The organism is Vibrio sp. R15-SG3-ISO1B (assembly GCF_059833835.1).
The window spans coordinates 1-57,671 of record NZ_JCBDGG010000007.1 but is presented as its reverse complement, the minus strand read 5'-3'; the positions used below and the strand labels follow the sequence as shown (position 1 = coordinate 57,671).

General features: G+C 50.8%; 51 protein-coding genes, 1 tRNA gene and 2 rRNA genes (1 of these 54 running past the window's edge). 20 read left to right on the top strand and 34 right to left on the bottom strand.

Annotated elements, in window-relative coordinates; translation table 11 throughout:
* On the bottom strand, positions 1–498 hold the 5' portion of the coding sequence (gene fieF / locus AC6R0S_RS02550; RefSeq protein WP_334555637.1) for a CDF family cation-efflux transporter FieF. The gene continues 411 nt to the left of window position 1, outside the view; 498 of the gene's 909 nt are visible here — the first part of the coding sequence; it begins with the start codon at positions 496–498; the stop codon falls past the left edge of the window.
* Between the two features lie 129 nt (positions 499–627).
* The gene (locus tag AC6R0S_RS02545; protein ID WP_334555638.1) at positions 628–1,137 is read right to left on the bottom strand and encodes a CpxP family protein; all 510 of its coding nucleotides are present in this window, start codon (positions 1,135–1,137) and stop codon (positions 628–630) included.
* A gap of 187 nt (positions 1,138–1,324) precedes the next feature.
* Here AC6R0S_RS02545 and AC6R0S_RS02540 point away from each other — a divergent pair, with 187 nt between their 5' ends.
* From AC6R0S_RS02540 to trmL, 4 genes are all read left to right on the top strand, one after another.
* Positions 1,325–2,011 (top strand): response regulator, encoded by a 687-nt coding sequence (locus tag AC6R0S_RS02540; protein WP_500625720.1) that lies wholly within the window; start codon positions 1,325–1,327, stop codon positions 2,009–2,011.
* Positions 2,011–3,411 (top strand): envelope stress sensor histidine kinase CpxA, encoded by a 1,401-nt coding sequence (cpxA, locus tag AC6R0S_RS02535; RefSeq protein WP_500637146.1) that lies wholly within the window; start codon positions 2,011–2,013, stop codon positions 3,409–3,411. The genes AC6R0S_RS02540 and cpxA overlap by 1 nt, the downstream gene beginning before the upstream one ends.
* A gap of 104 nt (positions 3,412–3,515) precedes the next feature.
* Entirely contained in the window at positions 3,516–4,124 is a 609-nt protein-coding gene (locus tag AC6R0S_RS02530; protein ID WP_500628681.1) for a superoxide dismutase, read from the top strand.
* Positions 4,125–4,227: 103 nt separating this feature from the next.
* Complete coding sequence (gene trmL / locus AC6R0S_RS02525; protein ID WP_500625723.1) at positions 4,228–4,704, top strand: tRNA (uridine(34)/cytosine(34)/5-carboxymethylaminomethyluridine(34)-2'-O)-methyltransferase TrmL; 477 nt, start codon at positions 4,228–4,230, stop codon at positions 4,702–4,704.
* Between the two features lie 86 nt (positions 4,705–4,790).
* Here the strand turns inward: trmL and trpS are convergent, their stop codons facing one another.
* The 12 genes from trpS to pilM form a co-directional block, all read right to left on the bottom strand.
* Positions 4,791–5,828 carry a tryptophan--tRNA ligase gene (trpS, locus tag AC6R0S_RS02520; RefSeq protein WP_500637145.1) on the bottom strand — a complete coding sequence of 346 codons (1,038 nt, stop codon included), beginning with the start codon at positions 5,826–5,828 and terminating at the stop codon, positions 4,791–4,793.
* 119 nt (positions 5,829–5,947) lie between these two features.
* The gene (locus AC6R0S_RS02515; RefSeq protein WP_500631020.1) at positions 5,948–6,628 is read right to left on the bottom strand and encodes a phosphoglycolate phosphatase; all 681 of its coding nucleotides are present in this window, start codon (positions 6,626–6,628) and stop codon (positions 5,948–5,950) included.
* Positions 6,629–6,736: 108 nt separating this feature from the next.
* A complete protein-coding gene (gene rpe / locus AC6R0S_RS02510; RefSeq protein WP_487902589.1) occupies positions 6,737–7,411 on the bottom strand; it encodes a ribulose-phosphate 3-epimerase in 675 nt (224 codons plus the stop codon).
* Positions 7,412–7,484: 73 nt separating this feature from the next.
* Complete coding sequence (locus AC6R0S_RS02505; RefSeq protein ID WP_334555646.1) at positions 7,485–8,312, bottom strand: Dam family site-specific DNA-(adenine-N6)-methyltransferase; 828 nt, start codon at positions 8,310–8,312, stop codon at positions 7,485–7,487.
* A gap of 108 nt (positions 8,313–8,420) precedes the next feature.
* Positions 8,421–9,902, bottom strand: coding sequence for an SPOR domain-containing protein (locus AC6R0S_RS02500; protein ID WP_500633098.1), 1,482 nt, complete (start codon positions 9,900–9,902; stop codon positions 8,421–8,423).
* Positions 9,903–9,963: 61 nt separating this feature from the next.
* Positions 9,964–11,052: a 3-dehydroquinate synthase gene (gene aroB / locus AC6R0S_RS02495; RefSeq protein ID WP_500637144.1), complete on the bottom strand. Its 1,089-nt coding sequence runs from the start codon at positions 11,050–11,052 to the stop codon at positions 9,964–9,966.
* A 32-nt stretch (positions 11,053–11,084) separates the two neighbouring features.
* The gene (gene aroK / locus AC6R0S_RS02490; protein ID WP_334555649.1) at positions 11,085–11,603 is read right to left on the bottom strand and encodes a shikimate kinase AroK; all 519 of its coding nucleotides are present in this window, start codon (positions 11,601–11,603) and stop codon (positions 11,085–11,087) included.
* Between the two features lie 186 nt (positions 11,604–11,789).
* Positions 11,790–13,454 (bottom strand): type IV pilus secretin PilQ, encoded by a 1,665-nt coding sequence (locus tag AC6R0S_RS02485; protein ID WP_500633097.1) that lies wholly within the window; start codon positions 13,452–13,454, stop codon positions 11,790–11,792.
* Positions 13,455–13,531: 77 nt separating this feature from the next.
* A complete protein-coding gene (locus AC6R0S_RS02480) occupies positions 13,532–14,068 on the bottom strand; it encodes a pilus assembly protein PilP (RefSeq protein ID WP_500633096.1) in 537 nt (178 codons plus the stop codon).
* The gene (locus AC6R0S_RS02475) at positions 14,058–14,648 is read right to left on the bottom strand and encodes a type IV pilus inner membrane component PilO (RefSeq protein WP_334555651.1); all 591 of its coding nucleotides are present in this window, start codon (positions 14,646–14,648) and stop codon (positions 14,058–14,060) included. Before AC6R0S_RS02475 ends, AC6R0S_RS02480 begins: the two co-directional genes overlap by 11 nt.
* The gene (locus AC6R0S_RS02470; protein ID WP_500637143.1) at positions 14,648–15,223 is read right to left on the bottom strand and encodes a PilN domain-containing protein; all 576 of its coding nucleotides are present in this window, start codon (positions 15,221–15,223) and stop codon (positions 14,648–14,650) included. The genes AC6R0S_RS02475 and AC6R0S_RS02470 overlap by 1 nt, the downstream gene beginning before the upstream one ends.
* The gene (gene pilM / locus AC6R0S_RS02465) at positions 15,213–16,223 is read right to left on the bottom strand and encodes a type IV pilus assembly protein PilM (protein ID WP_500637142.1); all 1,011 of its coding nucleotides are present in this window, start codon (positions 16,221–16,223) and stop codon (positions 15,213–15,215) included. The genes AC6R0S_RS02470 and pilM overlap by 11 nt, the downstream gene beginning before the upstream one ends.
* A gap of 146 nt (positions 16,224–16,369) precedes the next feature.
* Here pilM and AC6R0S_RS02460 point away from each other — a divergent pair, with 146 nt between their 5' ends.
* Positions 16,370–18,910, top strand: a complete 2,541-nt coding sequence (locus AC6R0S_RS02460) for a penicillin-binding protein 1A (RefSeq protein WP_500637141.1) — start codon at positions 16,370–16,372, stop codon at positions 18,908–18,910.
* Positions 18,911–18,975: 65 nt separating this feature from the next.
* Here AC6R0S_RS02460 and oxyR read toward each other — a convergent pair whose 3' ends face one another.
* Positions 18,976–19,866: a DNA-binding transcriptional regulator OxyR gene (gene oxyR, locus AC6R0S_RS02455; RefSeq protein ID WP_500637140.1), complete on the bottom strand. Its 891-nt coding sequence runs from the start codon at positions 19,864–19,866 to the stop codon at positions 18,976–18,978.
* 155 nt (positions 19,867–20,021) lie between these two features.
* On the opposite strand from oxyR, the gene AC6R0S_RS02450 reads away from it, so the two are divergent.
* Entirely contained in the window at positions 20,022–20,762 is a 741-nt protein-coding gene (locus AC6R0S_RS02450; protein ID WP_500637139.1) for a glutathione peroxidase, read from the top strand.
* 142 nt (positions 20,763–20,904) lie between these two features.
* A complete protein-coding gene (locus tag AC6R0S_RS02445) occupies positions 20,905–21,153 on the top strand; it encodes a DUF3624 domain-containing protein (protein WP_500631013.1) in 249 nt (82 codons plus the stop codon).
* A gap of 340 nt (positions 21,154–21,493) precedes the next feature.
* Here the strand turns inward: AC6R0S_RS02445 and argH are convergent, their stop codons facing one another.
* The 4 genes from argH to argC form a co-directional block, all read right to left on the bottom strand.
* Positions 21,494–23,368: an argininosuccinate lyase gene (gene argH, locus AC6R0S_RS02440; protein WP_487902578.1), complete on the bottom strand. Its 1,875-nt coding sequence runs from the start codon at positions 23,366–23,368 to the stop codon at positions 21,494–21,496.
* 242 nt (positions 23,369–23,610) lie between these two features.
* Positions 23,611–24,828, bottom strand: a complete 1,218-nt coding sequence (locus tag AC6R0S_RS02435) for an argininosuccinate synthase (protein WP_500637138.1) — start codon at positions 24,826–24,828, stop codon at positions 23,611–23,613.
* A gap of 140 nt (positions 24,829–24,968) precedes the next feature.
* Positions 24,969–25,763: an acetylglutamate kinase gene (gene argB, locus AC6R0S_RS02430; RefSeq protein ID WP_334555660.1), complete on the bottom strand. Its 795-nt coding sequence runs from the start codon at positions 25,761–25,763 to the stop codon at positions 24,969–24,971.
* A 51-nt stretch (positions 25,764–25,814) separates the two neighbouring features.
* Positions 25,815–26,819: an N-acetyl-gamma-glutamyl-phosphate reductase gene (argC, locus tag AC6R0S_RS02425; RefSeq protein WP_500637137.1), complete on the bottom strand. Its 1,005-nt coding sequence runs from the start codon at positions 26,817–26,819 to the stop codon at positions 25,815–25,817.
* Between the two features lie 153 nt (positions 26,820–26,972).
* Here argC and argE point away from each other — a divergent pair, with 153 nt between their 5' ends.
* From argE to AC6R0S_RS02410, 3 genes are all read left to right on the top strand, one after another.
* Complete coding sequence (argE, locus tag AC6R0S_RS02420; protein WP_334555662.1) at positions 26,973–28,109, top strand: acetylornithine deacetylase; 1,137 nt, start codon at positions 26,973–26,975, stop codon at positions 28,107–28,109.
* 247 nt (positions 28,110–28,356) lie between these two features.
* Complete coding sequence (ppc, locus tag AC6R0S_RS02415) at positions 28,357–30,990, top strand: phosphoenolpyruvate carboxylase (RefSeq protein ID WP_334555663.1); 2,634 nt, start codon at positions 28,357–28,359, stop codon at positions 30,988–30,990.
* Between the two features lie 495 nt (positions 30,991–31,485).
* Positions 31,486–32,025, top strand: coding sequence for a PadR family transcriptional regulator (locus AC6R0S_RS02410; RefSeq protein ID WP_334555664.1), 540 nt, complete (start codon positions 31,486–31,488; stop codon positions 32,023–32,025).
* Between the two features lie 126 nt (positions 32,026–32,151).
* Here the strand turns inward: AC6R0S_RS02410 and cysE are convergent, their stop codons facing one another.
* The 5 genes from cysE to epmA form a co-directional block, all read right to left on the bottom strand.
* Entirely contained in the window at positions 32,152–32,973 is an 822-nt protein-coding gene (gene cysE / locus AC6R0S_RS02405) for a serine O-acetyltransferase (RefSeq protein ID WP_487902574.1), read from the bottom strand.
* 74 nt (positions 32,974–33,047) lie between these two features.
* Positions 33,048–34,082 carry an NAD(P)H-dependent glycerol-3-phosphate dehydrogenase gene (gene gpsA / locus AC6R0S_RS02400; protein ID WP_487902573.1) on the bottom strand — a complete coding sequence of 345 codons (1,035 nt, stop codon included), beginning with the start codon at positions 34,080–34,082 and terminating at the stop codon, positions 33,048–33,050.
* 152 nt (positions 34,083–34,234) lie between these two features.
* Complete coding sequence (gene secB / locus AC6R0S_RS02395) at positions 34,235–34,705, bottom strand: protein-export chaperone SecB (RefSeq protein WP_334555667.1); 471 nt, start codon at positions 34,703–34,705, stop codon at positions 34,235–34,237.
* Between the two features lie 140 nt (positions 34,706–34,845).
* A complete protein-coding gene (locus tag AC6R0S_RS02390) occupies positions 34,846–35,280 on the bottom strand; it encodes a rhodanese-like domain-containing protein (protein WP_334555668.1) in 435 nt (144 codons plus the stop codon).
* 181 nt (positions 35,281–35,461) lie between these two features.
* On the bottom strand, positions 35,462–36,508 hold the full coding sequence (gene epmA / locus AC6R0S_RS02385) for an elongation factor P--(R)-beta-lysine ligase (RefSeq protein WP_500637136.1): 1,047 nt from the start codon (positions 36,506–36,508) through the stop codon (positions 35,462–35,464).
* Positions 36,509–36,721: 213 nt separating this feature from the next.
* On the opposite strand from epmA, the gene frdA reads away from it, so the two are divergent.
* From frdA to frdD, 4 genes are read left to right on the top strand one after another with little or no spacing between them, the layout of a single operon-like run.
* Positions 36,722–38,530: a fumarate reductase (quinol) flavoprotein subunit gene (gene frdA / locus AC6R0S_RS02380; protein WP_500637135.1), complete on the top strand. Its 1,809-nt coding sequence runs from the start codon at positions 36,722–36,724 to the stop codon at positions 38,528–38,530.
* On the top strand, positions 38,530–39,288 hold the full coding sequence (locus AC6R0S_RS02375; RefSeq protein ID WP_334555672.1) for a succinate dehydrogenase/fumarate reductase iron-sulfur subunit: 759 nt from the start codon (positions 38,530–38,532) through the stop codon (positions 39,286–39,288). Before frdA ends, AC6R0S_RS02375 begins: the two co-directional genes overlap by 1 nt.
* Before the next feature lie 2 nt (positions 39,289–39,290).
* Positions 39,291–39,674 (top strand): fumarate reductase subunit FrdC, encoded by a 384-nt coding sequence (gene frdC / locus AC6R0S_RS02370; protein WP_500637134.1) that lies wholly within the window; start codon positions 39,291–39,293, stop codon positions 39,672–39,674.
* A 12-nt stretch (positions 39,675–39,686) separates the two neighbouring features.
* Positions 39,687–40,064 (top strand): fumarate reductase subunit FrdD, encoded by a 378-nt coding sequence (gene frdD / locus AC6R0S_RS02365; RefSeq protein ID WP_500637133.1) that lies wholly within the window; start codon positions 39,687–39,689, stop codon positions 40,062–40,064.
* Between the two features lie 84 nt (positions 40,065–40,148).
* On the opposite strand, the gene hslU is transcribed toward frdD, so the two are convergent.
* From hslU to priA, 5 genes are all read right to left on the bottom strand, one after another.
* On the bottom strand, positions 40,149–41,483 hold the full coding sequence (hslU, locus tag AC6R0S_RS02360; RefSeq protein ID WP_500637132.1) for an ATP-dependent protease ATPase subunit HslU: 1,335 nt from the start codon (positions 41,481–41,483) through the stop codon (positions 40,149–40,151).
* A 39-nt stretch (positions 41,484–41,522) separates the two neighbouring features.
* Positions 41,523–42,065 carry an ATP-dependent protease subunit HslV gene (hslV, locus tag AC6R0S_RS02355; RefSeq protein WP_487902569.1) on the bottom strand — a complete coding sequence of 181 codons (543 nt, stop codon included), beginning with the start codon at positions 42,063–42,065 and terminating at the stop codon, positions 41,523–41,525.
* Positions 42,066–42,205: 140 nt separating this feature from the next.
* Positions 42,206–42,751 (bottom strand): SPOR domain-containing protein, encoded by a 546-nt coding sequence (locus AC6R0S_RS02350; protein WP_500637131.1) that lies wholly within the window; start codon positions 42,749–42,751, stop codon positions 42,206–42,208.
* A 150-nt stretch (positions 42,752–42,901) separates the two neighbouring features.
* Positions 42,902–43,909 carry a DNA-binding transcriptional regulator CytR gene (gene cytR, locus AC6R0S_RS02345; protein WP_500627047.1) on the bottom strand — a complete coding sequence of 336 codons (1,008 nt, stop codon included), beginning with the start codon at positions 43,907–43,909 and terminating at the stop codon, positions 42,902–42,904.
* A gap of 350 nt (positions 43,910–44,259) precedes the next feature.
* A complete protein-coding gene (priA, locus tag AC6R0S_RS02340; RefSeq protein ID WP_500637130.1) occupies positions 44,260–46,461 on the bottom strand; it encodes a primosomal protein N' in 2,202 nt (733 codons plus the stop codon).
* A 325-nt stretch (positions 46,462–46,786) separates the two neighbouring features.
* Here priA and rpmE point away from each other — a divergent pair, with 325 nt between their 5' ends.
* Both rpmE and AC6R0S_RS02330 read left to right on the top strand, forming a co-directional pair.
* On the top strand, positions 46,787–47,008 hold the full coding sequence (rpmE, locus tag AC6R0S_RS02335; RefSeq protein WP_334555681.1) for a 50S ribosomal protein L31: 222 nt from the start codon (positions 46,787–46,789) through the stop codon (positions 47,006–47,008).
* Positions 47,009–47,248: 240 nt separating this feature from the next.
* The gene (locus AC6R0S_RS02330) at positions 47,249–48,529 is read left to right on the top strand and encodes a malic enzyme-like NAD(P)-binding protein (protein ID WP_487902566.1); all 1,281 of its coding nucleotides are present in this window, start codon (positions 47,249–47,251) and stop codon (positions 48,527–48,529) included.
* Positions 48,530–48,642: 113 nt separating this feature from the next.
* Here AC6R0S_RS02330 and metJ read toward each other — a convergent pair whose 3' ends face one another.
* A complete protein-coding gene (metJ, locus tag AC6R0S_RS02325; protein WP_334555683.1) occupies positions 48,643–48,960 on the bottom strand; it encodes a met regulon transcriptional regulator MetJ in 318 nt (105 codons plus the stop codon).
* 260 nt (positions 48,961–49,220) lie between these two features.
* Between metJ and AC6R0S_RS02320 the strand changes: the two genes are divergently transcribed.
* The 3 genes from AC6R0S_RS02320 (at position 49,221) to metF (ending at position 53,917) form a co-directional block, all read left to right on the top strand.
* A complete protein-coding gene (locus AC6R0S_RS02320) occupies positions 49,221–50,387 on the top strand; it encodes an O-succinylhomoserine (thiol)-lyase (protein WP_500637129.1) in 1,167 nt (388 codons plus the stop codon).
* Positions 50,387–52,801: a bifunctional aspartate kinase/homoserine dehydrogenase II gene (locus tag AC6R0S_RS02315; RefSeq protein WP_500637128.1), complete on the top strand. Its 2,415-nt coding sequence runs from the start codon at positions 50,387–50,389 to the stop codon at positions 52,799–52,801. The genes AC6R0S_RS02320 and AC6R0S_RS02315 overlap by 1 nt, the downstream gene beginning before the upstream one ends.
* Positions 52,802–53,026: 225 nt before the next feature.
* Positions 53,027–53,917: a methylenetetrahydrofolate reductase gene (gene metF, locus AC6R0S_RS02310; RefSeq protein ID WP_487902563.1), complete on the top strand. Its 891-nt coding sequence runs from the start codon at positions 53,027–53,029 to the stop codon at positions 53,915–53,917.
* 67 nt (positions 53,918–53,984) lie between these two features.
* Here metF and zapB read toward each other — a convergent pair whose 3' ends face one another.
* Positions 53,985–54,227, bottom strand: coding sequence for a cell division protein ZapB (gene zapB / locus AC6R0S_RS02305; RefSeq protein ID WP_334555687.1), 243 nt, complete (start codon positions 54,225–54,227; stop codon positions 53,985–53,987).
* Positions 54,228–54,543: 316 nt separating this feature from the next.
* Here zapB and glpX point away from each other — a divergent pair, with 316 nt between their 5' ends.
* A complete protein-coding gene (glpX, locus tag AC6R0S_RS02300) occupies positions 54,544–55,551 on the top strand; it encodes a class II fructose-bisphosphatase (RefSeq protein WP_334555688.1) in 1,008 nt (335 codons plus the stop codon).
* A gap of 253 nt (positions 55,552–55,804) precedes the next feature.
* Here glpX and AC6R0S_RS02295 read toward each other — a convergent pair.
* The 3 genes from AC6R0S_RS02295 to AC6R0S_RS02285 all read right to left on the bottom strand — a co-directional run.
* Positions 55,805–55,881, bottom strand: a tRNA-Asp gene (locus tag AC6R0S_RS02295).
* Between the two features lie 56 nt (positions 55,882–55,937).
* Positions 55,938–56,053: ribosomal RNA gene (rrf, locus tag AC6R0S_RS02290) — 5S ribosomal RNA — on the bottom strand.
* A gap of 133 nt (positions 56,054–56,186) precedes the next feature.
* Positions 56,187–57,671 (bottom strand): 23S ribosomal RNA (locus AC6R0S_RS02285); the annotation flags it as partial.

The following is a 57,671-nucleotide window of genomic DNA, read 5'->3' as shown; positions in this document are numbered from 1 at the left end:
CACCATGATCGCAGCATTCATGTATAAGTCCGATTGGTAGTGCAATGAATCTGCGGCAATGGCTTGGCTGCCGGTTTTTTTCACCACATGGCGTTGAAATGTGACCAAACCGAACGTCACCAACATGGCGAAAAAGCTCACATAGACGCCATATTCAGGCGACACCAAGGCATGAGGACGGAAAAATCGGTCAACACCATTAAGAATCAGGAATACCGCAGAGCCTGAGATAAACATCGCTTGAGCCAGCGCCGCCAGCGATTCCGCTTTGCCGTGACCAAACGCATGTTCACGATCCGCAGGTTGAAGTGAGTAGCGCACCACCACCAGATTGACCAACGAAGCGGCAATATCGAGCATAGAGTCGATCAGTGACGCGAGTAGACTCACTGAGCCCGTCATCCACCAAGCGCCCACCTTGACCACCAGCAAGCCACTGGCGACAAGCGTAGCGGTCCATGCTGCCATCGTCACCAAACGTGCATATTCTTGTTTCATATCCGTTTTCTACGTTAAGCCATTGCAAAAATTGGCTTAAGTATAACCTTATGTGTGGTGAAAGTGCAGCCAAGCTCCAGAAACACAAAAGGCGACCCGAAGGTCGCCAAAGGCAGTAGAGAGCGATGATCAGTTTTTGTTCATGCGTTTTTGCATTTTCTCGCCACACTCTGTCGCGCGCTCTTGTTGCAGCTCAACAAACTTAGCTTTTTGCTCAGGTGTTAGTACGCTTAACATTTTGTGTTCTTTCTCTAGCATCTTCACACGACGCTCAGTCTGTTGGTCGACCATCTGTTTCGCCAATTCTTGTGCGGCCGCTTGATCGAAGGTGTCAGCCAGTACCAACGCTTGCACGCTCGCACGGTGCGCCTGCATCTGCGCTTGATGTGACTCAAAATTCTCTTTGAATTTCGCTTTCATTTCATCACGACCGGCTTCGCGCATCTCTTTAAGCTGTGCTTGCTGTTCTTCGGTTAGGTCCAGTTGACGCATGATGCCGCGATCCAGACCACCACGACACTCATCACGCGGCCCTTTGTGGTTATCTTTACCACCGCCACCGAACGCCCATGCGCTCGCAGTACCTAATGTGAGAGGGAGGACAACAGCAGCCAATACCATTTTTTTTGCAGTGTTCATAATCGTTACCTTTCTTGTTCAAGTTATTGTGTGGGGCTGTCTTCACAGCGCTTGAGTGTAGAATAGGCCATGCTAAGTAAAGTGACGTTTAGGCAGCGTAAAGAATCGTAAAGAGGAAAAATTAGTCTCAATCTCCAGACGATTTACCAGTACTATTAACTCAGTGACGTTTGTAAGAGTGGTAACTATGGCACACCTATTATTGATTGATGATGACACCGAACTCACCGGGCTATTGACTGAGGTGTTAACGTTTGAAGGCTTCACCATCTCCGAAGCGAACAATGGCGAAGAGGGATTAGCGCTGGTCAGCGATGAGATTGATCTCATCTTGCTCGATGTGATGATGCCCAAACTCAATGGTATGGAAACACTCAAACGTCTACGAGAAAAGTGGGAAACACCCGTACTGATGCTCACCGCGAAAGGGGAAGAGATCGATCGCGTCATCGGCCTCGAACTCGGTGCCGATGATTACCTACCCAAACCATTCAGTGACCGTGAACTGCTCGCACGTATCCGAGCGATTCTGCGTCGCACCCAAGGTAAATCGGCGAGCAAAAACGGCGACTGCATCGAATACCAAGATCTTAAAGTCTATCCGGGCAAGCAAGAAGCCTATTGCCAAGGTGACTTACTCGAACTGACGACCACAGAATTCGCTTTGTTGAGCCATTTTGTGCAAAACCCAGGTGAAACACTCACCAAAGAAGCGTTAAGTTTGGATGTGCTAGGCAAGCGACTGGCGGCGTTTGATCGCGCCATTGACATGCACGTCTCCAACCTGCGTAAAAAGCTGCCAGAGCGCGCTGACGGCAAGCCACGGATCAAAACCTTACGTGGCCGCGGCTACTTGTTGGTTGAGGAAAACTGATGCGTTTACCGAAAATCACTAGCTTGTATGGACGCATCTTCGCCATCTTTTGGTTTACCATGTTTTTGGTGCTGATGGCGGTGCTCTCCCTCCCCCATCTCGATCCAAGAAAAGCACGAGACATTCCGAGCACTCACCTCAATGACTTAAGGGAAGTGCGAGACAGAGTCGAGCAACGCTTTGCCGGAGAGTCCAACCTCGCGCGGATATTGTTCCAACTTGAAGGGCCACGCAGGCAAGGTAATGATGGTGGAAGGCCACCAAAAGACAGCGGCCCGCGTTTCTATGTATCGGATATCGATGGCAACATACTGACATCGCAAGACCCGAAAGATTTCAAGATTCGCGCACTGCAAAACTTTATTACCAGCGTCGAGTTAGCCGAAGCACCCAAGCAGAAGCTCTACGGCCATTACATGCTTGCCGGCCCTATTCCGGTGACGTTAGCCAAGCAGCCTCTGCTGCTCTACGTCGGCATCAAGTGGAATCAACCCGCGCCGTTTATCCTTAATCTGTTTGATCGTCCACTCCAGCTTCTACTGGCCGTCATGTTGGTGAGCACCCCGCTACTGTTGTGGCTTGCTTGGGCACTGAGCCAACCTGCAAGACGTCTCGAACGCGCAGCAAAACGCGTCGCCGCTGGTGAATTTGAGGTGGACCCGCAGTTGGAGAAAGGCACCAGCGAATTTCGTCAAGCCGGAGAAAGTTTTAACCAGATGGTGGAAGCCGTTAATCAGATGATCTCGGGGCAGCAGCGCTTACTCTCTGACATCTCTCACGAACTGCGTTCACCGCTCACTCGGCTCAGAATGGCGACCGGTCTTGCCGTGCGCAAGCAAGGAGAGAGCGCTGAACTGACGCGCATCGATACCGAGGCTCAGCGTCTTGAGCAGATGATTGGTGAGCTGTTGGAGTTGTCGCGCATTCAAGTCAACAGTCACATGGTGCGAGAAAAACAAGCCTTGAGCAGTTTGTGGGAAGCCATCTTCTGTGACGCGCAATTTGAGGCAGAGCAAATGAGTAAAAGCCTGCGCTACGACGCGATTCCTAATCGCACCATTTCAGGCAACCCCAAACTGCTCATGAGCGCGGTGGACAACGTAGTGCGCAATGCGATTCATTACGGCGAAGACAAAATCGACATCCAACTTCATGTCGCCGATGACACCGTCCAGGTTATCGTCGATGACAACGGCGAAGGGGTGCCAGACGATGAACTGGAGTCGATATTCCGACCTTTCTACCGAGTCTCCACGGCGCGAGACAGACACAGCGGCGGAACCGGTCTTGGCCTGGCAATTACCGAAAGCGCAATACGCCAACACAGTGGCACAATCAAAGCGAGCCGCAGTCCGCTAGGTGGATTACGCGTGACGATTTGTCTGCCGCTGTGCCAATAAATCATGCGTTGTCATGGAAGTTCGCAATACCCACATTAATTCTACAGTTGATAATCGATCTCATTATCATTTAAAGTAAATTCTCCAAACATGGAGGATTTACGATGGTGCACCAATTTCCTGAACTTCCTTATGCATATGATGCGCTTGAGCCTTATATCGACGCAAAAACCATGGAAGTTCACTACAGCAAACACCACAGAACGTATTTTGATAAGTTCTGCGCGGCAATCAAAGACAGTGAACTAGAGCAGCAGTCGCTGCGTCGCATTTTTGCCAACATCTCCTCACTGGCCCCCGCTGTTCGCAATAACGGTGGTGGCTATTACAACCACGTCCTGTATTGGAACTGCATGACGCCCAATGGCGGTGGTGTGCCCAGCGGCGAGCTTGGCCGCGCCATTGAGGAGACCTTTGGCAGCTTTGCCGAATTCCAACAGCAGTTTAGCGACGCTGCAATCAATACCTTTGGCTCCGGTTTCGCTTGGCTGATCGTCAAAGATAATCAACTGGTGATTACCTCGACCAGCAATCAAGACAATCCACTCATGGACGTGGCGGCCATTCAAGGCGAGCCCATTTTGGCCTTGGATGTGTGGGAGCATGCCTACTACATCAGCTACCAAAATCGCCGCCCTGACTACATTAACGCGTGGTGGAATGTCGTCAACTGGGAGGCGGTCGCAGAGAATTATCATCAAGCGCTGAGCTAATTAGACCTACAACAAAACAGACTAACAACGTCACACGGCACTTGGCGGTGTTTCATCACCGCCTTATACTCTTGGGTCTTATCAGAAAAAAGTAACCAAAACCATGTTTGATATTGCCCTATTTGAACCCGAAATCGCCCCGAATACGGGCAACATTATTCGCTTGTGCGCAAACTGTGGCGCTAACCTGCACTTAATTGAGCCATTAGGATTTGATTTAGAAGAGAAAAAAGTGCGCCGCGCCGGTTTGGACTACCATGATCTCGCGCGCGTCACTCGTCACAAAGACTACTCGGCATTTCTCGAATATCTGCAAAAAGAACGCAGCGAATACCGCATTTTTGCTTGCACAACCAAAACCACAGGCCACCATGTAGACGCCCAATTCCAACCAGGCGATGTGTTGCTGTTTGGACCGGAAACTCGTGGCCTGCCAGCTGAATTGATCGAAAGCATGCCGATGGAGCAGCGTATTCGCATTCCTATGATGCCAGACGCACGCAGCTTAAATTTGTCCAATGCGGTTGCGATCATCGCTTTTGAAGCGTGGCGACAAATGGGCTTTGAAGGGGCACAGTAGGCGTCAGTTCCTAGAAGTGAGTGCCTAGTTCCTAGAATTCGACCTCTAGGAACTAGGAACTAGGAACTAGTAACTAAAATCCTCACCTACGGACGAGCAACGAAACCTACCGCTTCATACGCTTTCTTCAGCGTCTCAGCGGCACGAGCAGACGCTTTCTCCGCACCTTGCTTCATCACTTGATCCATATAAGCACGATCGGCACGAATACGGTGGTATTCCGCTTGAATCGGCTCAAGCATCGCCACCACTGCTTCACCCACGTCTTTCTTAAATGGGCCGTACATTTCTACGCCTTGGTACTTAGCTTCAATATTTGCAAAGCTCATACCTGTCGCCGCCGAGTAGAGGCCCATTAGGTTTGAAATGCCCGCTTTGTTGTCCCAATCGTGGGCGATACGTGGTGGCGTTTCTGTATCGGTTTGCGCCTTGTTGATCTTTTTAAGAATCGACTTCGGCTCTTCCAACAGCGTAATCACGTTCTTGCGGTTATCATCCGACTTCGACATCTTCTTGGTCGCATCCTGAAGGCTCATCACACGCGCATTCACAGTTGGAATGTACGGCTCTGGCACTTCAAAGATTGGCTGCTCAGGCGAGTAGATGTTGTTAAAGCGGTTGGCGATATCACGCGCCAGCTCAAGATGCTGCTTCTGGTCACTGCCGACCGGAACTTGATGCGCGCCGTAAAGCAGAATGTCGGCTGCCATCAACACAGGGTAATCGAACAGACCAACGTTGACATCGCCAAACTGGCTAGAGGTGTCTTTCGAGTAGCGCGCTGATTTGTCTTTAAACTGAGTCATTCGGCCCAGTTCACCCATTTGGGTGTAACAGTTAAGAAGCCAACCAAGTTGAGCATGTTCCGGTACGTGGGACTGGACAAATAACGTGCTCTTCTTCGGATCAACGCCCACTGCGAGACAAATTGCCAATGCGTCTAGAGTTGCTTCATGCAGTGCTTTCGGGTCTTGACGCACTGTGATGGCATGAAGGTCAACCACACAATATTGGCAATCATAATCGTCTTGCATCTGCTGCCATTGACGTAGAGCACCCAAGTAGTTACCGATACTTAGTTCACCTGACGGTTGAACACCACTCAATACGATGGGTTTGCTCATTAGAATGATTCCTTTGACTTCTTAATCTTAATAAATGAAAAAACCGCGCCCAGCCTGACGCCGACACGGTTTATCCAGTGTACTCATTAACGAGTATTTTGGAAGCGATTTCGTTGCGCTTAAGCGCAAACCGCGACCACTTCGAGTAAATCAGCGATGGTATCGGCGACGTAGTCCGGCTGTGAGTCGGAAATCGGTTCGCCGTGGTTGTAGCCGTAGGTCAAACCAAACGAGTAACACCCTGCGTTCTTCGCCGCAAGAATGTCGTTTTTCGAGTCGCCGACCATCAGCATCTGTTTTGCACCGCAGTGGTGCTTTTCAAGCAGCCAGTTGAGCGCCATCGGGTTGGGTTTCTTTTCTGGGAAGGTATCACCGCCGATGATGTCACTGAAGTAATGATCAATACCATGCTGTGCGAGCACATCAGGCACGAACTTACTCGGCTTGTTTGTCACCAATGCTAGGGTGAAACCTTGCTCATGCAACGCCGCTAACGTCTCTTTTACTTGAGGGTAAAGATGGCTCAACTTGTGTCCACCTTGGGCGTAAAAGTCATCAAAGAGGTGACGAGCTTTGACTAACAGCGCAGGATCAAGATCGGGGTCAAGCGTTAAGCTGCGAGATAAGGTGCGGCCAATCAACACATCGGCACCGTTACCGACGTAATCACGCACCTCTTCTTCCGCCACCGGCGCATAACCGAGCGCTTCGACAGCAGCGGAGGCGGCAACCGCGAGATCCGGCACACTGTCGAGCAAGGTGCCATCAAGATCGAACGCGATCAATTTAATATCATTCATGAATCTTCCTAATGGTTGAGCGGCGACTTTTTTAGTCACTCTTAGGGCGGGCATGATTGACCCGACAGGTCACTTTATATGGGCAAACAGCCGAATTGGATTACTGAGTTATGACTTCACTTTGGCCAGCTCAGCGCGCATCTCATCGATTACGGCTTTGTAATCCGGCTGATTGAAAATGGCGGAACCGGCGACAAACATATCCGCGCCCGCTTCTGCGATTTCACGAATGTTATCCACCTTCACTCCACCATCAATTTCTAAACGAATGTCACGGCCTGATTTATCAATCATAGCGCGAACGGCACGCAGTTTATCTAGCGTGTGAGGAATGAACGATTGACCACCAAACCCAGGGTTTACTGACATCAATAGGATCAGATCGACTTTATCCATAATGTACTCAAGGTGAGCCAGTGGCGTTGCAGGATTGAGCACCACACCCGCCTGACAACCATGCTCTTTGATCAGTTGCAGTGTGCGGTCTACGTGTTCAGAGGCTTCGATATGGAAAGTGATCATTGATGCCCCCGCCTTCGCAAAGTCCGGGATGATACGATCCACGGGCTTTACCATCAAGTGCACATCAATAGGGGCGGTGATGCCATAGTCACGCAGCGCTTGGCAAATAGGTGCGCCAAACGTCAGGTTAGGTACGTAGTGGTTGTCCATCACATCAAAGTGAACCACATCGGCACCGGCGGCGAGCACCTTTTCGACGTCCTCACCAAGGCGAGCAAAATCGGCCGACAAAATGGATGGAGCAATAAGAAAATCTTTCATACCTGACCTCTGTTAGGTTGCGCTGAATAATCGTTGCGCAATTCTACCTAAGCTGGCGGTAGGAATACAGTGGCTATTTGCTTTCACCTGGTTGGAATAGTGCGAGCAGCTCATCGACTTTATTGCGCCCTGCACCATTGCGGCTGATGGTCCGTTTAACCTTGACCACGTTCAACTGCGCGCCATGATACAGGCGTCTGGTGAGCGTTGTGTCATGGTTAGAAATCAGCACGGAGATACCACGCTCTTTGGCCGCACGCTCAGCGACATCAGCCAAGGCGGCTTGATCATCGAGTGAAAAGCCATTGCCCGCGTAAGAGGTAAAGTTGGCGGTCGTCGACAGCGGCGCATAAGGCGGATCGCAATACACCACACTGCCCTTGCGCGCGCGTTTGAACGTCTCGGCGTAGCCCTCACAGACAAAGGTGGCCTTCTTGGCTTTCGCGGCAAAAAACTCCAACTCAGCTTCTGGGAAGTAAGGCTTTTTGTACGAACCAAACGGTACATTGAAGCCGCCTTTTTTGTTGTAACGACACAGGCCGTTAAAACCGAAACGGTTCATATACAAAAATGCAAGAGAGCGATAGAAGGTGTCATCACTTTGGTTAAACTCGGCGCGGATCGCCAAATAGGCTTCTTTGCGATTGTTCTCTGGGGTAAACCAGCGCTTCGCCTCAGGGATGTAGCTCTCAGGGTTGTCTTTGAGCAGATTGTAGAGATTGATGAGATCAGGGTTGATGTCTGCCAGCAGGTACTGCTCATAATCCGTATTAAGAAACACAGAACCAGCACCAACGAACGGTTCAACCAACTTACGACCTTCAGGCAGGTAGCGTTGGATATCTTCGACCAGACCGTATTTTCCACCTGCCCACTTGAGGAAGGCTCGCTGCTTCTTCATCTACTGCTCTATTTATCAACCACAAAATAAGGGGCGGAATGTATCATATTTACCGCCCCGACCAAAGCACTTGCCTACGCAACTGCGAATGACGCGAACAAATCGTCGTTATTCGACTCTCTCCAACTCGCTCTGCACCTGACCGAGCGATTTTGCCCATGGGTCAAGCTGTTGCAACGCCTCAGGAAGCGTCTGCACCGCATCTCGCGCCAGTTGAATGGTAGGGTAGTTTTGGTAAGTGACAATAAACCACTCCACCCCGCTTCTGACCGTAGGGTAAATGAAGACTTGATTGGCCAATTGGTGTGTATCAATAAAGCGCTGCACCTCTTCTAAGCTGTTCACTGCCGCCAGCTGCAAGGTGTAGCTGCGTGGCGAAAAGCTTTTCAATTCATCTTTAGTGAAGGAGAAACGGATCACCACCTCTGGCTCTGGCTGCGTGTCTACTTGCGGTGCGCTCTCTTGTTCAGCTTGGGGGGCAGACTCGGGAATCGATGCTTCCACCACCTCATCAATCGGCGTCGTATCGGCCTGTTCTGGTTTACCTTCAAGCAAAGCATCCACCACTTCAGAAGTAATGACCACACGCTGATGGGTATCATCAGGATTGCCGACACTCGACACTTCACTGGTCACGCTTGGTGGCAAGGACGCAGAGTCATCCTCGGCATTGGTCAGAGAGGGGTCGGTCACCGGCTCAGGCTCGACGGTCTTCGCTTCACTCGTTTGCGTGTCTGGAGCGGGCGTTTCGGGCAGAGTTGGAATGACCGTTTGCTCCAAGTTTTGACTGATTTGCTGGGCTTTCTCATCTGGGGTGGGCTGATTAATTAACCACCAGTAACCACCGCCGATCAGCAATAACAGGACAATAATCACCAACGCCATATTCAACGGTGATGCGACAATCGAGCGGATAATGATCCTTTTTTCCACTTTCTGTTCCCCTAGCGCCATAATTTTACCGGGCCGACGCGCGACACTGCGGTATGCATTTCTCACTCGTTTTTCCATGTCGTCTTCGACATATCGAATCACGAGGTGCTCAAAAAATCGTTCCGCTTCGTGCTCAGACAGCGGCTCGATATCAAAATCTATTGGTTTATGCTCTTGGCCGTAACTCAATCGCGTTAACAAGGGCTCAAGGCTATTGGATGCCGCAAAGAGCACCACATTAACGTTCCACTGCGGGCGCTCTTGCGCCTCAAGGACTAACATCCACAGTTCTGAAATGAACGACTCACTCAGCAAGTGCGCGTCGTCGATGGCGATCAACACGTCACAGCGCTCCCCCTCCATTAAGCGAATAAAGGATTCAGACAAGGCGTCTGCAGGGTTAAACAGAGGTTCAGAAAAAAGCTGAGAGAGGACGGTAAGGCGTCGTTGAGATTCGTCCTGATTGGGGTGACACAAAAGCAGAGATTGGTTTTTGTCTGGCGACCACGCCTCTAAAAATCGCTGCGCAAGCCAAGTTTTGCCCGCACCACTTTCGCCACCAATGGTGACGAGGTTGGATCCAAAGTTAGTCAGCAGTTGCAGGCGTTCCAGCAACTCAGTTTGAGAGTCTAACTCCAAAACACGCGGGGAGCTCATTGCATCATCCTAAGACGTAGAGTGCGCAGCGACCTAAGCCACTGCGCCACAGTTCAATCAATTACAGCGTGCGCCCATAGTCGATTGCGTCTCGTAACACGGACTCTGGGACACCTTTCACCACATCGGCACTGCCAATGCTGGTCGGTAGAACCAATCTCAATTCACCAGAAAGCACTTTCTTATCGCGCATCATGTGTTTGATAAAGTCATCAAATGACATGCTGTCCGGTGTGTGGATTGGCAGCTTAGCTCCTTTTAGTATAGAGACAATTCTCTCCACTTGCTGCTCATCAATAAGCCCTTGAAGCTGAGCGGTTTTTGCAGCCATCACGGTACCCGAAGAGACCGCTTCACCGTGGAGCCAATTACCATACCCTAACTCAGCCTCAATCGCATGACCAAATGTATGACCTAGATTCAACAACGCGCGAATTCCAGATTCTTTCTCATCTTGCGCCACCACTTCCGCTTTGATTTGGCAGCAACGCGCAATGGCGTAAGTGAGTGCTTGTTGATCTAACGCGTACAGCGCATCGAGGTTCTCTTCCAACCAGACAAAGAAATCGTGATCGTAGATGATGCCGTATTTGATCACTTCCGCCATACCCGCGGCAAACTCTCGCTCGGGCAAGGATGCCAAACAGTCGGTGTCAATGATCACCGCTTTAGGCTGGTAGAATGCGCCGATCATGTTCTTGCCAAGCTTGTGGTTAACGGCGGTTTTTCCGCCCACCGATGAGTCGACTTGAGAAAGCAAGGTCGTCGGGATCTGAATGAAATCCACCCCGCGCTGATAACAGGCCGCCACAAAGCCAACCAAATCACCGATCACCCCGCCGCCGAGGGCAATGAGCACCACATCGCGCGCAGTGTTGCCTTCCAGTAGGTAGGTCATGACGGTGTTGAATGTCTCTAGCGATTTGTATTGTTCGCCATCAGGCAGTGCCAACACTGACGCGTCGCAATCGAGCTCGGCCAGTTGGGCTAGAAGAGTCTCAGCATAAAGAGGTTCAACGGTGACATTCGTAATCACCACGACTTTTTGCTTAGCTTTAAGAAGGGAAAGTTGGGCCGGATCGCGAAACAATCCGGCACCAATCGAAATGGGATAGCTACGTTCGCCTAAGCTGACCGTAATCCGTTCCATGGGAATCTCCAAATGCGAATAAAGAGTGGCTGTTAACCTTCTTCTAGCATTTTTACGATCTGGTTGGCTACCACTTTTGCACTTTGATCGTCAGTACGGACCGTGTAATCCGCAATTTCTTCATAAAGTGGGTTACGTTCCGCAGCCAAAGCTTCAAGAACTTCACGTGGTTTGTCCGTTTGAAGCAGCGGACGTTTTTTGTCACGGTTTGTACGGGCAAGCTGTTTTTCGATCGTTGTTTCTAGGTAAACAACAATGCCACGTGCAGAGAGACGATTACGGTTTTCTTTGCTCTTAATTGAGCCACCACCGGTTGCCAGAACAATACCTTGTTCTTGAGTTAGGTCTTCGATCACTTTTTCTTCGCGCGCTCGGAAACCGTCTTCACCTTCAACGTCAAATACCCATGCGATATCTGCGCCAGTGCGCTCTTCAATTTCAGTGTCAGAATCAACAAACTCCATATGAAGTTGTTGAGCGAGATGACGACCAATGGTGCTTTTGCCGGCGCCCATTGGGCCAACAAGGAAAATATTGCGTTTTTCAGCCATGTTTAGCAGTAATTTACAACGTTAATTCAATGACATCGCCACAAGAGAGGCCAGTATAAAACTTGCCAAGAAAGTGCTTGTGGCACCGATTCCTCACAGATAATTCGTGATAAGACCCGAAATTATCTAGATCTGGTGCCACTAATGCAAACTATTTTTACTTAAGCTTAATAATAACGCCTCATCTTATTGCAAGACGACCTTAGGCGTGACAAAGATCAGCAGCTCACTTTTGCCCATTTTCTGGTAACTTCGCTTAAATAGCGCCCCAAGTAGGGGTAAATCCCCCAATAACGGCACCTTATCGACAGAATCCGTCACACTATGTTGAAAAATGCCGCCCAGCACGACCGTTTCGCCGTTCTCCACCAGCACTTGTGTACCGATGCGCTGCGTATCGATCGCCACTGCCTCACCCGTGCCGGTTTTCACCACTTGACCCGGTCTATCTTGCGTGACACTCAAATCTAACACCAAGCGGTTGTCTGGCGTGATTTGTGGTGTGACTTTCAAACTTAGTACCGCCTTTTTGAAGGTCACACTGGTGGCGCCACTCGAAGAGGACTCCAGATAGGGAATTTCCGTTCCTTGCTCGATATAGGCGGGCTTTTTATTGGTGGTGATCAAACGAGGGCTAGAGATCACCTCCGCTTTGGATTCACTCTGCATGGCAGACAACTCCAAATCGAGCAGCGTCCCTGAGCCCAGTTTGGCGACCTGAAACGCGATTGACGAGGCATTCGCCGCCGTTGCCCCTAAGTTGACGTTCAAAAAGTCATCCACGGGTAGCGTATCTTGGTCAAGCAAGCCGCGCTGGTACAGGTTGCTCTCAATACTTCCACCCACGGTATTGTTGCCATTAGTTGAGGTAAAGCCCCAACGCACGCCAAGCTCATCCAGGTTACCCTCGTTAACAGTCACAATCCGCGCTTCAATTTGCACTTGCTTGACGGGCACATCGAGCGATTCCACTATTTCTCGCACCACATCGATATTCTCTTTTAAATCACGGATCAGTAAGGCGTTAGTTCGCTCATCAATACTGAGTGAACCTCGCTCTGAGAGCATGCTCATTGCACTCTCGCCGCCAATCATATCGGCAATGTCCGACGCTTTGGCAAACTTCACTTTGATGATCTCCGAGCTAAGTTCACCAAGCTCCGCCTCTAAGCGCGCTTTTTCTAGCGCCTCTTTTTCCCGCAGATCTAACTCGGCTTTAGGCGCCACCAGCACGACATTGCCATCCACACGCTTATCGAGCCCTTTAACTTGTAAGATGATGTCGAGCACCTGCTGCCAAGGTACACCATCAAGACGCAGCGTTAAGTTGCCTTTGACGGAGTCGGACACCACCAAGTTGAACTGGTTGTAATCGGCAATGAGCTGCAAAACGTTGCGCACCGGAATATCTTGGAAGTTAATCGAAATGGTTTTGCCTTCCTTTTCCATAATATTGACCGGTTTTGCCGCCTCCTCTTTGCTCACTTTTTTGACTAAGACCTCAAGGTAACTGCCATTGAGGCTGTAGTCGTAGCTGTACTCACCCTCGATATCGGCAATCAATAGCGTGCTTGGCTGTTTGCGAAACACTTCGATTGACTTCACCTGGGTGGAAAAGTCTTTGACATCGAGTACATACAGCTTGTCATCGGGCACCTGGGTATTGAGCAGTTCAATGCTCAACCCCTCTTGCGCTTTTTGTAAATCCACCGCGACCTTAGGGCTTTGCAACTGCACAATGATTTTGGCGTGCTGCTGTTTATCCACTCGAAAGTCGATGTCCACCAGACGGTTGGGTTCATTGCTCGTCGCCAATACGGCGCTACTAAATACAAGCAACCATAAGGCCATTAAGCCACAGGTAAACCGCGTGTGTTTTCTTGGGGGGAGGAATCCTTTCACCATGATTTCATCTCAATTATTAACATCTATTTAAGCGCCAGTTTGACGTTGCGGGTATTCCAGCAACCTAAGCCATCTGGCAAAGTCTCATTTATCGTTAGGTAACTTTGGGTTACTTTGGTTATTTTTCCGTTGTTGACGCCAATGTATTGTCCGCGCGTCGCTTTAATCACTTCGCCCGTCGGCACCTGAATCAGCGCAGAAATCGCGCCTTGACTGCTCATCACACCGGTCAAACGCAGTTTGCTAAGGGGGTAGCGCTCTAAACGACCACTTTTGCGCCGAGGCTCGGGCTGCCAACAATCCACCTTGGCGACGGGTTGGTTCATCACAATGGCCACTTTAGGCAGGACAAAAGGCTCTCTCAGATCGTGCGCTTGATAGGCACTGGCCTTGAACTCAAGTACCGGTGCCAGCGAGGCCACTTGATGACGCGCGCTTGACTCGATCTGCTGACGAAATTGATCCAACGGCGCTTGATTGGCTTTACATCCGGCGAGTAACAAAGCGCAGCCCATCAGCGCTCCCCATGTCGAGCATGAGAGACGGCGGTTATTGTTCATCTTTCACCTCCGGTTTAAATTGGTAGGTGTAGGCGCGCACACGAAAGTGCAGCGTACTGCTCTCTTGGCTGACCCGCTGCCAATCGACATCGTCAAAATTGATGATGCGCGGTAGCTGCGCGATCGCCTGTGAGAACTGGCCAATATTGTGGTAATCGCCCGTCAGTTCGATATTGAGCGGCAAGCGGTAGAGAAACTCTTTATTTTGCTTTTCACCCCAATCGATGCGAGTAAAGGTGAGTGAGTGCTTCAACCCTTGCTCATTGACGGCAGCCAACATGCTCGCCAGCTCTTTCTGTACCGGCAGTTGGCGTGATAAATAGTCGTAGCGCTGTGAAAGCTCATCCAACTGCGCTTTTAACTGCGGCAGCGCCGCCACTTTGTTCGCCTTGATGGTGGCCGTGGTTTTGAGCACTTGCTCCTTGTCGATTTGCCGTTGCAACTGCTCGTTACTCGGTTTCAAGTAAAACCAGTACCCCACTCCCTGCAGCAACAAAATCAAGACTGCAATGACGCCCAATTGCGGCAACAACGGCCATTCGGGTAACTCTTCAAAATCCAAATCGGTGTAACTGGCCATCACTGCGCTCCTTGTCGATTCGCATCATCTTGATTGAGCAGAGAAAACGAGACGTGAAAGGTCTGAAACTGTTTACCAAAACGTTGTTTGCCCAGCACAATCGAGTGCATTTCCACGTTACTGAGCTGAGAAGACTTTTCTAAATTGTCGAGCATGGTCGCCAGTCTCGAGGTGGTATCACTGATGCCTGACACCTCTAGTTGCTGACCATTCATCTTGATCTTGTCGACATACACACCTTGCGGGATCATCGCAGGGATGAGGTTCATGAAATCGGTGGTTTTATTGCGCTGCAGTTGCAACTCCTCAACCACCGAAAGTCGGGTCAATAACGCTGAGTGCTCTTTTTCCACTTGCTTTAGGTTGTCAATTTGCTTGTCGAGGCTCGCAATGTAGCGATTGAGGTAATCCAACCTCTGCTGCTGCAACCCTTTTTGATAGTCGAAATACGCCCCCGCGCCCCATTGGACACCGCCAGCGAGCAGAACGCCGAGCACAACAAGCGAGAAAAATCGGCGTCGATGACGCGCCTTGAGCGCCTCTCGCCAAGGCAACAAATTGAGGCTATGCAGCATGGCGATTCTCCATCCACTGAAGGCCTCTTAGTGCCAGCCCCGCGGCGGTGGCAAAGGCAAAGCCCGGCTTCTTGTTGCCTTTGCTCGCCCCTTGAACTTTGCTCGCGCCTTGAAATAGCGCCAAAGGATCGAGCGATTCAAACTTGAGCTGTAAACGGTTTACCACCGCATCTTGCAACAGCACCTGCAATTGAGGGTCGCACGCCGCACCACCGGTAAGCCAGACGCCCTCAATCTCCCGATTGCTCATCGACGAGACCAGTTGAATGTGGCGCTGCAACTTATCCATTACCTCTCGGACAAAACGTTGCTCACCGCTTTCAAGGGACTCGCTCGGGTGATTAATCACACTTTGTGTGCCAACAGGGAACTCTTTGCACAAGGGCGGCTTGTCCCATACATCAATGCACACTGAGGCTTGAGTAAAACCGACATCGAGCAGCAGCCAGTTTTTGCGCTGCTGGATACGCGCAGCCTCATGCCATATTTGCGTCAAACCGTAGGCTTGCACATCAAGTAGCACAGGCTCAAAGCCAGCTTTGCTGGTGGCGTCAACACGGCTATCGACTAACTCTTTGCGAGTCGCAAACACTTGGTAACTGGCGGTGGCGTGGCGCTGCGCTTGCGGGTCTATCGCAACAAAGTCTAAATTCAGCTCTTCGACTGGAAATGGCGATTGATGAGAAAAGGCCTGAAAGATGGCGAACTCTCTTTCAGAACCGGAAAGTTCGCTATCTATTTGTAATACCTTGCTAATTACGGCGTTGTCGGGCACACACAAAGCGGCCTTGCGACTAAATAGTGGCAACCCCTTTCTTAGTTCTTTGAGTTTCTTTACAATTTTCTGATAATTGAGCAGGTGATTATCAGAGAATATGTCCGCCTCAATGGGGATCTCGTGATAACCCACCAAGGCGAATGTGTCTTTAACAGGCTTGAGCACCACGGCTTTAATGCTGTAACGGCCGATGTCTATGCCTGTAACCAATGTTCTACCCATACCGCGTTGCTCCCTATTGAAATGCTTAGCTCGCGCGCTTACTGAATTGATGGTTTAATAAGCACTAAGAAAAAGCATGAGCTAAAGTTTCAGCTTACAGTACAAGGGTTTGCATATTAGCGACCTATAATTTCAGGAATTCTCCGGTGAAGTTCATAAAGCGATTATTCATTTTTACATTGGTTTGCATGATTCTTGGAGTCGGTACAATTTTCGGTTTCTATTTTTATGTCAAACCGGACCTCCCCGACGTCGCCACTCTTCGAGATGTGGAACTGCAAACACCGATGCAGGTGTTCAGCCAAGACGGCAAACTGATTTCTCAGTTCGGTGAGAAGCGCCGCATTCCGGTCAGCTATGACGACATCCCTCAACATTTGATTGAGGCACTGATCGCCACTGAAGACAGTCGCTTTTACGATCACCCAGGTATCGACCCGATCGGTATTACCCGAGCGGCGGTCGTGGTGGCCATGTCTGGTTCGGCCAAACAAGGGGCGAGTACCATTACTCAGCAGTTGGCGCGTAACTTCTTCCTCTCTAATGAGAAGAAGATCATGCGTAAAATCAAAGAGATTTTTATCGCGATTCACATCGAGCAGCTGCTATCCAAACAAGAGATCATGGAGCTCTACGTCAATAAGATCTTCTTGGGCTACCGCTCTTACGGCTTTGGCGCCGCAGCGCAGGTCTATTTTGGCAAAGATCTTCAGCAGCTCACGCTGAGCGAGCTCGCGACGTTGGCGGGGATGCCTAAAGCCCCATCGACGATGAACCCTATCTACTCGCTTGAACGTGCGACGAATCGTCGTAACGTGGTTCTTGGCCGTATGCTGAGTGAAAACTACATTACGCAGCAAGAGTACGACCAAGCGAGAGAAGAGCCGATCGTGGCACGCTACCACAGCGCCGATATCGAATTGAGCGCTCCGTATGTGGCGGAACTGGCGCGCGCCTGGATGGTGGCTCGCTACGGTGAAGACGCCTACACCTCGGGGATGAATGTCTACACAACCGTAGACTCGAAGCTGCAAGCCGCCGCCAACGACTCGGCCATCAATAACCTACTCGCTTATGACGAGCGTCACGGTTACCGCGGTGCGGAAACCGTGTTGTGGAAACCCAACGCGGCGCCATTGTCGACTCAAGCTATCGAAGAGGCATTAAACAAGGTGCCAACCTACGGCCAATTAACGCCCGCCGTAGTATTGGACGTGGCGGCGAAGCAAGCCACCGTATGGGTGAAAGGCAGCGGTGAGCAGACCTTAAGCTGGGACGGCCTTAAATGGGCACGCCGCTTTTTGACCGATGAGCGTCAAGGCCCCGCGCCCAGTAAAGCCGGTGATGTCGTGACTATCGGCGAACAAATTTGGGTCCGTCAGGTCGCCGTCGACGATGACAGCGCGATGTGGCAGCTCAGCCAAGTCCCGAACGCCAATACCGCCTTTGTGGCCATGAACCCTGAAAACGGCGCAGTCCTATCACTGGTCGGTGGCTTTAACTTCGTCCATAACAAGTTTAACCGTGCGACCCAGTCGGTTCGTCAGGTTGGCTCAAGTATCAAACCCTTCATCTATTCCGCGGCGCTCGACAAAGGCTTAACCTTAGCCAGCTTGATCAACGACGCCCCCATTAACCAGTGGGATCGCAGTCAAGGCACGGCGTGGCGTCCGAAAAACTCACCGCCAACCTACACCGGCCCGACACGCCTACGTATCGGTCTGGCGCAATCGAAAAACGTGATGGCGGTGCGCGTGCTGCGTGAAGTCGGTCTTGATGAGACCCGCGAGTACCTGACCCGTTTTGGTTTTGATATTGAGCAACTGCCTCGCTCTGAAACCATTGCCTTGGGTGCCGGCAGTTTAACTCCGGTTAAGATGGCTCAAGGCTATTCCGTGTTTGCCAACGGTGGTTACTATGTGGAACCTTTCTACATCAGTAAGGTAGAAGGTCCGTTTGGTGAACCCGAATTTGCCGCCAATCCGAAAATCGTCTGCCGTGCAGGCTGTGATAGCGAGGCCCTGAATACATCGCCTCAAACCGATTCAAACACTGCGACAATCAACGACTTCAACGAGCAAGATGTTGAGTTGCCAATCAGTGATGTGGTGCAATACGCACCGCAAGTGATCTCCGAACAAACGGCATTTTTAATGCGTGAGATGATGTACAGCAACATCTGGGGCGGCGGTAACTGGCGTGAAGGAACCGGCTGGAACGGCACCGGTTGGCGTGCCCAGCAACTTGAGCGCCGCGATGTGGGCGGTAAAACCGGTACCACCAACGACTCCAAAGATACCTGGTATAACGGTTACGGTCCGGGCATGGTGGCGATCGCTTGGGTTGGGTTTGATGACCACAACCGTACACTCGGCCGCACAACGCCGAACGCCAACTTAGCGCAAAATCCGATCTCAGGCGCAGAGTCAGGCGCGAAAACCGCGGAACCAGCATGGGTGGACTTTATGAAAGTGGCATTGAATGGCGTACCAAAGCAGGACAAAACGATCCCTGAGAACATTGTGCGAGTGCGAATTGACCGAGATTCTGGTCTGCTGACCAACCGTTTTGACGCCAGTGCGATGTTCGAGTATTTCCTCGAAGGAACCGAGCCGACCAAATACGTCAGTGAAGATTTAGGTCCCTCTATCTACTCATCGAACAGTGAAGGAGAAGAGCTGTTCTAATCAGTTTGATAGAGAGGAAGAGAAAGGGATGGCGCGCGCCATCCCTTTTTAGTTTTTCCTGAGTGTTAGTCGATGACTAACTTCTCTTTGATGGTTTTCGCTAGCAGCTCAAACCGCTCTCTTAGTGGCGAGCCTGGGCGATAGGCCACCACTATCGTCCGTGAAGGCACGGGATTGACCGCCTTGACGTAACACACGCCATCTTTTTGCTTTTCGTGCGGGATAGACAACTGCGGCAGTAAGGTGATACCCGCTCCGGCTGCCACCATGTTTCTCAGGGTTTCAAGGCTGGTGGCTTTAAAACGCTCATCATCTTTGGCTCCGGCCGCGAAACAAAAGCCGAGTGCTTGGTCACGTAAACAGTGACCATCACCGAGCGCTAATACCGTCTTGCCATTGAGCTCCAACATGTCCAACTCTTCCAACTTCGCCCACTCATGGTCACACGGCACCGCCACACTGAGCGGCTCTTCATACACTGGGATCTCTTTGAACGGCGCGGTTTCTGCCACTGACGCCAAAACCAAACAGTCCAGCTTGCCCTCTTCTAACTGACGCACTAACTGCTGGGTTTGCGCTTCATGAAGAAACAGCTCAAGCTCAGGGAAACGCTCTTTAAGCGTCGGAACGATTTTCGGCAAGATGTAAGGACCGACGGTGGGAATAAAACCGATGTGCATTGGACCAGTCATGGCGCCGCTTTGCCCGCAGGCCATATCCTTGAAGGTTTTCACTTCACTGAGAATCCGTTTGGCTTGCTCGACCAACTGTAAGCCAGAGTCAGTAAACAACACGCGGCGACTGCTGCGCTCGAGCAACACAGTGCCGAGTTCATCTTCAAGCTTACGGATCTGCCCACTTAAGGTCGGCTGACTGACAAAACACGCTTCGGCGGCTTTTCGAAAATGTTTATGTTCCGCCAAGGCAACAACATACTCAAAATCTCGAATATTCATGCGCAGGGATTCTCCTGTGAGTTTTTATAGATTTTAACTATTGATGCAATTATATCAAACGATTGGAGCTATCAAAGGAGTTTTACGATACTGGACCCACAAATTGAGAACGCCAAGCCGAATGGGCTTGCTAACCATATTATTAGAGGGCATCTATGTTGGTATCAAAAGAAGGTCAGACTGTTCCAAATGTTACGTTTCCTACCCGTCAGGGCGACACTTGGGTCAACATCACCACTGACGAACTATTTCGCAATAAAACCGTGATTGTGTTTAGCTTGCCGGGCGCTTTTACGCCAACGTGTTCTTCAAGTCACCTGCCACGCTACAACGAGCTGTTCTCGGTATTCCAAGAGCATGGCGTCGATGAGATTGTCTGCTTATCGGTCAACGACACCTTTGTGATGAACGCGTGGAAAAACGACCAAGAGGCAGACAACATCACCTTTATTCCAGACGGTAACGGCGAATTCACCCAAGGCATGGGCATGTTGGTCAACAAATCAGAGCTTGGCTTTGGCCACCGTTCTTGGCGCTACAGCATGTTGGTCAAAGATGGCGTGATTGACAAAATGTTCATCGAGCCAGACGAGCCAGGTGACCCGTTCAAAGTCTCTGACGCAGACACTATGCTTAAATACGTTGCGCCAAGCTATAAGACGCAAGAGTCCATCACGGTATTTACCAAACCCGGCTGTCCGTTTTGCGTCAAAGCCAAACAAGCCTTGATCGACCATGATCTGCAATACGAAGAGGTGATCTTAGGCAAAGACGCCACCACTGTGAGCTTGCGTGCGATTACTGGACGAGCCACAGTGCCACAAATTTTTATCGGCGGTAAACACATCGGCGGTAGCGAAGAGTTGGATCACTACTTAGCCACTTTAGAGTCTTGATCATTCACTGAGCCCTCGATCTCCCGGCCCAGACGTGGGTCGGGGGATCACTTCCTCTCACTCACTTACTATCACTAAAGCACTAGCCAAACGGCCGGTGCTTTTTTATTATCTGGGTTCCCTTGCTGCTCGAGTGACCCAGATGGCCTGCCCCTATTGCAATCAACATTGGTTTTGGAAAAAGATCGGCCGATGCCAGCGCTGCATGGATCAACTCACGCTGTTGTCTGTCGCCTGTTGGGTTGCGTGGTGGTTCTTGTTTCGTGAACAACCGAAAAGTATTGAATCCATCGCGTTACTGGTGGCGGGGTTTGCCTTTAATGGCTTATTAGCGCTGCATATTTGGGTAAAGTTCATTGTTATCCCGTGGCAGAAACGCCATAAAAAATAGCGAATATCCAGTGGGAGCGTTGATCTTGATACTTTGGGTATGAACGTATTCTTCGATACACTCTTAGCGACATTCATCAAGAGAGTCATGGATAGCTCGCTGCGCGGGGGCTAGATAGAAAAAAGCCCCAAAACCAATCTTAGTCTTGGGGCTCTCTTAGATTCTTCTAAGAAAAAGCAGTGGTACTTTAATAGACCGGACTTTCTCTTAGAAGTTCCCATACGATAACGATCTTTTTTGATCTTTTTTATCGCCTTGGGTTTCAACTACTGATATCGTCTTGGTTAGCTAAAGCCCATCAAGTTGCATATATTGAGCCCTCTTGATTGAGAGACATAAGTTACGCAACGTTGACGCGGGCAATCGGCTGCTCGACTAAATTCACCTCTAGAGCGACCTCATCACAGGCATGTTGACGCGGGCACTGCTCGCAATCTTTGAGCACTTTCTCTGGTAACAGTGATTTCGAGGTCGGCAAGAAGCTCTGCTTCATGAAGAACTCTGGGGTGCGCGTCAGCACAAAGACTTTCTTGATCGCCATTTGGCGCGCTTTCTCTACCAGGTACTGAACAATCGCACTGCCCTGTCCCTGACCTTGCCAGCCTGCTTCTACCCCTAATGAGCGAATTTCGGCCAAACCAGAATCGTAGACGTAGAGTGAGGCGCAGCCAGTCACTTCTCCATGATGTTCCGCCACCGCGAACGAGCCGATGTCTCTCACCAGTTCATTACGTGAACGCGGTAAGTTCTCACCCATGTTCGCCCAGTAGGTGACCATGCCTTCCAGCGCTTCAATGTCGGTCAAACGTGCAGGTCGCACATTAACGGTGTTGTTGTCGCGCTTGATCAAACGGCCTTCCGCCTGCTCAACGGCGTACGCTACTTGCTTCGGTGACACACCGCCAAGCGCACTACGTTTCTCTAGACACGATTCGATGGTGAGAATGTCATACACATCGTTTTCAATCACCGCAGAGAAGGCTTTGAGCTCACCTAATGATAGCTCTTCAAGGGCGCAGCCTTTCTCAATCGCGCCCACCACAGCAACGCCAACAATGTGGTGCGCTTCACGGAATGGAATGCCTTTGGCAACCAAGTAGTCGGCCAATTCGGTGGCGTTTGCATACCCTTGCTTCGCCGCTTCCAAGGTACGCTCACCGTTGACTTTGATGCCATCAAAACAGAGTGCGGCCATTTCCATGCAATCGTTCCAGGTGTCGAGTGCATCAAACAGACCTTCTTTGTCTTCTTGCATGTCTTTGTTGTAAGCCAGAGGCAAGGCTTTGACGGTCATCATCATCCCGGCTAACGAGCCATAGACGCGACCTGTTTTGCCACGAATCAATTCGAGTGCATCAGGGTTTTTCTTCTGCGGCATCAAAGATGAGCCAGAGGTGACGGTATCAGCCAACTCAATGAAATTGGATTCACCTGAGTTGTAGAAAATCATATCTTCTGCTAGACGCGACAAGTGCAGCATGGAAATAGAAGCGACAGACATCAGCTCCATTACATGATCGCGGTCAGACACTGAGTCGAGGGAGTTACGTGTGGCACGACGAAAGCCCAAATTATGCGCCAACACTTCACGATCAATCGGGTAAGCCGTTCCCGCCAACGCACCGGAGCCCAGCGGGCAAGTATCAAGACGTTCAATCGCATCATGCAGACGTGAGTAGTCGCGCTCAAACATCTCCACGTAGGCTAAACACCAGTGGGCAAACGTAACAGGCTGCGCGCGTTGTAAGTGCGTGTAACCCGGTAATACCGTGGCTTGATGTTGCTTGGCGACAGAGACCATTTGCGCTTGCAGACGATCCAGCGCCATTAGCAGTTGCTGGCCTTGCTGACGACACCAGAGTTTGAGGTCAGTGGCGACTTGGTCGTTACGTGAACGGCCCGTGTGCAGTTTTTTACCCAGATCGCCGACTTTGCTGATCAGCTGCTGCTCTACCCAAGAGTGGATATCTTCCGCATCTGAACGCAAGATCTGGTGCGGGTCTTCCATCACTTCAAGCTTAAGCTCGTTTAACGCCAGCTCTAATTTCTGCTGCTCTTCTTCACTCAATACGTTGACAGAAAGCAGCGCTTTCGACCACGCGATAGAGCCGACGATATCTTGCTCTGCCAATCGGTAATCAAAACGCAATGAATCATTGAATTCTTTGAATCTTGTATCTGCTGCTTGGGTAAATCTTCCGCCCCATAATGCCATTGCGTTTCTCCTGATTACCAGTGCTCACTGTGCGTTTGACAGCGCGTTTGCTAAAACAATCTCTGAATGGAATTCAGTATTTTTTTGATGGGTCAACGTTACGGCAAATTCAGACAAAAATAAAGTATTAATTCATTATTTTTACATATTTATTCATGACTATTTTCTGTCGCCTGTAACGAAACAAGCCCATCTTTTCAGATGGGCTTGAGTAAGATAACAAGACAGTTCAGGAAGATCGATTACGATTTTTTCTGACTGTTCAAAGCGCGGATACGGCTCGATAGTGAGTAGAGACGAATGAATCCGCCTGCGTGGCTTTGGTCGTACACTTCATCTTCGCCAAAGGTCGCAAACTCTTCGCTGTAAAGGCTGTTGTCCGAACGCTTCTGCGTTACCGTTGCTTGACCTTTGTACAGCTTCACAACCACCTCGCCATTGACATCCTGCGCCAACTCTTCAGACGCCGCTAGGATAGACTTACACAGTGGTGTGAACCAGCGACCATCGTACACAAGATGTGATGCTTTGAGGCCCAGCTCTTCGCGGAACTCAAATGACGCTTTATCCAGCACCAGTTGCTCAACCGCACGCAGCGCTTCCATCATGATGGTGCCTCCCGGAGTTTCGTAACAGCCGCGAGACTTCATGCCAACCAAACGGTTCTCAACGATGTCGATACGACCCACACCGTGCTTCGCACCTTTTTCATTGAGGTAAACCAGTGCGTTGTATGGCGTCATGGCTTCACCGTCAACCGCCACCACTTCGCCCTTTTCTACTTTGAGGGTGACGTATTCCGCTTCGTTAGGTGCTTGCTCAGGGTCAACGGTCCATACCCAACAATCTTCGTTTGGCGCATTCCAAGTATCTTCTAGCACACCACCTTCGGTTGAGATGTGCCAAGCGTTAGCATCACGCGAGTAGATTTTAGTCAGCGACGCACTACAAGGGATGTTGCGCTCAGCTAGGTAATCCAGACACTCTTCACGGCTGACCAAGTCCCACTCACGCCATGGCGCAATCACTTGCAAGTCAGGGGCGAGCGCAGCAAACGCGCCTTCGAAACGTACTTGGTCGTTACCTTTACCGGTACAGCCGTGACACAAGGCATCCGCACCGACTTTACGTGCAATCTCAACTTGTGCTTTGGCAATGATAGGACGAGCCATTGAAGTGCCGAGCAAGTACTTGCCTTCGTAGTATGCGCCGGTTTTCAGCGTTGGGTAGATGTACTCTGCCACCATCTCTTCTTTGAGATCGACCACGTAACACTCAGACGCACCGGATGCTTTCGCTTTTTCTTCGATGCCAACCAACTCTTCTTCACCTTGGCCGACATCAGCGACAAACGCGACCACTTCACAGTCGTAGTTCTCTTTTAGCCACGGGATGATCACTGAGGTATCAAGACCACCAGAGTAGGCGACGACGACTTTGTTTACTTGTACTTTGCTCATTTTATTCTCTCCAACATCCAGCGCGGCGTATGGCCCTAGCGCTGGGTGATTAATCTGCTTTGGTGCCGCGCATCCAATCAAGCGGGCGCCCTGTGTTTGTTTGGCAGTGACCACAAGTCACTGCACGAATCTCTTTGTGTTTATGGCTTAGGTAAAAACTGAGTGCCGATGCTTTGCCCTGCGAACAGCTCAACGAGCTTTTCTGGGTAGCGCCATGTCGCTACTTCAATCGGACGACCCAAGTCATTCGCCGCTTCCAACGCTGCGTTGACTTTCACGATCATGCCATCGGTGATCACTTGGCCTTTGATCAGGCTTTGTGCTTTCTCTTCATCTAAGCTTTTGATGAGGTGGCCTTTACCATCCAGTACACCACTCACATCCGACAACAACACCAATTCTGCATCCAGTGCGCCAGCCACTGCGACCGCCGCTTGGTCGGCATTCACGTTCATCAACTGGCCGTCTTGCGTCAAGCCAATCGAGCTAATGATCGGCAGTGCGCCCGTCGCCAAAATCGCTTGCAACACGGTAGAATCGCCAGGTGATGCTTTGCCTACCGCGCCGAGTTCCGGATCCAACTCTTGAACCTGACACAAACCGCCATCGGCTAAGCTCAACCCTACTGCATTCAGGCCATCTTTAATCGCTTGCCCTTGCAGTAGCTTGTTGGCCGTACCAGCCAATGCACCCGCAATGACAGGAATTTGGTCATAAGGCGTCACACGTAGACCCTGTTTTTTGACCGTTTCAAGATTGAGCTTGGCCATAAGATCGTCCACTAAGTATCCGCCGCCGTGGACGATCACAATTCGTCGCTGCGCCTGAGTTTGGTAATTAGCGATGGCGCCAAACACTTGGCTGAGCGTCTCGGTGCAAGAAAGTGCCGCACCGCCTAATTTGATCACTAATGGCGTTTGATTGTTCTCTGTCATTACTCTTACCTCTACCGCTTGATGACTCCGTTTCAACCTTGACGATTGAGACTATACAAGGGCAGTTAACTCGGGATATCCGTAGTGGATGTTTAAACATTGCATCGCTTGACTCGATGCGCCTTTGAGCAAGTTATCAATCGCCGATACGACAATGATGTGCTCGCCCTGAACCTTCCAGCCAATATCGCAGAAAGGCGTGTTTTCGACGTTCTGAATCGAAGGCAGTGTCGTCGTGTGCAGACGAACGGCCGGTTTGTTCTGATAGGCGTTAGTAAACGCTTGTGCTACTTGCTCAGCCGTCACACCAGGCGCTAGCTTCATAGTGATGGTCGCCAGAATCCCACGTTTAAAATTGCCCAGATGAGGAGTAAAGATCACATCGCAACCCAGATGAGTGGCAATTTCCGGTTGGTGGCGGTGAGTAAACACGCCATAAGGCTGAAGACTCACTTCACAAAAGCTGTTCGTCAGTGAGGCTTTGCGCCCCGCGCCCGACACACCACTTGTCGCATTGATGACTGGCCACTGAGTTGTATCAACTAACCCAGATTGCAATAGTGGCTTGATGGCAAGTTGTGACGCAGTGGGATAACAACCCGGCACCGCAATAAGCTGGCTCTGTTTAATGCCTGGCTCATTCCACTCGGCAAGACCATAGGTAGCATTTTCTAGCAGCTGTTCGAACTGGTGCTCAAAACCATAGAACTCACTGTAGAAACCCTCTTTTTTGACCCGAAAAGCGCCCGAGAGATCAAACACCTGGCAGCCTTGCTCAAGCAATGGCGCGGCTAAATCGTGGCTGACTTCATGGGCAGTCGCAAGAAAAACCACGTCGCTCTCTTTGCCAACCTTTGCCACGTCAACGAGCGGCTGCACTGGCTCGGTCACTAAACCTTGTAACTTGGGGTGCAGTGTCGCAATGCTCTTACCTGCATCGACGCTATTGGCGGACACATATAAACCTGCTAGCGTAAGCTCTGGGTGTTTTTGCACCATGAGCGCCAATTCTGCACCTGTGTAGCCGCTGGCACCGATGATTGTGGTTTTTAGCATCTCGACATCCATAATTGGGTTAAAAACGCCACCCAAAGAGTGACTATAAATTTACAAACTTTAGCTTTTAACGGTTTTTTATTCATTAAAAGTGATTTATTATGTGTTTTACCTTCTTAATAGAATTATGTCAACAGGGAATGCGAACTAAATATGCAATTACCTAGCTTTATAGAGGTCTACCGCGGCCTTATTTCTACCTCATCCATCAGCTCGACTGACCCACGCTGGGATGAAGGCAATCAGCAAGTCATTGAAAAGCTCGCAGACTGGCTCAAAGACATCGGCTTTCAGGTCGAAGTCACGCAAGTCGAACCGGGCAAGTTCAACCTGATGGCAAAGAAAGGCTCAGGAGAAGGCGGCTTATTGCTGGCCGGACACAGCGATACGGTGCCATTTGATGAAGGACGCTGGAACTACAACCCTCACGCCCTAACAGAAGACAACAACCGTTTCTACGGCTTAGGTACAGCCGATATGAAAGGCTTTTTTGCCTTTATTATTGAAGCGGTAAAAAAGGTCGACTGGAGCAAACAAAGCAAACCGCTCTACATCTTAGCCACATGCGATGAAGAGACGACCATGCTCGGCGCTCGTCATTTCACTGAACACGCCCCGTTTAAACCGGACTACTGCATCATTGGCGAGCCAACCAGTTTAGTGCCTATTCGTGGCCACAAAGGGCACGTCGCCAATGCCGTGCGCGTGACCGGTAAATCGGGCCACTCTTCCGACCCTGCGCTTGGTGTCAACGCCATCGAGATCATGCATGAAGTGTTGTACGCGCTAATGCAACTGCGCGACAAACTGATCAAAGAGTATCATCACCCAGGGTTTGCGATTCCGAGCCCGACTCTCAATTTGGGTCACATCCACGGCGGCGACAGCGCCAATCGCATCTGTGGCTGCTGCGAGCTGCATTATGACGTGAGACCGCTGCCCGGTATCAGTTTGGATGGCCTCGACAACATGCTGCGCGGCGCACTCAAAGACGTCGAAGCCAAATGGCCCGGCCGAATTGAAATCACGCCGCTGCATGAGCCGATCCCGGGTTATGAGTGTCAACATGATCACCCGTTTATTGGTGGTATGGAGTCCATTTGTGGCATGGACGCTGAAACGGTCAACTACTGCACCGAAGCGCCGTTTTTGCAGCAGTTATGTCCGACCTTGGTGCTTGGCCCCGGCTCAATTGACCAAGCCCACCAGCCCGATGAGTTCCTCGCCTTCGATTTTATCGATCCGACCATCGATGTACTGTCAAAAGCCATGTACAAATACTGTTTCTAAAAACAGACACGTCGCTCTGCTCGGTGACTTTCCTCTCGAGCAGAGCAATCTTTCGTCGTTAGCCACTTCAAATGTAATAAAATTTCACCCATTTTCTCTGGGGTTGGATGCTTTTTGCTCATTGATATCGATTGCATAATATTTGCAAACTTTGCATGTGATAATTGACTCTAAGCGACATTTTTCGCTAGATTGTTGGCTTATCAAAAGAACAATGGATGTAATTTTTTTACAAGGCAGGACGACAATGAATGAGAAATACTCTGCTCTTCGAAGCAACGTAAGCATGCTCGGGCACTTGCTCGGCAACACCATTAAGGATGCTCATGGTGAAGCACTGCTCGATAAAGTAGAAACAATTCGTAAGCTTTCTAAATCTGCCCTCGCAGGCAACAAAGAAGACCGCGAGAGCTTGATTGAAGAGATCAAAAACCTGCCAAACGAGCAGTTAACTCCCGTTGCGCACGCGTTCAACCAGTTCCTCAACCTCACCAACATGGCGGAGCAGTACCATACGATTTCACGCCATTGTGATGAGCACGTGTGTGAACCGGACGCCATCAACAGCTTGTTTGCCAAACTGAGCAATAATGAGATCAGCAAGCTAGATACTGCTCAGGCTGTGCGCGATCTGAACATCGAATTGGTGCTCACGGCGCACCCGACAGAAATCACCCGTCGCACCATGATCAACAAGCTGGTTAAAATCAACAAATGCTTGTCCAAGCTTGAGCTTGGCGATCTGTCCGCCAAAGAGCGCCAAAAGACCGAACGCCGCCTTGAGCAGCTGATTGCCCAAAGCTGGCATTCTGACACCATTCGTAAGCAGCGCCCAACTCCGCTCGATGAAGCGAAATGGGGCTTTGCTGTGGTTGAAAACTCACTGTGGGAAGCCGTGCCTGACTTCTTGCGCGAGCTTGACGACAAACTCACCGATTACCTTGGTGAAGGGCTGCCTATCGATGCTCGCCCTGTTCATTTTTCATCTTGGATGGGTGGCGATCGCGACGGCAACCCGTTTGTCACCCACACCATCACCCGTGAAGTCATGTTGCTTTCTCGCTGGAAAGCCGCGGATCTCTATCTCAGCGATGTCAACGAGTTGGTCAGTGAATTGTCCATGACGCGCTGCAACGACGCGGTGAGAGCACTCGCTGGCGAGGATGAGCATGAACCTTACCGTGCCGTGCTCAAAGAACTGCGTGAACTGCTGACCGACACCAAAGACATCCTTGATGCTAAGATCCATGGTCAGAAACTGGCAGTCAAAGCGCCACTGCAACGCATCGCACAGCTGTGGGATCCCCTCTACGCTTGCTACCAGTCACTGCATGAGTGTGGCATGGGCAAGATTGCAGATGGTTCACTGCTCGACACCTTACGCCGCATCAAAGCCTTCGGCGTGCACTTGGTACGTTTGGATATTCGTCAAGAGAGTACCCGTCATTCGGATGTCCTGTCAGAGCTGACGCGCTACCTGGGCATTGGCGATTACGACCAATGGAGCGAGCAAGATAAGATTGCGTTCCTGACCAATGAGCTGGCGTCCAAGCGCCCACTTCTGCCACGCGATTGGGAACCCTCTGAACCTGTCAAAGAGGTACTCGACACCTGTAAGATCATTGCCGCTCAGCCTCGCGAAGCATTTGGCGCATACGTGATCTCTATGGCACGTACCGCCTCTGATGTTCTCGCGGTGCACTTGCTGCTGCAAGAGTCGGGCTGTCCGTACCGTATGGATGTTTGCCCGCTGTTTGAAACGCTCGACGACCTCAATAACGCCGAAGCGGTCATCAAACAGCTGATGAGCATCGACTTGTACCGCGGATTCATTCAAAACCACCAAATGGTGATGATCGGCTACTCGGATTCCGCCAAAGACGCCGGCGTCATGTCGGCCGGTTGGGCCCAGTACCACGCAATGGAGTCCTTGGTCAAAGTGGCTGAAGAGGAGGGCGTAGAGTTGACCCTCTTCCACGGTCGCGGCGGCACGATTGGCCGTGGCGGTGCACCTGCACATGCAGCGCTGCTGTCTCAGCCACCAAAGAGCTTGAAAGGCGGCCTACGCGTAACAGAGCAAGGTGAGATGATTCGCTTTAAACTCGGTTTACCTGAAGTGGCGGTCAACAGTTTCAACCTCTACGCGAGTGCAATTCTCGAGGCAAACCTGCTGCCACCACCAGAGCCGAAACAAGAGTGGCGCGATCTGATGAATGTGCTGTCTGAAGTGAGCTGTGAAGCCTATCGTGGCATTGTGCGCGGCGAACCAGACTTCGTGCCTTACTTCCGTCAAGCAACGCCAGAGCTGGAGCTTGGTAAACTACCACTGGGCTCTCGCCCAGCTAAGCGTAACCCGAACGGCGGTGTAGAGAGCCTACGTGCGATTCCTTGGATTTTCTCTTGGAGCCAAAACCGTCTCGTACTACCAGCATGGCTAGGCGCAGGTGAAGCAATTCAATACTCCGTCGACAAAGGGCACCAAGCGCTACTAGAAGAGATGTGTCGTGAATGGCCATTCTTCTCAACCCGTCTCGGAATGCTCGAAATGGTCTACAGCAAGTGTAATATCGACATTTCTCGCTACTACGATGAACGCTTGGCAGATCCTGAGCTGCTGCCTCTCGGCGATCGCCTACGTGCACAGCTACAAAAAGACATCAAAACCGTACTGAATGTCGAAAACAACGAGAACTTGATGCAGAGCGACCCGTGGGGACAAGAGTCCATTCGCCTGCGCAATATCTATGTTGAGCCATTGAACATGCTGCAAGCAGAGCTGCTCTATCGTACGCGTCAAACTGACGAGCCATCGGAAGAGCTTGAAGAAGCCTTAATGCTCACCATCGCAGGTATTGCGGCAGGTATGCGTAACACCGGCTAAGCCTAGCGCACAAAATTTGGGCGCACACCGCCCCATTAAACCTAAAAGGCCGATAGTCATCTATCGGCCTTTTTTATTATAAAACAAATACTAACGAGGAAGATGAGCCACAACACTGCGCCAAATATTGTATGGAATACCAAAAATACAATTTTTCAGGCATAATATTTCTAAATCAGGACAAAATAACTCAATATTAAAAATAAAAAACTACAGGTAAAAACCTACTGAGTCTTTTATCAGTTTTTTAGGCAACATTGTCCTTCTATTCTACTTTATGCTTATTATTTAGATATACTACTCAGCCATCGCAAGTGACTATAACAACACCAGCTTGCGTATCGATAGTATATCGACCTAGGTGATAGATGGCTTTTTAAGGTGACATGGCCAACACATTGTTGGCGCCGCTTGACAAAAGAATTCGTGCCAAAGAAGCACACACAAGATTAAGCGGTTGTATTTTGAAGTTTATTGACCATTTGGATTGAAGACATGTCATTACCACACGTTATTTTAACTGTCCTGAGCACTCGTGATGCGACGGGCTACGATATTACCAAAGAATTTTCTGCCACTATCGGCTACTTTTGGAAAGCAAGCCACCAGCAAGTCTACCGCGAACTGAACAAGATGGCGCAAAACAATCTTGTGACCTGTGTTCTCGAGCCTCAAGAAGGCAAACCCGATCGTAAAGTTTACTCCATTACCGATGCCGGCCGTACTGCACTGGGTGAGTGGTTTGATCAACCGACCGCGCATCCTACGGTACGTGATGAGTTCTGTGCAAAGTTGATGGCGTGTGCTATCCAACCCTCTGCACCGTTTCGCACTCAGCTCGCTGAGCTTATCGATGAGTCACGCAAGCTAGTCGCACACTACCAAGAAATCGAGAGCGGTTACTACTCAACGCCTGCGACCCTAGACAAGCAGCAACGTCTAGAGCGTCTCACGCTGCGTCGTAATCTTCTGATTCGTCAAACTTGGATTGATTGGGCAGAAGAAGTGCTCGCTGAGTTGAACGATATGGCGTAATAGCCCTGACCTAACCGTATTAGGTTGAAAGAGACAAAAAAGTCAGCGTGATGCTGACTTTTTTCTTTTCTCGGCTAAGTGGCAAACATAGCATCGTGGTAAACATAACATCAAAGCGCTAACGGCTTAGATCCCATCACCACCAATGAAGCTTTGTGACTTACCATTGAACTGTTGGTCCATATCCAAAGAGGGCTTATCGGTTTTCGGTCGACCGACAATTTTAGCTGGCACACCCGCAACCGTTGTGTGTGGCGGCACAGGCTGAAGGACAACGGAACACGAACCAATCTTCGCCCCTTCTCCCACTTCAATATTACCCAAAATTTTCGCCCCAGCGCCAATCATCACACCTTCACGAATTTTCGGGTGACGATCGCCGCACTCTTTACCGGTACCACCCAAGGTGACGTCTTGCAAAATGGAGACATCATCTTCGACCACCGCTGTCTCACCGATGACGATACCGGTCGCATGGTCGAGCATGATGCCGCGACCGATTCTCGCTGCTGGGTGAATATCGACCTGACACGCAACAGAGATTTGGTTTTGCAAATAGGTGGCGAGCGCCATGCGCCCTTGCTTCCAAAGCCAGTTGGCAACGCGGTAGCCTTGCAGGGCGTGATAACCCTTTAAGTACAGCAGCGGCATGGAGTACATAGAGACTGCAGGGTCACGGTTGACCGTCGCACAGATGTCACAGGCCGCCGCGGCGGTAATATTGGGATCGGAGTTAAAGGCTTCCTCAACCACCTCTCGCACCGCCATGGCAGGCATTGAAGCCGTATTGAGTTTGTTGGCCAAAATATAACTCAGCGCCGCCGCTAAACTGTCATGCTTAATGATGGTCGCATGATAGAAGCTGGCGAGCATCGGCTCTTGCTCAGAGAGCTCACGCGCTTCTCGAACAATGGTCTGCCAGACTTTCTGTTTCTCACAATGTTTCATGTTACTTGCTCGTCCCTAATTCTCCCTGCCCTTACATGAGTAAGGTGTGCGCCTTATGAGTCACCTCATGACGCTTATGCTTCGGCTTTCTTATCACGCGCTAGCAAATCTTGCGCGGCTAGGCGTGCGTCCTTCCCTTGATACAATACTTGATAAATTTGGTCAACAATCGGCATCTCGACACCGACACGCTCAGCAAGTAGGAACACCTCTTTGGTGTTGCGATAACCCTCAACCACTTGGCCAATCTCTTGCTGCGCTGTGTCGACATCTTTGCCTTGACCCAGTGCCAATCCAAAACGGCGATTGCGCGACTGGTTGTCCGTACAGGTCAACACCAGATCGCCTAAACCCGCCATGCCCATAAAGGTCTCGGCTTGCGCACCTAGCGCCGCGCCCAATCGGCTCATCTCTGCTAAGCCACGGGTAATCAGTGCGGTTCGCGCATTGGCACCAAAACCGATGCCGTCGGACATGCCTGCGCCAATCGCAATGACGTTTTTCACCGCGCCGCCAAGCTGCATACCGATAAAGTCACTGTTGGCATAGACTCGGAAGGTTTTGCTGCAATGGATTTTCTCTTGCAGATCTTTCACAAACTCGGCATCTGGCGAAGCCACAGAAATCGCCGTCGGCATCCCCATCGCGAGCTCTTTTGCAAAGGTAGGACCAGAGAGCACGGCTAGGGAGTATTGATCGCCAATCACATCGTGGGCGACATCTTTCAGTAATCGACCGGTTTCAGGCTCCAGCCCTTTGGTCGCCCAGCAAATGCGAGTGTCTGAGCGCAAATAGGGCTTAACACTGTTCAACACCAGACCAAATACGTGGCTTGGCACCACCACAAGGAGATCTCGACTGGCACTGACGGCTTTTTCTAAGTCCGTCTCAATGATCAAGCTGTCTGGAAAAGCGATGCCGGGTAAAAATTCTTCGTTGGCGCGTGCGGCTTCAAGACGCGCCATGTGCTCAGGCTCGTGCCCCCATAGCACCACATTGGCACCGTTACGTGCCAACGAAATGGCCAGCGACGTGCCGTATGAGCCTGCGCCGAGTACGGTCATAGAGATTGAACGACCATACGCATTTTGGGATTGTGTGTCTGTCATGGTTCCGCCTAGTTGTCCTGCTGCGTGACTAGAATCTAGTGGTCAGCGTTCGTTTTGCCAACCGCTGAACACAAGATTCTCAAACAAAAAATGCACAGCGCATCGTGATGAGATGCTCTGTGCATTTCGCTAAGGTTGCGTCAGAGCGAAGATTACGCCTGAGCTTCACCCTCACCTTGCTGAGCTTGTTGCTGAAGGTAATTCATGAACAGCGCATCAAAGTTCACTGGCGCTAGGTTCAATTGTGGGAACGTGCCTTTCACAACCAAGCTTGAGATGGTTTCACGCGCGTAAGGGAAAAGGATGTTCGGGCAGAATGCGCCTAGGCAGTGCGCCAATTGACCCGCTTCCATTTTCTCAGCCGTGAAGATACCACCTTGCTGAACTTCACAAAGAAATGCAGTGTCGTCTGCGTTCTTCACTGTCACGGTAAGACGAAGCACGACTTCGTAAACACCTTCACCTAGCTCACGGCTTTGCGTGTCTAGATCCAGTTTAACATCTGGGTTCCACTCTTTTTGGAACATGGTTGGTGAGTTCGGTGCTTCAAATGATACGTCTTTTAGGAAGATACGTTGAATTGCGAAGTTTTGAGCTTCTTGTTGCGGTGCTGCTTCAGCCATGGTTCAAATCCTTTCATAGAAAATAGTCTGCCAAGAGACTAACCGAGAGATATGACACTGACTCGATTTCCACGTTAAATCGTGGCTCTGTTCACATCTCTCTTGAATAAACGTCGATTTTTCAATCAGCGCTCAATGAATTACTTTTTGCCTTTAACCAGAGGTAGGTTCGCTTCACTCCAAGCAATCAAACCGTTTTTGAGAAGATTCACGTTCTCAAAGCCCGCTTTTGCTAGAAGATTCGCGCTTTCTTGCGCCGTCTGACCTGTTTTGCATACTACGATGATTGGGTCGGATTTGTGGTTTTCAAGAGCGCCAAAGCTGCCCGCTTTGATGTCTGATGGCAAAATGTGAACTGCATCCGTGATGTGGCCTTTGCGGAACTCATCTTTTGAGCGGATATCAACCACCACACCGTTTTCACGGTTCATTAATTGAGTCGTTTGCGCTGCCGTGATCTCTTTGTAGGCCGCGGTAGTGGATTTCACGATGTTCATGATAAGGGCAACCAATAGACCCGCCCATACCAAAGAGAGAATCATGTTCTGTTGAAAAAATGCGATGTACTCTTGCATGTCCTGTGCTCTTCGATTTTGGAACTGTACAACGGATGGACAGCCCCCGACTAAAATTCAGCTTGGAAGTATAACGAGGATGATGGGACGGCGCGAGTCAAAAGCGCTCAGAATAAGAATCTGTTGCACATTTCTCGACAAAGACGCCTCTTCATCGCCACGCCATATTGCGACCCTTGCCTTATGCGCGCGTCACAGGGAAGGCGATAACCTGTTCGATATGCTCAAAGCCTAATGCTAGCATGATCAAACGATCCACCCCTAGCGCCACCCCTGCACACTCAGGCAAACCCGCCTCTAGCGCTGCGATTAAATGGCCGTCCATCGGCTGAACCGGTAAGCCCATCTGCTGGCGTTTCTGGTTGTCTTGCTCAAAACGCGCTTGTTGCTCTTTGGGGTTATCCAATTCGTGGAATCCGTTAGCGAGCTCTATGCCGCGAAAATAGACTTCAAAACGATCCGCAACCCGTTCATCGGTCGGATTAATTTTCGCGAGCGCCGCTTGCGTCGCTGGGAAGTCGTACACAAAAGCAGGACGAGTTTGACCAATCTTGGCTTCCACACCGACACTAAATAGCAGTTGCAACAGCGTATCTCTGTCTTGCTCTGGCTGAGCAATATCCTCCAGCCCCAAGGTGGCAGCGGCGACTTTGAGCTCTTCCATGCTCGCGCTTAACGGACACACACCAAGCACTTGCAAGAAGGCGTTTTGGTAGCTCATTCGCTCAGCCGGCGCCACGTTTAGGACCTGCTGCAACAAATCGTCCATCTCATCCATCAGTTGGTGATGGTCAAAACCCACCCGGTACCACTCCAACATGGTGAACTCCGGATTGTGGTAGCGGCCGCTCTCTTCGTTACGAAATGCCTTGTTGATCTGATAAATCGAACCACTACCCGCAGCCAATAAGCGTTTCATGTGAAACTCAGGACTGGTCATTAAATAGAGCGCTTGCCCATCGGCATATCCGGGGCCTACAAACTGAGTTTGAAAGGTGTGCAAGTGAATGTCTGTCACCGTCGCTTGACTCATCGCCGGAGTATCCACCTCCATGACGCCTCGGTCAGCGAAAAATGTGCGTAGGGTTTGTAATACGTGAGCACGCTGTTTCAGCGCTGCGATCGATGCGGTCGGTTGCCAGTTCAAAGCTCTATTCTCTTGAAGTGATTTGCTGCGCAACGTATCACAAAGCCCAACAAGGGTTAAGCAGGTTATCACCGCCCTCATTGATAGCCCACTCACCCCCATCCCTAAGTCGCCGTGATAACTATCACATATCCTAGATTTTTTATGCTCTTATGTGCACTACCGGAGCAAAAACCTAAATACATCAATTTTTCCCTAGAGTGGCTCTTCTACACTACCCCTACCACTTTTGGGGGCTTCCCAAAGCAACAATAACAAGCGGAATCATCCGCACTTTCACACTGGAGGATAACTGTGCAAACCATTACCACAGATATCGCAGTCATCGGCGCCGGCGGCGCTGGTCTGAGAACTGCTATTGCAGCAGCTGAAGCAAATCCCGATTTAAACATCGCTTTGGTTTCAAAAGTCTATCCTATGCGTTCCCACACGGTTGCTGCAGAAGGTGGCTCAGCCGCAGTTATCAAGGATGAAGACAGCCTAGACAACCACTTCAACGACACCGTGGGTGGGGGTGACTGGCTTTGTGAACAGGACGTCGTTGAGTACTTTGTTGAAAACGCCACGCGCGAAATGATCCAGATGGAGCAATGGGGTTGCCCTTGGAGTCGGAAAGAAAACGGCGAAGTCAACGTGCGCCGCTTTGGCGGTATGAAGGTCGAGCGAACCTGGTTTGCCGCGGATAAAACTGGCTTCCACATGCTGCACACCCTGTTCCAAACCTCGATGAAATACGACAACATCAACCGTTTTGATGAGTATTTTGTCGTTGACTTGTTGGTGGATGACGGTGAAGTGCAAGGTCTGATTGCCATTCATATGTCGGAAGGGGAACTGGTCACCATCAAAGCCAAGTCTGTGGTACTGGCCACGGGCGGAGCGGGTCGTGTGTATCACTGTAATACCAACGGCGGTATCGTGACAGGCGATGGCATGGCGATGGCGTATCGTCATGGTGTGCCACTGCGTGATATGGAGTTCGTGCAATACCACCCAACCGGTCTACCTGGTACTGGTATCCTCATGACCGAAGGTTGTCGTGGTGAAGGCGGGATCATCGTCAATAAAAACGGTTACCGCTACCTGCAAGATTACGGCATGGGACCAGAGACACCGGTGGGTCAGCCGAAGAACAAATACATGGAACTCGGGCCACGCGACAAAGTATCCCAAGCGTTCTGGCACGAGCAGCAAAAAGGCAACACCATCAAGCACCCACTCGGAGATGTGGTCCACCTTGATTTGCGCCACCTCGGTGAAGAGTACCTCCAAGAGCGCTTGCCATTCATCTGTGAACTGGCTAAAGCCTACGTTAACGTTGACCCAGCCAAAGAGCCCATCCCAATTCGTCCAACGGTTCACTACACCATGGGCGGGATCGAAACCAATGGCCAGTGTGAAACACGCATCAAAGGCCTATTTGCGGTCGGTGAGTGTGCGTCTGTTGGTCTGCATGGCGCAAACCGCTTAGGTTCAAACTCCCTGGCTGAGTTTGTTGTGTTTGGCCGCGTGGCGGGCGAGCAAGCCGTGCAGCGCGCCGCCGAGTTCAAAGGTTGGAATGACGCCGCGATTGACGCGCAAATCAAAGAGGTGGAAGCCCGTATTCAAGCCCTAATGAATCAAGAAGGTGACGAAAACTGGGCGGATATTCGCACGGAAATGGGTCACACCATGGAAGCGGGCTGCGGCATCTATCGTCAAGAAGATCTGATGCAAGCAACCATAGATAAAATCACCGAGCTCAAACAGCGCTACAAGCGTATTGGCATCAAGGACAAAGGTAAGGTGTTCAACACCGATCTGCTCTACGCCATCGAAGTGGGGTACGGCCTTGAAGTGGCGGAAGCCATGGTACATTCGGCGATTTTGCGTAAAGAGTCTCGCGGTGCCCACCAGCGTCTTGATGATGGCTGCACAGAGCGCGATGACGTGAACTTTCTTAAGCACTCCCTCGCCTTCTATCAAGCGGATGCAGCGCCAAGCATCGACTACAGTGATGTCACCATCACCAAGTCACAGCCGAAAGCACGCCTCTACGGTGAAGCTGCTGAAAAAGCCGCCGCACAAGAAGCCGCCGAGAAAAACGCAGAGGAGAAAGCCTAATGTCAGCCAACCGCATTCAAAAAGTCGACATTCTGCGTTATGACCCAGAAACCGACAACGAACCGCACTTTGAAACCTTCCAAGTGCCGTTTGATGAAACCATGTCCATCCTTGATGCAATTGGTTACGTCAAAGACAACTTAGACAAAGAGCTCTCTTACCGCTGGTCTTGCCGCATGGCGATTTGTGGCTCTTGCGGCATCATGGTCAATGGTGTGCCAAAACTGGCGTGTAAGAGCTTTCTGCGTGACTACCCAAATGGCGTCAAAATCGAGCCGTTGGCAAACTTCCCTATCGAAAAAGATTTGATTGTCGATATGACGCCATTCATTGAGCGTCTTGAAGCCATCAAGCCTTACATCATAGGAAACGACCGTAAACCCGAAGACGGCACTAACCTACAGACGCCTGAGCAAATGGCCAAATACAAGCAATTTGCTGGCTGCATCAACTGTGGTTTGTGTTACGCCGCCTGCCCTCAGTTTGGTCTTAATCCTGAGTTCATTGGCCCTGCGGCCCTCACCTTGGCGCATCGTTATAACCTCGACAGCCGCGACAACGGTAAGGCCGAGCGCATGGCGCTGATCAACGGTGACAATGGCGCATGGGGCTGTACCTTCGTCGGCTACTGCTCAGAAGTGTGTCCGAAGAGCGTGGATCCTGCGGCGGCGGTGAACCAAGGCAAAGTCGAATCCTCGATGGACTTCGTGATTGCTATGTTAAAGCCTGACGGCACACCTGCAAAAGAGGAGGCATAAGGATGAGTAACCGTAAACCTTACGTTCGTGAAGTGAAACGCACCTGGTGGAAAGATCATCCGTTTTACCGCTTCTACATGTTGCGTGAAGCAACGGTGTTGCCTTTGGTGCTGTTTACTCTGTTCCTCACCATCGGATTGGGTTCGCTGGTCAAAGGCCCAGAAGCGTGGCAAAGCTGGCTTGGCTTTATGGCAAACCCAGTGGTCATCGCCATCAACATTGTGGCGTTGGCTGGCAGTTTACTGCATGCCCAAACCTTCTTTAGCATGATGCCGCAAGTGATGCCGATTCGCTTAAAAGGCAAACCCGTTGATAAAAAGATCGTCGTTCTCACTCAGTGGGCAGCGGTGGCGTTTATCTCTCTCGTCGTCCTCGCGGTGGTGTAAGGAGCCGTAATCATGAATTCAAATTTCAACGTTAACAGAGCCCCTAAACGCAGTGATGAGCCAGTATGGTGGGGGCTATTTGGCGCTGGCGGCACCTGGTTCGCGATGATCACCCCTGTGACTATCTTAGTCTTAGGTGTGTTGGCCCCGCTGGGCATCATCAGCGCAGACGCATTGAGCTATGAGCGCGTGTCCGAGTTTACCACCAGCATCATCGGTGCGCTGTTTATCATCGGCACACTGGCTCTACCCATGTGGCATGCCATGCACCGTGTCCATCACGGCATGCATGATCTTAAAATCCATGCGGGTGTCGTCGGCAAAATTGCCTGCTACTTCTTCGCAGCCCTTATCTCAGCGTTGGCGGTGATTTTTATCTTTATGATCTAAGCCTCCGTCTATTAAAAATAGAAAGCCCGCTCAACTGAGCGGGCTTTGTTTATCTTGTGCCTCGTTTGTGAGTGTCTATCGCACTTACAGAATAAAGCGGCTGAGATCTTCGTCTTCGACAAACTCACCCAAGCGCGCTTTCACGTATTGCGCATCAATCACCAGCTTAGAGCCTGCCTTGTCGGTCGCTTCAAAGGAGATTTCATCCATCAAGCGCTCCATCACAGTGTGCAGACGGCGTGCACCGATGTTCTCGGTGGTTTCATTGACCGTCCATGCCGCTTCTGCAATCTGGGTGATACCCTCTTCGGTGAACTCAATGTCAACGTCTTCGGTTTTCATCAACGCGCAGTATTGCTCGGTCAGTGATGCTTTAGGCTCCGTTAGGATGCGCTTGAAATCGTGGCTAGAGAGCGCCTCCAGCTCGACACGAATCGGTAGACGACCTTGCAGCTCTGGAATCAGATCCGATGGCTTCGCCACTTGGAAAGCGCCCGATGCAACAAACAGAATATGATCGGTTTTGACCATACCGTGTTTAGTTGAGACCGTGCTGCCTTCAATCAACGGCAGTAAATCACGCTGTACACCTTCACGAGACACATCCGGGCCAGAGCTTTCGCCGCGCTTACAGATTTTATCAATCTCATCGATAAACACGATGCCGTTGTTTTCGACGTTAAAGATCGCTTGTTCTTTGAGCTCTTCTTGATTGACCAGCTTCGCGGCTTCTTCTTCGGTCACCGCTTTGAACGCATCTTTAATTTTCAGCTTACGCTTCTTCTTAGTATCACCGGCTAAGTTGGCGAACATGCCTTGAAGCTGATTGGTCATCTCCTCCATGCCAGGAGGCGCCATGATCTCGACGCCCATTTGCGGCGCAGCGACATCAATCTCAATCTCTTTGTCGTCAAGTTTGCCTTCACGGAGTTTTTTGCGGAACATTTGACGAGTATTCGACGAACTCTCGTCTTGCTGCTCATTCTGACCCCAAGCATCGCGTGCTGGCGGCAATAGCGCATCAAGAATGCGCTCCTCGGCTTGCTCCTCGGCGCGGAACTTCACTTTTTCCATCGCCTGTTGGTGCGTCATTTTGACCGCCACATCGGTCAAATCACGAATGATGGTCTCCACCTCTTTGCCCACGTAGCCCACTTCCGTGAACTTTGTGGCTTCAACTTTGATGAAGGGCGCATTGGCTAACTTGGCTAAGCGACGGGCAATTTCAGTTTTACCCACACCCGTTGGCCCTATCATCAGAATGTTCTTCGGTGTTACTTCGCTGCGCAAGCCTTCTTCTAGCTGCATACGACGCCAGCGGTTACGGAGCGCGATCGCCACAGAGCGTTTTGCGTTTTCTTGGCCAATGATGTGGCGATTCAGTTCGTGGACGATTTCGCGAGGAGTCATTTCAGACATAATTGAATTCCTTAAATGTAGTGACCACTATCTTGCTTTTTACTTCGCAGCGCTGTGCGGGATTTCTAGTTCTTCGATAGTGTGGTGATGGTTGGTGAACACACAGATATCACCAGCAATTTTGAGCGACTTTTCCGCGATGTCACGGGCGTCGAGTTCGGTGTTTTCGAGCAGCGCCGTCGCTGCCGCTTGCGCAAAGTTGCCCCCAGAACCAATCGCGATCAAATCGTTTTCTGGCTGCACCACATCACCATTACCGGTAATGATCAACGATGCCGTCTCATCAGCGACGGCCAACAAAGCTTCAAGCTTGCGCAGCGCACGGTCACTGCGCCAATCTTTGGCCAGCTCAACCGCCGCTTTGGTCAAATGACCTTGATGCATTTGCAACTTACTTTCAAAACGTTCGAACAAGGTAAACGCGTCGGCAGTACCACCGGCAAATCCCGCAAGTACCTTGTTGTTGTACAAACGGCGAACTTTACGTGCGTTGCCTTTCATCACTGTGTTACCCAGCGATACTTGTCCATCACCAGCAATGACGACTTTGTTGTTACGACGTACGGATACAATGGTAGTCACGGTGGGGCCTCATACTTTATTCATTTGGATGTTAGTCTTTATATGAGGCTATGAAAAACAGAATTCAAGGGTAGAAAAGACATCGCCCCGACAAGAAGGCGGGGCGATGTTTTGACTTTGAACGCATTAGACGTCGGCGTTTATTGTGCTTCTTTCCAAATCGCACAAGGCTCGATTTTGGCGCGCTGTAACTTGTGCTTATCACGCTCTGCGTCACGCTTAAATTTGTATGGACCAAGCACCACGCGATACCAACTGCTGTCTTCTTTTTTGCGAATTTTGCTGTTGATGCCTTGGAAAGCAATATCCAACTTACGCGCTTCAGCTTGCTGCGCGGTTTTGTACGCGCCGCACTGCATGATGTAGGGAATCTCAGACACCACCAGCTCTTTGGCTTTCACTTCCACTTCACGACTCGGCAACGACTCGACATAGTCCCATTTCTCTTCTGGCGGAGGAGGGAGAGTTTGGCTGCTTTTCGCTTTGGGTTTCGGGGTAGGCTTCGCGGGTTGAACCATCGGCGCAGGCGGCTCAGGATCGCTACTGAGTAGATACAACCCATAACCGAACGCCGAGACCAAGACGATGGCCAACAAACCACTGCGCCACGGTTTCTTGCGGCGCGGGGCGGCTTTTTTAGTCGGCTTACGGCTACTGCCGCGCTTTACGTAATCTCTATTCGCCACAACTGATTATCAAACCATTCAATACAACTGCTCGCTATGTTAAAGCAGATTTGTGTGTGAGGACAGACCGGAATTGGAAGCGGCTCAGCAAAACTGGCCGCAAAGTGGCGCGGCCAGCGCGCCCGGCGGCTCAATGACCATTCAAGTCGTCTAGAGGACGCGCGGCGGCGCGGCGCTATCTCGAATCACCAGTTCTGTTTCGAGCAGTCGAGAGCCGGCACGCACGTCGTGGCCACGGAGGATCTCAAGCATCATCAGCATCGCCTGACGCCCGATTTCATAACGCGGCTGAGAAATCGTCGTGAGTGGTGGATCGCAGTATTGCGCAAACTGAATGTCATCAAAACCCACAACCGATAGATCTTGTGGCACGCGAAGCCCAAGCTTTTTCGCTTCCTGAATCGCACCAATCGCCATCATATCATTGTGACAAAAAACCGCTGTCGGCGGCTCAGATAAGGCCAACAACTGACGAATCGCCTTCGCACCATCTTCAAATGTGAAGTTGCCTTCTGCGCAATAGTGTTCGTTCATCGTTAGGCCCGCGCGGCGCAACGCTTGTTGATAACCCTGGTGACGGAACTGACACAGTAGAGCACTCTCTGGCCCCGAGATCTGCGCGACACGGCGATGCCCCATCTGAGTCAGGTAGTTGACCGCTTCAAATGCGGAAGTGAGGTTATCAATATGTACGGTGGGCAACTCTAACTCAGGCGCAAATTCGCACGCCATGACCATCGGCGGCAGATTCTTTTGTTCTGCCTTGCTAACATCAAACGGTAAATCCGTACCGAGCAGCAGCATGCCATCGGCCTGCTTAGTGAATACCAAGTTCACAAAAGAGCTTTCACGCTTTCTTTGTTGGCCGCTGTCCCCAAGCAATACGATGTAACCGTGCTCCATAGCCGCATCTTCAATGCCACGAATGATTTCGGTGTAATAGGGATCGCAAATGTCTGGGATGATCGCGATGATGGTCTTTGATTCGTTTCTACGCAGATTGCGCGCCAGCGAGTTGGGTGAGTAGCCAGCTTCAAGCACCGCCTCTTCGACGCGTTTTCTCGTCGCAGAAGAGACTTTCTCGGGATTCATCAACGCCCGTGATACCGTCGCCGTCGACACTCCCGCAAGCTGGGCAACATCCTTCATTGTCGCCATAAGTTATTAACCCTCTTAATTAAAGATGTAGCGCTTTAGCCACCTAAACCTTGTTGCCTTGATCATAGCGTCTGGTGTGGTGATGACGGGGTCAATCCTGCACCGCTTATGATGATGGTAGGCTGATGCCCACTCTTATTGGCAGCGAAACGCAATCGTTTGGCTCTTGCCAAGGTTCGCTTCGCCTATCCCTTTCCAAACAACTAGTTTATTCATTTCGAAACAGAAAGTTACGGGATATTTAACAAAACCCGAACTATAAAAGAGAGCCAGATCACAAATAAATGAAAAAGAACGAAATCAGCTCACAGCGCCTATCGTCCCTGCCCTTATTTAAACTAATCGGCGTGTTAGCTCAAGTCTTGAGGCTCGATGTCGACCGACCAACGGACCTTTTTCGCGCTCGGCAGCAACTCGATAGCCGGCTTAGCACTGGCCAGCAGCTTTTGCATTAACGAGCGCTGCTCGGTTTGCAGCAGTAATTGCCAACGGAACTTACCCGCACGTTTAGCAAGCGGGGCGGGTGTCGGGCCCAGCACCATGCAGCCGGAATCAAACAGAGGGTGGGATTCTAAAGTAAAGCGGACTTGGCGTAGGAACTCTTCCACCAGCTCAGATTGGTTCGCCTCCGAACGAAACAGCGTTAAAAACGAATACGGGGGCAACGCCGCCAGTTTTCGCTCTGCTAAGGCCACCTCGGCGAAGTCCCGATAACTCTTTTTCAACAGTGCTTGCAATAGGCTGTGCTCTGGGTGGTGGGTTTGCAGCAACACTTCACCGGGTTTGCTGGCACGCCCCGCTCGGCCTGCCACCTGAATGAAGAGCTGAGCTAAACGCTCAGAGGCTCGAAAGTCGCTGCTGTAGAGTGAGCCATCGACATCCAACAGCGCCACCAGCGTCACATCCGGGAAATGGTGCCCTTTGGCGAGCATTTGCGTGCCGATCAGAATCTGATATTCACCGCGTCGAATGGCGCTTAACGCCTCTTCTAGGCTGCCTTTGCGCCGCGTGCTGTCGCGGTCAATACGAATGGTTTTCTGCTCTGGAAAGAGCGTATGCAGTTGTTTCTCTAGCTGCTCGGTTCCCACCCCAACAGTGACCAGTTGAGTGGAACCACACCCTTGGCACTGGTGGATCGTCGGCTGCTGAGAGCCACAGTGGTGACAGCGAATTTCGCTGCTGTGCTGATGGTAGGTGTAGTAGGCGTCGCAGCGCTTGCATTCCGCGATCCAGCCACATTCATGACACATCAGAGCCGGGGAAAAGCCGCGTCGATTTAAAAACAGCATCACCTGATTGCCTGCGTTGAGGTGCTTGCGCATTTGAGCGATCAGTGGCGCAGAGAGGCCCCCCTCTAAATAGAGCCCTTTGACGTCAATCACTTGATTGGTGGTGGGCACCGCACTGCCTGCTCGGCGAGACAAATGCAGATGATGATATTTGCCAGACAGCGCATTGTGCAGCGTTTCTAACGCGGGCGTTGCTGAACCAAGCACAATCGGGATCTGCTCTTTGTTGGCGCGCATGACCGCCACATCGCGCGCATGGTAGCGCAAGCTATCTTGCTGCTTGTAAGAGCTATCGTGCTCTTCATCGACAATAATAATGCCCAGATCAGCAAAAGGCGTCAGCAATGCAGATCGCGTCCCAATCACAATGCCGGCCACTTTATCGCGCGCGCACAACCAGGCATTGAGGCGCTCGGTGTCATTCAATCCAGAATGTACTACCTCAATCGGCACGTTAAAACGCTTTCGAAAGCGATTGATGGTTTGTGGCGTCAGGCCGATTTCCGGCACCAACACCAAAGCCTGCTGACCCCGTTCGAGGACTGGCTTAATCATGTTGAGGTACACCTCGGTTTTACCTGAACCGGTCACCCCTTCGAGCAAAAAGCAGCCAAAACCGCTGAAACTGTTGACCGTCGCGATGGCGATCGCTTGCTCTTCATTCAGCTTTGGTTTCTCGACATCGGCTTCAATGTCAGCACCCCACTTAGCAAAATGAGGCTTGCGCTCAATCGACTCAATCCAACCTTTGTCTGTCAACGCGCGCAGCACGCTAGTGCTGACCTCTTCATCAACAAAACGTTGGTGTGACGTCGGTCCGTGTTGCAGCATCTGCATCACTTTGGCTTGCTTAACCGCTCGGCCAAATCCATGCATCAATTGATCGCGTCCGGTTGGCGTCAGTTGCCATTCCACCACGGCGGTAAAGTCGGCCGGTTTTCCCTTACGCAGGGCGCTGGGCATCGCATTGGCTAAGGTGTCGCCAAGTGGATATTGGTAAAAGTGGCTGCACCAGTGCAACAAGGTATATAACGAGTCAGGCCAAACAGGTTGACTGTCGAGCACCTGCTTAATCGGCTTGATTTTGTCCATCGGCAGCGATGACTGCTGCACCAAGGCCGTCACGATACCGACTAAGGTTTGACGGCCAAAAGGCACAGACACGCGCCCACCAATCACTGGAAAAAGGTGTCCAGGGATTTGATAGTCAAACTGTTTATCTAGTGGTACGGGTAACGCGACTCGGGCGATGGTGGGTCTCATTCAGTCTTTCACTGCAGGTCGATGACGCGTTTAGTCTAAGGGAAAAGGCAGAGTGAGAAAAGCCAGCGCATCTCAGTGTCTGTATGAGGAGGCGCGGGTAACGCCACTTCGCGATAACATCCATGCCTCTCCCTCTCCTGCAGCGGCTAAAAAAGTAGCGATTTCTGCCCCAAATCGGTTGATCCTAGGCGTACTATTCATTACTATATCGCGCCTTAGAGATATGGCTGCTCTGGCAGCGGTGTCCTAAATCCATTTTACATTAACTACGTGTGGTGTCCGGCTCTGAATCGGATAGCGACACGGCCTATATTGAGGTTACCCCATGAAAGCTGGAATCCACCCAGAATACAAAGCAGTAGCAGCAACTTGTTCTTGTGGCAACACATTTGAGTTCAAATCTACTCTAGACAAAGAATCAATCCACCTAGACGTATGTGACAAATGTCACCCATTCTACACTGGTAAGCAACGTATCGTTGATACAGGCGGCCGTGTAGATCGCTTTAACAAGCGTTTCGGTGCTCTATCAAGCGGTAAGAAGTAATTCCTTCTCGCGGATAGGAAAAAGGACGCTGCGGCGTCCTTTTTTGTTGCCAGAAATTTAGAGCAATTAACCTATTCACAGCAAAACCCGCAGTCATATCTCTTTCTATCTGGTCTAATCTCCAGTCGTTTCCCACATATTACCCTACTCGCTCGCATTCTGACCTAGGCAGCTTGACTCAGTTCCTCTAAAATGATTAACCCCCTTTGTGCTGAATCATTTTAACGAGTACCTATTTCTATGCCTGATGACCACCGTCAAGACCTGACCCCTGAAGAACAATTTCGCCAAAAAGCGCTCGACTACCATGCCTTTCCAAAACCAGGCAAGATCTCTGTCGAGCTGACCACCCAAGCAGAAACCGCGCAAGATCTCGCGCTCGCCTACAGCCCAGGCGTGGCCGAGCCGGTACGAGAGATCGCTCAAAACCCCGATAATGTCTATAAGTACACTGCAAAAGGCAATATGGTGGCAGTGATCTCCAACGGCACAGCGATTCTTGGCCTAGGTAATCTTGGCCCACTGGCATCAAAGCCCGTGATGGAAGGCAAAGCCCTGCTGTTTAAGCGCTTTGCAGGTTTGGACTCCATCGACATCGAAGTCAAACATCGCACCATCGATGAGTTTGTCGACACGGTCGCCAACATCGCGGATACCTTTGGCGGCATCAACTTAGAAGACATCAAAGCGCCAGACTGCTTTGAAATCGAAAAACAATTAATTGAGCGCTGTGATGTGCCAGTCTTCCATGATGACCAACACGGTACCGCCATTGTGACGGCTGCTGGCATGTTAAACGCCATTGAGCTGCAAGGTAAAAAACTGGAAGACGCCGTGATTGTCTGTCTGGGCGCCGGTGCGGCTGCCATCGCTTGTATGGAGCTGCTGATCAAGTGCGGCGCGATGCGCGAGAAAATTTACATGCTGGATCGCAAAGGTGTGATCCACACTCGACGTGATGATCTCAACGAATACAAACAACTGTTTGCCAACAACACCGACAAACGTACGCTGCAAGATGTCATCGAAGGCGCCGATCTGTTCCTTGGCGTTTCTGGTCCTAACCTGTTATCGCCAGATGATCTTAAATTGATGGCCGACAAACCCATCGTGTTTGCCTGCTCTAACCCAGATCCTGAGATCAAACCTGAGCTCGCTCATGATGTACGCAATGACCTCATTATGGGTACAGGTCGCAGTGACTACCCGAACCAAGTCAACAACGTACTTTGCTTCCCGTTTATTTTCCGTGGCGCACTGGATGTACGTGCTAGCGAGATCAACGATGAGATGAAGCTCGCTGCCGTAGCGGCGATCCGTCAACTGGCGAAGGAAGAGGTCCCTGCCAATGTTCTGACCGCCGCGGGTGTGGATTCACTCTCGTTTGGCCCAGACTACATTATTCCAAAACCGATGGACCCAAGACTACTCCCCCGCGTCGCCAAAGCGGTCGCGTTAGCCGCGGTAGAATCCGGGGTGGCACGCATTGAGCTGCCTGACCATTACATGGATATCGAGTAACCTTGACGCCCACTACCAGCCACGACCTTTGTCTCTGGCTGAGCAAAAACAACAAAGCCGCTGACGATGTCAGCGGCTTTTGCATTCAAATTCGGTGCAAAACAGGGCGAGCGTTAGTCGTCAAACGCCTCAAACTCAATCCCCATCTCCGTCATCAGCTTTTTCACTTCAGCGGGAATATCATCTGGACGGTCTTTACGCAAATCTTCATCCGTCGGTAATGGTTGACCTGTGTAAGCGTGCAAGAACGCTTCACACAACAACTCACTGTTGGTGGCATGACGCAGGTTGTTGATCTGGCGGCGCGTACGCTCGTCTGTTAATACCTTAAGGACTTTAAGTGGGATGGAGACCGTGATTTTTTTCACTTGCTCACTTTTCTTACCGTGTTCTGCGTATGGGCTAATGTATTCGCCATTCCAGTCTGCCATTGCGCACCTTTATATTTGCGTATGAGTGTTTAAACCACAATTTTAACGGTATTTATGGCTACAAGCAAAGACATATAGACGTCTAGAAGTGTTGACGTCTTAAAAAATGAGAAGTAAAGTGGTTGGCGATAGGAGTGGAATCGGCCCAAACTGTGAGTGTGTCGCAGCACTACACCACATTGGGTGCCGGATACACCTGATAAGCAACAGGTATATCGCATTCCCTAAAACAAGTCACTACTGTTCGCAAGGAAAACGCTATGAGCACGCGCAAACCCGCCACCATCGCGGTACGTACTGGTATCGAGTCAGACACCCAACATCACGCTGTCGTTCCCCCTATTTATCTCTCGACCAATTACGGATTTCCGGCGTTTGGTGAAGTGCCGAAATACGATTACACGCGTTCTGGCAACCCGAACCGTGGCCTGCTTGAAACGGCGCTGTATGAATTAGAAGGTGGAGAAGGCGCAGTGGTGACCAACTGTGGCACCTCAGCGCTCAACCTTTGGGTGTCTGCGTTTGTCGGGCCAGATGATTTGATTGTCGCGCCACACGATTGCTACGGTGGCACCTATCGACTCTTCAATACCCGTGCGCAAAAAGGCGACTTCAACGTGTTGTTCGTCGACCAATCCGATGACGCAGCCTTGACCGCCGCCATCAACCAGAAACCCAAGCTTATCCTGTTGGAAACGCCATCAAATCCTTTGGTGCGTGTGGTGGATATCGAGAAAGTCTGCCAGCAAGCGAAACAAGTCGGCGCACTGGTCGCGGTTGACAATACCTTCTTAACCCCGATTTTTCAGAAGCCACTCGAACTGGGTGCGGATTTCGTTATTCACTCAACCACCAAATACATCAACGGTCACTCCGATGTGATTGGCGGCGTGGTGATCACCAAAACCAAAGTGCACGCTGAGGAACTGGCTTGGTGGGGCAACTGCATTGGGGCCACCGGCACGCCGTTTGATAGCTACATGACGCTGCGCGGCATCCGCACGTTAGGCGCACGAATGAAAGTGCATGAACAAAGCTCGGCAAACATTCTCGACTTTCTGAAAACAGAGTCACTGGTCGGCCGCATCTATCACCCAAGCTTGCCGGATCACCCTGGCCATGGCATCGCTAAGAAACAACAATCAGGCTTTGGTTCTATGCTCAGCTTCGAGTTCGCTGGCAGCTTTGAAGAACTGAAACAGTTTGTCGGTGAGCTGAAACTCTTCTCGCTTGCAGAATCGCTAGGCGGCGTAGAAAGCCTCATTTGTCACCCAGCGTCAATGACCCACCGTGCGATGGGAGAAGCGGCACTGGCCGAGGCAGGTGTCTCTCAGCAACTGCTGCGTCTGTCTGTCGGTCTTGAAGATGCCGATGACCTGATTGACGATCTCAAGCAAGCCTTTAACTGTGTGAAGGAGTCCGCGTAATGACGACATCGCGTCAACTGCATAAATTTGGTGGTAGCAGCTTAGCGGATCCGGAGTGCTACCGCCGGGTAGTCACCATACTCAAAGAATACTCTGGCAGCGATGATCTGATCGTTGTCTCAGCGGCCGGTAAAACCACCAATCATTTGATTGAATTTACCGAAGCGCTCTATAAAGACGGCCGCCTTGCCCATGAAGCGTTGCAGTCGGTACGACAATTCCAAACAGGGCTTATCGAAGCCTTGATTGACAGTGACGACGAACAAGCGCACATGCTGGCGACGCTCAAAGACGAGTTCACCACCCTCGGCGAATTAAGCGCCCCGTTAAGCGAGGCGGAGCGAGCTGCGGTACTTGGCCACGGTGAAATGTGGTCCTCAAGACTGCTCGCTGCGCTATTGAATCAAGCGGGCTTACCAGCCATCGCGCAAGACTCTCGCACTTTCTTACGGGCAGAAACCGGCACGCAACCTGAAGTGGATCGTGGTCAGTCCTACCCACTACTGAAGGAAATTTTGGCGCAACACTCACAGCGTCGTCTGGTGTTTACCGGCTTTATGGCGCAAAACCAAGCAGGCCAAACCGTGCTGCTTGGCCGAAACGGATCCGATTACTCTGCCACCGTGATTGGCGCGCTCGCAGAGGTCAGTCGCGTCACGATTTGGAGTGACGTTGCTGGCGTATACAGCGCAGACCCTCGCCTTGTCAGTGATGCTTGTCTTCTGCCCCTATTGCGACTGGATGAAGCAAGTGAACTGGCACGCCTTGCCGCCCCCGTGCTGCATAGCCGTACCTTGCAGCCTGTCGCTCAAAGTACGATGGACTTACACTTGCGCTGCAGTTACGACCCTGAATCTGGCTCTAGCCGCATTGAGCGCGTCCTCGCCTCTGGGCGTGGTGCCAAGATCATCTCCTCACTCAATGACGTGTTGTTGATTCAGTTAAACTTCGCCTCTGGCCATGATTTCAATCGCATGGAAAAAGAAGTGCTGAGCAGTTTGAAACGCGCCCAACTTGAACCTTTGACTTATGAAGTCCAAGCGGATAAGCACTCATTACGCCTTGCTTATACCTCGGAAATTGCAGGGGGCGCTTTAGGCTTCTTACAAGATTCCGCCATCGCAGCAGAAATTAAACTCAAGGAGGGCTACGCCCTTGTCGCTGCCGTAGGCGCTGGTGTCACCAACAACGCCAACCACTGTTACGGCTTTTACCAGAAGCTCAAGTCATCGCCTGTCGAGTTCATCTCTGAATCTCGTTCCGGTCTCAGTTTGGTGGCTGTCTTACGCCGCACCGAAACCGAACCACTCGTTAAGGCGATTCACAATCAACTTTTCCAAGCACAAAAACGAGTCGGCATCGCCCTATGCGGCAAAGGCAACATTGGCTCCAGTTGGTTAACCCTGTTTGCAGAACAAAAAGCAGAGCTAGAAAAGCGTCGTGGAATGAGTTTTGAGCTCGTGGCGGTGATCGACAGTCAAACCTATTGGTTTAATGACCAAGGCATCGAACCTAGCGCGGTCAGTGAGCATTTCGATGAAGAGTCTATCCCATATCAGCAAGGCGAGTGGATTCAGCGCCTCGGTGCGATTCAGGGCTATGACGATGTGGTTGTACTCGACGTGACGGCGAGCAAAGAGTTAGCTGAGCGCTACCTCGATATCGCTGAGCAAGGTATGCATCTTATCTCTGCTAATAAGGTTGCCGGCTCAGCCTCAAGTGCTTACTACCACCAAGTGCAAGATGCGTTTGCCAAAATAAACCGCCATTGGCTCTACAATGCCACCGTCGGTGCAGGCTTGCCGATCAACCACACTGTACGCGATTTGCGTGAGAGTGGCGATGTCATTTATGCGGTCTCAGGGATTTTCTCTGGCACCCTCTCTTGGTTGTTCCAACAATATGATGGCAGCGTACCGTTTGCCGAGTTGGTCGATTTAGCGTGGCAGCAAGGCTTAACAGAGCCAGACCCTAGGCAAGATCTCGATGGCTCTGACGTAATGCGCAAGCTGGTCATCTTAGCCAGAGAAGCCGGTCTCGAGATTGAACCTGAATCGGTCAAAGTCGAGAGCTTAGTGCCCGATGAACTGGCCGAACTCTCACTGGATGACTTTCTCGATAACAGCCAACAGCTCAGCGAACAGCTAGCAGAAAGGCTAGAGAAAGCGCAACGTGAAGACAAAGTGCTACGCTACGTCGCCAGACTGGAAAAGAACGGTAAAGCTCGAGTGGGTGTCGAAGCACTCAGCAAAGAGCACGCCTTGGCCAACCTGTTACCATGCGACAACATCTTTGCGATTGAGAGCAAATGGTATAAGGACAACCCACTGGTCATTCGCGGACCGGGGGCGGGTCGAGAAGTGACCTCAGGCGCGATTCAATCAGACCTTAACTTGTTGTCCAGTTTTCTCTAGTTTCACAGGTTGCTTCGGCAACCTGTTTTCTTATTCGGGCGTCGTTCTGCGCGCACTTCAAATTCTCTCATTGTGAACTTGAAAAAAATTCATGGTGGGAGTGTTGACATTAAAACGTATTCAATACATTCTGTGGACATATAGACGTCTAAACGTCGATTTAATCAAATTGAATGTTGGGGCTGCAGTTACCTACGGATAGGGTCGCCACACGGAGAGAGAAAGATGGGATACACACACGCGAGTCATATTGACGCTTTAAACCAAAATATTGCCGAGCTATCGAACAACATCAATGTGTCATTCGAGTTCTTTCCTCCGAGCAGCGAAAAAATGGAAGAGACGCTGTGGAACTCGGTTCATCGCCTCAAAACCCTTAAGCCTAAATTTGTCTCTGTTACCTACGGCGCCAACTCCGGCGAGCGTGATCGCACTCACTCCATCATTAAAGAGATCAAAGCCGAGACCGGCCTAATTGCGGCCCCTCATCTCACTTGTATCGATGCCAGCCGTGACGAGCTCATTCAGATTGCTGACGATTACTGGAACAATGGTATTGAAAGCATCGTCGCACTGCGCGGTGATATTCCTCCTGGTGGTGGCAAACCGGATATGTACGCCTCCGATCTCGTGGAACTGCTTAAATCACGTCACGACTTTGATATCTCTGTTGCAGCCTTTCCCGAGGTACACCCTGAAGCAAAAAGTGCGCAGTCGGATCTGCTGAACCTCAAGCGTAAAGTCGATGCAGGCGCAAACCGCGCCATTACTCAGTTCTTTTTTGATGTAGAGAGCTACCTACGCTTTCGTGATCGCAGTGTTGCGGCTGGCATTGATGTCGAAATTGTTCCGGGCATCCTTCCTGTTTCCAACTTTAAACAAGCTTCACGTTTTGCCGCGCAGAATAACGTCAAAGTCCCTGGCTGGATGGCGAAACAATTTGAAGGGCTGGATGACGACCCAACCACTCGCCAATTGGTGGGTGCGAGCCAAGCCATCGACATGGTGCGTATCCTAAGTCGTGAAGGTGTGAAAGATTTCCACTTCTACACTCTCAACCGCGCCGAAATGACCTACGCACTTTGCCACACTTTGGGCGTGCGCCCTCAGGTCTAATCTGACAGATACCAAAGCAAAAAGGGTTGGCACTGTGCCAACCCTTTTTAGTCTACAGAAACGATGATTACTCAACGTCTTCCATCTTACCTAGCAAGCTGCGGATGCGCTCTTGCCATGCTGTGTGTTCTTGTTGCATCTGCTGATTTTGCGCGACCAACTCTTCACGGCTTGTACGCAGCTCGTTCGCTTCATTTGCTAGCTTCTGCTTTTCTTCTTTAAGCTCTTCCACTTCCATTTGAAGCAGAGTGATAGTATCAACCGCGGTTTGGATTTTTGCTTCTAGTTTTTCTAGTACTTCAAAAGACATCGTTGCCTACCTTTTTAATCATTCTCTGGATGGTTGGGTCATACGACATGACAAACCCATTTACCTTCCATTCTACTCAGCCAAGCCGCTTTAAACACGCCCTATATTTGCAAATCTGCGTCATTCGATTAAAAAAACAACGCAATTTGACTCAGAGTTTACAAGACCAGAAGAATGAATAGTTCCGCCCGTTTTCCTGCCCCTGGTTTGATCCAGTTCAACCCTGCTGAACCAAAAAGGCAAACGTTTCCCTAGTGATGTGCTAAAATCGCGGCGATTTAATTTTGTTCAGTTTTTCCTACCAGTTGGAGTCATCATGAAACGCGATTTAGCAATGGCATTCTCTAGAGTTACCGAAGGCGCAGCCCTAGCGGGTTATAAATGGCTTGGCCGTGGCGATAAGAACGCCGCCGACGGTGCCGCTGTCGAAGTGATGCGTACCCTGCTTAATAAAACAGAAATCGAAGGTGAGATTGTCATTGGTGAAGGCGAGATCGATGATGCGCCTATGCTGTATATCGGTGAAAAAGTAGGGACAGGTGGTGATTGTGTCGATATCGCGGTTGACCCAATTGAAGGGACCCGCATGACAGCCATGGGCCAGTCCAATGCGCTGGCTGTTCTGGCCGCAGGTGAAAAAGGCAGCTTCTTAAAAGCCCCAGATATGTACATGGAAAAACTGGTTGTGGGGCCAGGCGCAAAAGGCTGTATCGACCTCAATAAACCACTCAAAGAGAACCTTATTAACGTCGCTGAAGCGCTCAACAAGCCGCTCGATCGACTTGTGGTGATCACCTTAGCAAAACCGCGTCACGATAAGGTGATTGCTGAGATGCAAGCAATGGGTGTACGCGTTTTTGCCGTGCCTGATGGTGACGTGGCCGCCTCTATTCTTACCTGCCTGCCTGACAGTGAAGTCGACATGATGTACTGCATTGGCGGCGCACCAGAAGGTGTGGTGTCTGCCGCTGTGATCCGTGCACTCGATGGTGATATGCATGGCCGTTTGCTACCTAGACATGAAGTTAAAGGTGATAGCGAAGAAAACCGCATCTACGGCGCTGCTGAGCTAAAACGTTGCGAAGAAATGGGCGTGACAGCCAATGTTGTGCTGACTATGGAAGAGATGGCTCGCAGCGATAACGTCGTCTTTTCTGCCACTGGCATCACCAAAGGTGACCTGCTTGAGGGCATTACCCGCCAAGGTAACATCGCCACCACAGAAACCTTACTGATCCGTGGACGCTGCCGCACCATTCGTCGCATTAAATCGACACACTACCTAGAACGCAAAGATCCTGAAGTACGAGACATTATTCTTTAATCTCGTCAGCCCTCTCTTCGAAGCCAGCCAACGTGCTGGCTTTTTCTTGTCTGTATAAAACCGTCGAGCAGACGAACCCAGCACTTTCAGGAGCGTTAAACGTAAAAAAGCCTCAGTCTTTCGACTAAGGCTTAGTATAAGTGGCGAAGTGGGACTCGATGGTCCGGCATTCCGGCCCGCGAAAAAGTGCACAGCACTTTCGGGAGCGTTAAACGTAAAAAAGCCCAGTCTTTCGACTGGGCTTTCTAATAAGTGGCGGAGTGGACGGGACTCGAACCCGCGACCCCCGGCGTGACAGGCCGGTATTCTAACCAACTGAACTACCACTCCGCAGTGGTCTATTTAAAGTCTTATCTAAAACGTGCTTTAAACAGATAATGTTCAAAGCCTGGCGATGTCCTACTCTCACATGGGGAAGCCCCACACTACCATCGGCGCTAATTCGTTTCACTTCTGAGTTCGGCATGGAATCAGGTGGGTCCAAATCGCTATGGTCGCCAAGCAAATTTTGTTTAAGTTCCTAGAAGTGAGTGCCTAGACCCTAGTTCCTAGAACTTAATAATTCGGAAAGCTGTTTACGTTCTTACACATTCAATGTTCTTACATTGAGTCCATCAAAACCCTTTGGGTGTTGTATGGTTAAGCCTCACGGGCAATTAGTACAGGTTAGCTCAACGCCTCACAGCGCTTACACACCCTGCCTATCAACGTTCTAGTCTCGAACAACCCTTAAGGGCACTTAAAGTGCCAGGGAAGACTCATCTCAGGGCTCGCTTCCCGCTTAGATGCTTTCAGCGGTTATCGATTCCGAACTTAGCTACCGGGCAATGCGATTGGCATCACAACCCGAACACCAGAGGTTCGTCCACTCCGGTCCTCTCGTACTAGGAGCAGCCCCCTTCAATCTTCCAACGCCCACGGCAGATAGGGACCGAACTGTCTCACGACGTTCTAAACCCAGCTCGCGTACCACTTTAAATGGCGAACAGCCATACCCTTGGGACCGACTTCAGCCCCAGGATGTGATGAGCCGACATCGAGGTGCCAAACACCGCCGTCGATATGAACTCTTGGGCGGTATCAGCCTGTTATCCCCGGAGTACCTTTTATCCGTTGAGCGATGGCCCTTCCATTCAGAACCACCGGATCACTATGACCTGCTTTCGCACCTGCTCGAATTGTCATTCTCGCAGTCAAGCGGGCTTATGCCATTGCACTAACCTCACGATGTCCAACCGTGATTAGCCCACCTTCGTGCTCCTCCGTTACTCTTTGGGAGGAGACCGCCCCAGTCAAACTACCCACCAGGCACTGTCCTCACCCCGGATAACGGGGCTAAGTTAGAACATCAAACATACAAGGGTGGTATTTCAAGGTCGGCTCCACAGATACTGGCGTACCTGCTTCAAAGCCTCCCACCTATCCTACACATGTAGGCTCAATGTTCAGTGCCAAGCTGTAGTAAAGGTTCACGGGGTCTTTCCGTCTAGCCGCGGGTACACTGCATCTTCACAGCGATTTCAATTTCACTGAGTCTCGGGTGGAGACAGCGTGGCCATCATTACGCCATTCGTGCAGGTCGGAACTTACCCGACAAGGAATTTCGCTACCTTAGGACCGTTATAGTTACGGCCGCCGTTTACCGGGGCTTCGATCAAGAGCTTCGACCGAAGTCTAACCCCATCAATTAACCTTCCGGCACCGGGCAGGCGTCACACCGTATACGTCATCTTACGATTTTGCACAGTGCTGTGTTTTTAATAAACAGTTGCAGCCACCTGGTATCTGCGACTCTCAATAGCTCCATCCGCGAGGGACTTCACCGTCAAGAGCGTACCTTCTCCCGAAGTTACGGTACCATTTTGCCTAGTTCCTTCACCCGAGTTCTCTCAAGCGCCTTGGTATTCTCTACCCGACCACCTGTGTCGGTTTGGGGTACGATTCCAACTTATCTGAAGCTTAGAGGCTTTTCCTGGAAGCATGGCATCAATGACTTCACGCCCTTGGGCGCTCGACGTCGTGTCTCAGCCTTAAAGAGAGCCGGATTTACCTAACTCTCAAGCCTACGCACTTGAACCTGGACAACCGTCGCCAGGCCCACCTAGCCTTCTCCGTCCCCC

Excerpts from the sequence above, each read along its gene's own strand:
- AC6R0S_RS02545 (WP_334555638.1), bottom strand. The coding sequence starts at position 1,137 with ATGAACACTGCAAAAAAAATGGTATTGGCTGCTGTTGTCCTCCCTCTC.
- AC6R0S_RS02540 (WP_500625720.1), top strand. The coding sequence starts at position 1,325 with ATGGCACACCTATTATTGATTGATGATGACACCGAACTCACCGGGCTA.
- cpxA (WP_500637146.1), top strand. The coding sequence starts at position 2,011 with ATGCGTTTACCGAAAATCACTAGCTTGTATGGACGCATCTTCGCCATC.
- AC6R0S_RS02530 (WP_500628681.1), top strand. The coding sequence starts at position 3,516 with ATGGTGCACCAATTTCCTGAACTTCCTTATGCATATGATGCGCTTGAG.
- trmL (WP_500625723.1), top strand. The coding sequence starts at position 4,228 with ATGTTTGATATTGCCCTATTTGAACCCGAAATCGCCCCGAATACGGGC.
- trpS (WP_500637145.1), bottom strand. The coding sequence starts at position 5,828 with ATGAGCAAACCCATCGTATTGAGTGGTGTTCAACCGTCAGGTGAACTA.
- AC6R0S_RS02515 (WP_500631020.1), bottom strand. The coding sequence starts at position 6,628 with ATGAATGATATTAAATTGATCGCGTTCGATCTTGATGGCACCTTGCTC.
- rpe (WP_487902589.1), bottom strand. The coding sequence starts at position 7,411 with ATGAAAGATTTTCTTATTGCTCCATCCATTTTGTCGGCCGATTTTGCT.
- AC6R0S_RS02505 (WP_334555646.1), bottom strand. The coding sequence starts at position 8,312 with ATGAAGAAGCAGCGAGCCTTCCTCAAGTGGGCAGGTGGAAAATACGGT.
- AC6R0S_RS02500 (WP_500633098.1), bottom strand. The coding sequence starts at position 9,902 with ATGAGCTCCCCGCGTGTTTTGGAGTTAGACTCTCAAACTGAGTTGCTG.
- aroB (WP_500637144.1), bottom strand. The coding sequence starts at position 11,052 with ATGGAACGGATTACGGTCAGCTTAGGCGAACGTAGCTATCCCATTTCG.
- aroK (WP_334555649.1), bottom strand. The coding sequence starts at position 11,603 with ATGGCTGAAAAACGCAATATTTTCCTTGTTGGCCCAATGGGCGCCGGC.
- AC6R0S_RS02485 (WP_500633097.1), bottom strand. The coding sequence starts at position 13,454 with ATGGCCTTATGGTTGCTTGTATTTAGTAGCGCCGTATTGGCGACGAGC.
- AC6R0S_RS02480 (WP_500633096.1), bottom strand. The coding sequence starts at position 14,068 with ATGAACAATAACCGCCGTCTCTCATGCTCGACATGGGGAGCGCTGATG.
- AC6R0S_RS02475 (WP_334555651.1), bottom strand. The coding sequence starts at position 14,648 with ATGGCCAGTTACACCGATTTGGATTTTGAAGAGTTACCCGAATGGCCG.
- AC6R0S_RS02470 (WP_500637143.1), bottom strand. The coding sequence starts at position 15,223 with ATGCTGCATAGCCTCAATTTGTTGCCTTGGCGAGAGGCGCTCAAGGCG.
- pilM (WP_500637142.1), bottom strand. The coding sequence starts at position 16,223 with ATGGGTAGAACATTGGTTACAGGCATAGACATCGGCCGTTACAGCATT.
- oxyR (WP_500637140.1), bottom strand. The coding sequence starts at position 19,866 with ATGAATATTCGAGATTTTGAGTATGTTGTTGCCTTGGCGGAACATAAA.
- AC6R0S_RS02450 (WP_500637139.1), top strand. The coding sequence starts at position 20,022 with ATGTTGGTATCAAAAGAAGGTCAGACTGTTCCAAATGTTACGTTTCCT.
- AC6R0S_RS02445 (WP_500631013.1), top strand. The coding sequence starts at position 20,905 with ATGGCCTGCCCCTATTGCAATCAACATTGGTTTTGGAAAAAGATCGGC.
- argH (WP_487902578.1), bottom strand. The coding sequence starts at position 23,368 with ATGGCATTATGGGGCGGAAGATTTACCCAAGCAGCAGATACAAGATTC.
- AC6R0S_RS02435 (WP_500637138.1), bottom strand. The coding sequence starts at position 24,828 with ATGAGCAAAGTACAAGTAAACAAAGTCGTCGTCGCCTACTCTGGTGGT.
- argB (WP_334555660.1), bottom strand. The coding sequence starts at position 25,763 with ATGACAGAGAACAATCAAACGCCATTAGTGATCAAATTAGGCGGTGCG.
- argC (WP_500637137.1), bottom strand. The coding sequence starts at position 26,819 with ATGCTAAAAACCACAATCATCGGTGCCAGCGGCTACACAGGTGCAGAA.
- argE (WP_334555662.1), top strand. The coding sequence starts at position 26,973 with ATGCAATTACCTAGCTTTATAGAGGTCTACCGCGGCCTTATTTCTACC.
- ppc (WP_334555663.1), top strand. The coding sequence starts at position 28,357 with ATGAATGAGAAATACTCTGCTCTTCGAAGCAACGTAAGCATGCTCGGG.
- AC6R0S_RS02410 (WP_334555664.1), top strand. The coding sequence starts at position 31,486 with ATGTCATTACCACACGTTATTTTAACTGTCCTGAGCACTCGTGATGCG.
- cysE (WP_487902574.1), bottom strand. The coding sequence starts at position 32,973 with ATGAAACATTGTGAGAAACAGAAAGTCTGGCAGACCATTGTTCGAGAA.
- gpsA (WP_487902573.1), bottom strand. The coding sequence starts at position 34,082 with ATGACAGACACACAATCCCAAAATGCGTATGGTCGTTCAATCTCTATG.
- secB (WP_334555667.1), bottom strand. The coding sequence starts at position 34,705 with ATGGCTGAAGCAGCACCGCAACAAGAAGCTCAAAACTTCGCAATTCAA.
- AC6R0S_RS02390 (WP_334555668.1), bottom strand. The coding sequence starts at position 35,280 with ATGCAAGAGTACATCGCATTTTTTCAACAGAACATGATTCTCTCTTTG.
- epmA (WP_500637136.1), bottom strand. The coding sequence starts at position 36,508 with ATGAGGGCGGTGATAACCTGCTTAACCCTTGTTGGGCTTTGTGATACG.
- AC6R0S_RS02375 (WP_334555672.1), top strand. The coding sequence starts at position 38,530 with ATGTCAGCCAACCGCATTCAAAAAGTCGACATTCTGCGTTATGACCCA.
- frdC (WP_500637134.1), top strand. The coding sequence starts at position 39,291 with ATGAGTAACCGTAAACCTTACGTTCGTGAAGTGAAACGCACCTGGTGG.
- frdD (WP_500637133.1), top strand. The coding sequence starts at position 39,687 with ATGAATTCAAATTTCAACGTTAACAGAGCCCCTAAACGCAGTGATGAG.
- hslU (WP_500637132.1), bottom strand. The coding sequence starts at position 41,483 with ATGTCTGAAATGACTCCTCGCGAAATCGTCCACGAACTGAATCGCCAC.
- cytR (WP_500627047.1), bottom strand. The coding sequence starts at position 43,909 with ATGGCGACAATGAAGGATGTTGCCCAGCTTGCGGGAGTGTCGACGGCG.
- priA (WP_500637130.1), bottom strand. The coding sequence starts at position 46,461 with ATGAGACCCACCATCGCCCGAGTCGCGTTACCCGTACCACTAGATAAA.
- rpmE (WP_334555681.1), top strand. The coding sequence starts at position 46,787 with ATGAAAGCTGGAATCCACCCAGAATACAAAGCAGTAGCAGCAACTTGT.
- AC6R0S_RS02330 (WP_487902566.1), top strand. The coding sequence starts at position 47,249 with ATGCCTGATGACCACCGTCAAGACCTGACCCCTGAAGAACAATTTCGC.
- metJ (WP_334555683.1), bottom strand. The coding sequence starts at position 48,960 with ATGGCAGACTGGAATGGCGAATACATTAGCCCATACGCAGAACACGGT.
- AC6R0S_RS02320 (WP_500637129.1), top strand. The coding sequence starts at position 49,221 with ATGAGCACGCGCAAACCCGCCACCATCGCGGTACGTACTGGTATCGAG.
- AC6R0S_RS02315 (WP_500637128.1), top strand. The coding sequence starts at position 50,387 with ATGACGACATCGCGTCAACTGCATAAATTTGGTGGTAGCAGCTTAGCG.
- metF (WP_487902563.1), top strand. The coding sequence starts at position 53,027 with ATGGGATACACACACGCGAGTCATATTGACGCTTTAAACCAAAATATT.
- zapB (WP_334555687.1), bottom strand. The coding sequence starts at position 54,227 with ATGTCTTTTGAAGTACTAGAAAAACTAGAAGCAAAAATCCAAACCGCG.
- glpX (WP_334555688.1), top strand. The coding sequence starts at position 54,544 with ATGAAACGCGATTTAGCAATGGCATTCTCTAGAGTTACCGAAGGCGCA.